Source organism: Bacteroidales bacterium (genome assembly GCA_013141385.1).
Taxonomy (GTDB): domain Bacteria; phylum Bacteroidota; class Bacteroidia; order Bacteroidales; family Tenuifilaceae; genus UBA8529.
This window is the reverse complement of record JABFRB010000027.1, coordinates 1-57671: the sequence shown is the minus strand read 5'-3', so window position 1 is coordinate 57671 and position 57671 is coordinate 1. Positions and strand designations below refer to the sequence as shown.

The following is a 57671-nucleotide window of genomic DNA, read 5'->3' as shown; positions in this document are numbered from 1 at the left end:
TATCGACTTCTCTATAGAACATTTAGAGGTTGGATTAGAAGATCCAAGTAGTGTTATACTACAATTCATAAAACCTTTCAATTTAAGCAAAGCGCCCTTGCTACAAGTCAAGTTATGCAAAGTTAAAGAAGATAAACATTTGATAATAATTAATATACATCATATAATTTGTGACGGAATTTCTTGGGGCATTTTTATGAAAGATCTTGGAAAAGCTTACCTTAATGAAGAAATAGGTAATCTTAGGATTCAGTATACCGATTATACTGTTTGGGAGCAATCAAATATAAATGATAAAATATTAAAAGCACAAGAGAGTTACTGGTTAAGCAAATTTAACGATAAGATACCCGTTCTTAACATTTATACTGATTACCCTCGACCAGAAACTCAAAGTTTCGAAGGCGATTCGTGTAGATTCGAATTATCAGAAGATATGTCCCGATCGCTAAACGCATTATGCGAGAAGTATAATGTAACCTTGTATATGATGTTGTTTAGCCTGTACAATATTCTGCTATCAAAATATTCAAATTCAGAAGATATAATTGTTGGGACTGTCAATGCGGGTAGGGAGCATGATGACCTTAAGGATATTATCGGAATGTTTGTCAATACCTTGGCTCTCAGGAGTAAACCAGTTGGTTCAAAAAAATTTACAGATTACCTCAACGAGGTAAAATCGGCTATACTAGGTGCTTTTGAGAACCAATATTACCCATTTGAAGAGTTAATTGACAAGTTAAAGTTGTCAAGAAATTTAAACCGGAACCCACTATTTGATACGATGTTTGTTTTGCAAAACTATGAAAGCGAAAAATTGCAGATTGGTGAACTTACAGTTGAAAAATATGAGATTAATAGTAACAAATGTTTGTTTGATATTAGTTTAATAGCATTTGAGAGAGATACAAAGATCTTTTATATTTTAGGTTATCGTAAAAAACTTTTTAAACCAGATACGATAAAAAGATTTGGGAATCATCTAAATGATATCGCAAAACAAATTATTGAAAACCCCGAAAGCCTACTTTCTGAGATAGAAGTCATTGCTCCTGAAAAATTCAAACAAATTGTCCACCAGCGAAACGGATCAGACAAAGTTGCTGATGATAATATTAATTGGAAGTTTTAAATAAAATAATTACCCACCCATTTTTTAATTATTTGGTAATAAATAAACGGATGAAGATGAAGGATGTTCACATATTTTTAAATGGGTTAAGACTCAATGCTGGTGCTATCTGGCTTGTGAATGATATCATTAAATTTAGTGCCCCTAAAAAGTTTGAAAAAGTAGCAAAAGATTTTATTGAAGAAAATAAAAATCAAATAGTATCAATTCTTAATGAGAATCAAATTTTCTCGAAAAAGAAATTTTTAGATACCGTAATCCTCAGGGATAATTCCTTGACTTATTACCCATTAAGTCTTTTGCAGGAGCGTTTATGGTTTATTGAGAAGGATGAAGTGGGGATTAAACCCACCCGCACTCCTTTGGTGTTTGAATTTGACGATACCATTGATTTAGAGGGCATAAAATATGCTATAAGACAGGTAGTTTCTAGACATGAAGTACTCGGAAGCACGATTGAACAACACGATAGTCAGGGATGTGCTGCAATAGTACATAACGAAATATTGAGTTTTGAAGAGATAATTTTTACTAATGTTGAAGAAGCTAAATCTGCTCTAAAAGAGGATATCAACCGTCCATTTGATTTAAGTCGAAATTATCCTATTAGGGTTAAATTTTATGCTACATCCGAGGTTTCGTTGAATAGTACATTGCTTTTAATTGATATCCATCCGATTGTTGCTGATAACTGGTCGTTGAACATATTCCAAAAAGAGTTAAATGTCTGCTACGAAGCCTATATCAATAAAAATTTCTGCTTACCTACCCTCGATATTCAATACAAGGATTATGCCTTATGGCAAAGGACCTATCTAACCGAAGAAATCCTTACAAAACAGTTGGAGTATTGGAAAACCAAATTATGGGATTACCAGAACCTTGACCTTCCTACTGATCATGCAAGATCCAACAAAACAAACTTTAGTAATTCATCTCAGAAATTTATTTTTGATAAAGTAATTAGTCAACAATTAAGGGCTTTAGCCAACAAGTACAATACTTCCCTACACAATGTGATGCTAAGCAGTTTTGGCATCCTTTTAGGTAAATATACAAGTCAAAGTGATATTGTGGTTGGACGTATAAGCACTAATAGGCAGAATCCTCAAACTGAAGGTTTAATTGGATTATTTGCGAATAGGTTGGCTGTTCGAATACAACTTAGTGAAAAACAGAACTTTGAATCCTTGATAAAGCAGGTTCATAAAGATCAAGTGGAAGCTCAGTTGAACCAAGATCTACCTTTCGAAAAGTTAGTTAAGGAATTAGACATTCAACGAGATGCTTTAAGACATCCTGTTTTTCAGATAATGCTTAGTGTAAATAGTTATGAAAAAGACCTAAGACAAAAAAAACATCTAAATACAATTCAACAAGAAGAAAATTATGATGTTGCGGAATTTGATTTATCAATCATATTAGACGATAGTCGGGAAGAGATTTCAGGACGAATAATGTATGCTGTTGCTCTATTCGAAAAGGAAACCATTGAAAGACTTATCTCTAATTATACCTATTTGATAGTTCAACTTACGGAATCACCTAAAAAATTCTATAGCCAATTTGGTCTATTAGATCCAAAAGAGTACAAAAAAATTGTTTACCAGTGGAACGAAACAAATAAAGACTACCCAGGAGATAAAACAATCCACCAGTTATTCCAAGAACAGGCAGAAAAATCACCGGAAGAAGTGGCTTTGGTTTATGAGCAGCAGAAGTTGACTTATAAGGAACTTAACGAAAAGAGCAATCAGCTGGCTCGGCATATCCAAACACAATACAAACAAAGAACAAATCAATCTTTAAATTCAGATAGTTTTATTGCCCTTTATTTAGATAGGAATTTGGAGATGGTGGTCGGGATATTAGCGGTGCTCAAGGCTGGTGGGGCTTATGTACCAATAGATCCAGGTTACCCGCAGGAGCGGGTGGACTACATTTTGGAGGATACCTGCGCAGAGCTTCTACTCAGTCAGAAACATCTAGTAGGAGAAAGGCAAAACCAACTACCCCGTGATAAGGTTATTAACATTGATCTAGCAGAGGATATCTACAGTAAGGAGGACGCATCCAAACTCCCACAGCACAGCAAATCAACGGATCTTGCATATGTGATTTATACATCAGGGACTACTGGAAGACCCAAAGGAGTGATGGTGGAGCATAGAGCCGCAGTAAACACCCTATTCGCTATGCGGGGTATTTATAATAGGAGTAAAATCAGCAGAGTCACTGCTTACACCGCTTACACATTTGATGTATCCGTATCAGAGATATTCAATAGTCTAATAGGTGGGCTGGAACTTCATATCCTAGCTGGCAATACTCGTAGGGATGGTGCTCTCTTGGCTGACTACATGATTAGTAACAAGATCAACCTTGCCTATCTGCCTCCAATCCTTTTGGGTCAGTTGCCGGAGAGGGTATATCCAGATTTAAAGGGGGTAGTATACGCTGGGGAACCCTGTGAGAGACAAACGGCAAAGCTATGGTCAGCAAGAGCGGAACTATATAATTACTACGGGCCAACAGAGGCAAGTATTTATGCAACAGGTAAAAGAATACAGGAGTGTGAGGTTGAGCAGATTGGGCTACCAATTCAGAACACCAAAGCCTACATACTCGATCCAAACGGTATCCCAGTTCCGATAGGGGTTATTGGTGAGTTGTATATTGGCGGTGCAGGTCTGGCTCGTGGTTACCTAAAACGCCCCGACCTGACAGGGGAACGTTTCATACCAAACCCATACGCTACCGAATCGGACAAGACAAACGGCTATACACGGCTCTATCGAACTGGTGATTTGGTGCGATGGCTATCCGATGGTAATATCGAATTCATTGGCAGAAATGATGATCAGGTAAAAATCCGTGGATATAGGATTGAATTAGGCGAAATTGAATATGCATTAACCCAAATTCTAGGAATAAAACAGGGGTGTGTTCTTGTTAAAGAGAGAAAAACTGATTCGGGCAGTAGTAAATATCTAGTTGCCTACTATGTGCAGGATAATAGTGAAAATTTAATCACCCAAGAAACTATTTTGGACAGTTTATCGCACTTACTCCCTGAATATATGGTACCCAGCGCTTTGGTGGAAATGAAATCATTCCCTTTGACCATCAATGGCAAATTGGACAAGTCCGCATTACCAAACCCTGTTTTTAGTTCATCTACTGGCGAGTATGTTGCACCAGCAACAGAAATGGAAATAGAATTATGCAGGATTTGGCAGAAAGTATTGGGTATTGATAGAGTGGGTGTAACTGATGAGTTCTTCCGAATCGGCGGTAATTCCATTTTGGCTATACAAGTTTCACACCAAATGAGCAAGGCTCTAGGATTTGATACTCAGGTTGCGGATGTATTCCGATATAAAAACATATCACAACTACTGTTTCATTGCATAGATAAGGCTCAGATAAGTATATCAAAAATAGAGGGCAATGAGGCCATCCTTTCTTTTGCACAAGACCGTTTATGGTTTATTGAGCAGTACGAGGAAGGAACTAATGCTTACCATATCCCAGCAGTATATGAACTCAATGTCGATGTTGATGTGGAGGGTATAAAGTATGCAATTAGGCAGGTGGTCTCACGTCATGAGGTGCTTAGAAGCACAATTGAATCACGCAATGGACAAGGAATTCAGGTAGTGCATGATGCTCCACTAGGCATAGAAGAAGTAACCCTTCTAAAACATGATGATTATGAAGCCCTTATTAGAGAGGACATCAACCGCCCATTCAACCTAAGTTCCGAGTACCCCATTCGAGTTAAGTTATATAAAATCCCTTCGGATGATTCTAAAAACGGAAATCCATTGGGTAGAACTTTATTGCTGATCAATACCCATCACATTGCAACCGATGGCTGGTCTGTTGATATCTTACAGAAAGAGCTGGTCGAATACTATAAAGCCTATGTTAGGCATAACTTTGATTTTGGACTACCTGCGTTAGAGATTCAGTATAAGGACTATGCGGTATGGCAGAGGACTTATTTGAGCGGTGAAATTCTTGAGAAACAGATAAAATATTGGAAAGACAAACTGTCTGACTATCAAAACTTAGATCTACCCATTGATTTCCCAAGACCAAACCGTGTAGACTACAAAGGGGCATATTTAAGATTTAGTTTCGATAGACAAATTAGCAATAAATTAAGAATGCTGGCTTTGCAAAGTGGCACTACATTACACGGTGTAATGTTGAGTGGGTTAAGCATTCTTTTAGGCAAATACACTGGTCAGGATGATATTATAATCGGCAGCCCAACCGCCAATCGCCATCACAGACAGACTGAGGAACTTATTGGTTTCTTTGTTAATACACAAGTAAATCGAATTTTACTAAACCCTGAGCAAAGTTATGAATCATTAATCAAAGAGGTTCATCAGGGGCAAGTTGAAGCACAGTTAAATCAAGATTTACCCTTCGAACGTTTGGTAGAGGAGTTAGGCGTTACTCGAGATACCACACGACATCCAATTTTTCAGGTGATGTTTTCTGTGCAAGATTTTAGCAATCAGGGTAAGGTCTTCGACTATGAGAAAGGTTACCTCATGCCGATAGAGATAGAGTCAGCATACGAGGTAGAACTGTTTGATCTCTCGATCTTCATAGACGATAGTCAAGAGGAAATTGCTGGGCAAATCAGCTATGCTACTAGCCTGTTCCAAAGGAATACTTTAGAAAGGTTTATCCATCATTATACCCATTTGGTTTCCCAACTTGCGGAAACACCTAGTAAAAAACACAGTCAAATTAGCCTGCTTAGTTCTGATGAGTACCGTCAAATCATATATCAATGGAATGAAACTGACAAAGACTACCCAAAGGACAGAACGATACACCAGTTATTTCAGGAGCAGGTGGAGAAAACGCCGAACAGCGTAGCGTTAGAATACGATGGGCATCGGTTGACCTACAAGGAACTCAACGAGAAGAGCAACCAGCTGGCACGGCATATTCGAGAGCAGTATCAACAAAAAACGGGTCGCTCTTTTGCCGTGAACTCGATAATAGCGCTATACCTTGACAGAGGCATTGAGTCAGTGGTCGGGATGCTGGGGATTATGAAGGCGGGTGGAGCCTACGTGCCGATAGAAACCACCTATCCACAGGAGCGTGTGGACTATATTTTAGGAGATACCCAAACTGAACTAGTTCTTAGCCAAAGACATTTAACCAAGGATGGACCGAATCTACTACCACAGGATAAAATAATTTATATTGATATTACCGAGGGCTTTTTTGGTAGTGAGGATAAATCCAATCTTCCACCGCATAGCAAATCAGAAGACCTTGCCTACATAATTTACACATCAGGAACAACCGGTAAACCAAAGGGCGTTGAGTTGACCCATAAGGGACTTTGTAATCTTGCTTTTGTCCAAAGAAATCTACTAGGCATTAATGCTGAATCGAAGATGCTGCAGTATGCTTCATTAGTATTTGATGCCTCCGTATGGGAAATATTCAGCACCTTACCATTCGGAGCTGAACTCTCAATTATTCCTTCAAGCATAAAACAGGATGCTTACCTACTTAGCGACTATTTGGCTAGTCATAAAATAACTGTAACCCTGTTACCGCCTGTAATGTTAAGTTCGATGCCATACACCCAATTACCTGCTTTACAAACATTATTGGTTGGAGGGGATCTGAGTTCGTTAGAAACAATGGACAAATGGAGTAGGGGGCGGACGCTGATAAATGCCTATGGACCAACAGAAGGTACTGTGATCTCAACAATGCATACATATGCAGAACGTGATTTAAATACCAACATAGGTAAGCCAATAGATAACACTAAAGCATACGTTTTAAGTAGCGATTTAAACCCAGTTCCTATTGGCATTATTGGGGAATTGTACATCGGAGGCATTAGCTTGGCACAAGGTTATCTTAAACGCTCTGACTTAACGGAAGAACGGTTTGTTCATAATCCTTTTGCTACGCAGTTAGACCGAGAGAAAGGTTATACACGTTTGTACAGGACTGGAGACTTTGTAAAGTGGTTACCTGATGGTAATTTGGAATTTATTGGTAGGAATGATGGTCAGGTGAAGATCCACGGACACAGGATAGAACTTGGCGAAATTGAACATGCACTTAACCAAATACCCGGTGTAAAGAATAGTTGCGTTTTGGTCAAGGAGCGGAAAACAGATACTGGAAATAATAAATATTTGGTTGCATACTACGTGCTTGATCATGTTGAGGATTTGCCAACCCAAAGTGCAATTCATGATAAACTATCGCAGGGGCTTCCAGATTACATGATACCCAGTGCTTTGGTGCCAATAGAATCATTTCCGCTAACCATAAATGGAAAGTTGGACAAACGTGCTTTACCTGATCCAGATTTCAGCCTATTAGTTGAAAGTTATGTGACCCCAACAACAAATGTTGAAACCGAGGTGTGTAAAATATGGCGGGAAGTTCTCGGGTTGGAAAGGGTTGGTATTACTGACGATTTCTTCCGAATAGGGGGCAACTCTATTTTAGCCATACAAGTATCGCACCGGATGAGCAAAGCATTGGCTTGCGACATTAAGGTGGCCGATGTATTCAAGCAAAAAACCATATCGCAATTACTGATTCATAGCCTTGGACATGCCCAGATAAATATACCAAAAATAATTACTAATGAAGCCCCATTGTCCTTTGCACAAGATCGTCTATGGTTCATTGAACAGTTTGAGGAGGGTACAAATGCATATCACATTCCAGCAGTTTACGAACTTGTTGCCAGCACTGATGTGGAGGGAGTGAAATATGCTCTACGTCAGATTGTTTCTAGACATGAGATATTACGAAGCACAATTGTGCAGATTGAAGGGCATGGCGTTCAAGTGGTGCAAGATAAGCCATTAAGCATTGAGGAGATAGTCATTCCCGATAACGGGGACTACGAATCCTTATTGAAGGCAGATATAAACCGTCCATTCAACTTGAGTTCAGAGTATCCAATCAGGGTTAAGTTCTATCACATACAACCTACTAGGGAGGTGTCTAAAAATAAATCAAGTAGAACCCTGTTACTCATAAACACCCATCACATTGCCAGTGATGGATGGTCAATGGATATCCTTCAGAAAGAATTGAATGCTTACTACGAGGGTTTTGTTAATCAAAACGTTGATTTTTCCTTGCCCACTTTGGATATCCAATATAAGGATTATGCGGTTTGGCAGCGTACTTACCTGACTGGAGATATTTTGGAAAAGCAGTTACGCTACTGGGCTAATAGTTTGTCTGGTTATCAATCGTTGGAACTACCCACCGACTTCCCAAGACCAAGTAAGGTAGATTACAGCGGTTCAAGCCAAGTGTTTACAATAGATCATGAGGTTAGTCGACAGTTGAGAATGCTTGCTCAGAGGCATGGTACAACGCTTCACAGCGTGATGCTAGGAAGTGTTAGTATTCTTTTGAACAAATATACAAGTCAGGATGATATCATTATAGGTAGTCCCATTGCTAATCGACATCACCGACAGACAGAGGGGCTGATCGGATTCTTCATCAATACGCAAGCAAACAGAATCCTGCTCAACCGCACACAGAGTTATGATAATTTGATATTGCAGGTTCATCAGGGGCAAGTGGAGGCTCAACTGCATCAGGATCTCCCCTTCGAGAAGTTGGTAGAGGAGTTGGGTGTCACCAGAGATACTTCCCGTCATCCTATTTTTCAGGTGATATTTTCTGTGCAGAGTTTTGGTAATCAGACACAAACTCAGAAGTCGCAGAAAAACTATATTCGACCACTCCATTTTGAAGCGTACTATGAAATAGAGAAATTTGACCTGTCGATTTTCATTGATGATAGTTTAGAGGAGATTACGGGACAGATTAGTTATGCAACCAGTCTGTTTCACAAAGAAACCATTGAGCGGCTTATCGCTCATTACAAGCACCTACTAACAATGCTTGTGGAATCTCCAGAGATGCCTTATAGTCGGTTAGGTCTGCTTGACACTGAAGAGTATCAACGCATCGTCTACCAGTGGAATGAGACGGGGAGGGAGTACTCTAGAGATAAAACGCTCCACCAGCTATTTCAGGATCAGGCTGAGAAAACCCCGATGAGTACTGCCTTGGTTTACGAGCAGCAGAAGTTGACTTACAAGGAACTTAATGAGAGAAGTAATCAGTTAGCCCAATATATTAGAAATCAATACCAACAAAGAACAAATCAGCCCCTAAATGCGGATACCCCAATTGCCCTTTATTTAAATAGGAGTTTAGAGATGGTAATTGGAATTCTTGCAGTCCTGAAAGCAGGCGGAACTTATGTGCCGATTGACATCACTTACCCACTGGATAGGGTAGATTATATACTGGAGGATACTCAAGCAGAAATCATACTAAGCCAGAAATATATAAATACCGAAAGTCAAGCGCAACTACCTGAAGGAAAGATTATTTGCATAGATCTAGATGAAAAATTATATAAGGAAGAGGACTCATCGAATCTTTTACTACCTAGTTCTAGTAGCGATCTCGCTTATATAATCTACACATCAGGAACAACTGGCAGACCCAAGGGGGTGATGGTGGAACATAGGGCGGTAGTAAACACCTTGTTCTCAATGCAGGGGATTTACGATGGGAGTAAAATCAGTAGGGTCACTGCATACACCTCATACACGTTCGATGTATCCGTATCAGAAATATTTAACAGCCTCATAGAGGGGCTAGAACTTCATATCCTAGCGGGTGACACCCGTCGGGATAGTGCTCTTCTGGCAGATTACCTGATGAGCAACAGGATCAACCTCGCCTACCTGCCTCCCATACTACTGGGTCAGTTACCGCAGCGGGTATACCCTGATCTAAGCATGATGATATATGCGGGAGAACCCTGCGATAGGCAAACGGCTAAGATATGGTCTGCGAGGGTGGAGTTATTTAACTACTACGGACCAACGGAGACGAGTATCTACGCAACGGGTAAGCGAATACTGGGCGGGGAGGTCGAGCAGATTGGGCGACCGATCCAGAACATTAAAGTCTACATACTTGACCCATGTGGTAACCCTGTTCCAGTAGGCATTATCGGTGAATTGCATATTAGTGGAGCGGGTCTGGCTCGTGGCTATCTGAAACGCCCAGAGTTAACGGTAGAGCGTTTTATCCCCAACCCCTTCGCCACAGAAAGTGATAGGACTAATGGTTACACTCGCTTGTACAAAACTGGCGATTTGGTGCGATGGCTGCCAGATGGAAACATTGAATTCATTGGCAGAAATGATGATCAGGTAAAAATTCGAGGGTTTAGGATAGAGTTGGGTGAGGTTGAGCATGCCATATTACAGGTTACTGGAGTAAGACAGTGTTGTGTACTTGTTAAAGAACGGAAAACGGAAACTGGTAATAATAGGTATTTGGTGGCTTATTACGTATTGGATGACGAACATGAAATGCTTACTTCAGAGGAGATTCTCGGTAAAATGTCACAGTTGCTTCCTGAGTACATGATGCCAAGTGTACTAATAGCAATGGATTCATTGCCGTTGAATATCAATGGTAAACTAGATAAACGCGCACTTCCAGAACCAGATTTCAACCTGTCAACAGAAGATTATGTTGCTCCAACTACAGATATAGAATTGGAATTATGTAGGATTTGGCAGGAAATACTGGGTTTGGATAGGGTTGGCACAACAGATGATTTCTTTCGAATAGGGGGCAACTCTATCTTAGCCATACAAGTATCGCATCGGATGAGTAAAGTGCTGAATTTCGATGTAAAGGTTGCTGATATATTCAAGTACAAGACCATATCGCAGTTATTGTCCAACAATATCCGTAAAATTCAGATTCACATAGATAAAACACTGGCAAAGCAAGCCGACTTATCCTTCGCACAGGATCGTTTGTGGTTCATAGAGCAGTATGAGGAGGGAACTAATGCTTACCATATCCCTGCTCTTTATGAATTGGATGTTAATACAAATGTGAAAGGATTAAAATACGCTATAAGTAAGATAGTTGAGAGACATGAAATACTCAGAAGTACAATTGAGCAGAATGATGATCAACAAAATGGCACTCAAGTAATACATGATAATCCATTAGATATTGAAGAAGTAGCATTATCTGATAAAGAGGATTATGATGCCTTGGTTAAATATGACATTAATCGTCCCTTTAACCTAAACAGCGAGTATCCCATCCGAGTTAAGTTCTACTATATCCAATCCAGCGAGGCAACACCTGAGGAAAAAACAAATAGAACATTACTTCTTATTAATACTCATCACATTGCGAGCGATGGATGGTCTATAGATGTTTTTCAAAAAGAACTCTATGTGTATTATGATGCATACATCAATAATAATAAGGATTTTAGTCTACCTGCTCTTGATATTCAATACAAGGACTATGCTGTTTGGCAGCGAAAATATTTGACTGGAGAGACCTTCGAGAAGCAGATGAGTTATTGGAAAACCAAATTACAAGATTGTCAACCTTTAGAATTACCAAGCGATTATAATAGACCCACCAAGATAGATTACAGAGGTGCTTGTCAGGAATTTACATTGGGTAAATCCGTAAGCCAAAAATTGAGAGAGATGGCTCAGCATCATGGCACAACATTGCATAGTGTTATGCTTAGTAGTGTTGGAATCCTTATGGGTAAGTATACTGGTCAAGACGATATTGTCATTGGAAGTCCAATTGCAAATCGACATCACCGACAAACGGAGGGATTAATCGGATATTTTGTAAATATACAAGCTAATCGACTTGTAATCAAAATTGAACAGTCTTTTAAAGATCTGATTCTACAGGTTCATCTGGATCAGGTAGAGGCGCAGTTGCATCAGGATTTGCCCTTTGAAAAATTAGTGGATGAATTAGGTGTTGCCAGAGATACTTCAAGACACCCAATTTTTCAGATAGTATTCGGTGTACAGAATTTTATGAATACAAACAAAACCTCTGATCAACAAAAAAATTATCTACGACCACTTCAGACAGAGTCTGTTTATGAAATAGAGAAATTTGATCTGTCGATTTTCATTGATGATAGTTTAGAAGAGATTACTGGACAGATTAGCTATGCAACCAGTTTGTTTTGCAAAGAAACCATTGAGAGGCTCATTGCTCACTATAAGTATCTACTAACACTTCTTGTGGAATCCCCAGAGATGTCTTATAATCGGATAGGCCTGCTTGATCAAGATGAGTATCAACGTATTGTTTATCAGTGGAATAAAACCGAAAATGATTATCCAAAAGACTGTACGATTCATCAGCTATTCCAAGAGCAGGTAGTAAAAACTCCGAATGCAATAGCACTGGAATATGATGGACAAAGGCTTACTTATAAGGAGTTAAATGAGAAAAGCAACCAGTTAGCATGGTTCATTAAGGAGCAGTATCAGCAAAAAACAGGTAGACCTTTTGCCTTGAATTCGCTTATTGCTCTATATCTTGATAGAGGTTTAGAGGCAGTAATCGGGATGTTCGCAATCATGAAGGCTGGTGGAGCATATGTGCCGATGGACACCAACTACCCACAGGAAAGAGTAGATTATATTCTGGAGGATACTCAGGCAGAACTAGTTCTTTGTCAAAGACACATAATCAAGGATGGTCAAAATGTGTTACCTAATAACAAGATAGTTTTCATAGATCTTTCTGAGGATATTTTTAACAATGGAGATAGATCAAATCTTCCACCATATAGTAAACCGGAAGATCTTGCCTATGTGATATATACATCAGGTACAACTGGCAGACCTAAAGGAGTTGAATTGATTCACAGAGGGTTGTGTAATCTTGCTTTTATTCAAAAGAAAGAGCTTGGAATAAATTATGGGTCGAAAATGTTGCAGTACGCTTCGTTAGTGTTTGATGCCTCGGTATGGGAAATATTTAGCACCTTACCATTCGGGGGGGAACTTTCGATAGTACCAACAAATGTAAGGCAGGACCCAAGTATGTTGTGCGATTATTTGGCTGATCGAAAAATAACCACAACCCTTTTGCCTCCTGTGTTATTAAGTGCAATGCCCTACACTCAGTTGCCAGATTTAAAAACATTATTAGTTGGGGGAGATTTAAGTACCCAAGAAATTATGGACAAATGGAGTAAGGGGCGGACGCTGATAAACGCCTATGGTCCAACGGAGGGTACAGTAATTTCGACAATGCACACATTTGCTGATGGAGATTCAAATACAAATATTGGTAAACCATTAGATAATATAAAAGTGTATGTTCTGGATAATAATTTTATCCCAGTTCCAGTAGGCATTATCGGAGAGTTGTACGTAGGGGGAATAGGCTTGGCTAAAGGCTATTTGAAACGACCCGACCTAACCGAGGATCGTTTTGTTTTCAATCCATTTGCTACAGAAGTAGACCGCGAGAATGGATTTACTCGTCTTTACAAAACTGGAGATCTTGTTAAGTGGTTACCTGATGGTTGTTTAGAATTTATTGGCAGGAATGATGGTCAGGTTAAGATCCGTGGGTACAGGATAGAGTTGGGCGAAATTGAACATGCACTTGCACAGTTACCATGTGTTATGCAGAGTTGCGTTCTTGTCAAAGAAAGGAAAACCGAAACTGGAAACGACAAATATTTGGTGGGCTATTATGTACTCGATCACAACAATGATAAGTTAAACCAAAGTACAATCCAGAATAAGCTTTCACAGGTGCTACCAGATTACATGGTGCCTAGTGTTTTAGTGCCGATGGAGTCATTCCCTATAACTATCAGCGGGAAACTAGATAAACGGGTTCTGCCAGATCCCGAATTTGGCAACGAGGAAGACTATGTTAAACCGGAGACTGATTTGGAGATTAAGCTCTGCCAACTTTATGCTGAAGTCTTAGGCATGGAGAGTGATCAGATTAGCACCCATCAGAATTTCTTTAGGATGGGAGGAAACTCCATACTGAGCATCCGACTTAAACAGAAATTAAGCCAATTGGATGAATTTAAACAAATAAGCGTTGCTGATCTATTCAAATTTAATTCAATAAGCAAACTTATACAAAGCATAAAACCAGACAATGAGGTTCAATATAATTTACAATACAATAAAGTTCAAAATAACGACCATGAAATTGCTATTATAAGCATTTCGGGAGCATTTAGTGGGGTGAGTAATATTGCAGAGCTATGGCAGCTCATTGCAAACCAGCGGGAGGGAATACAATTTTATAGCAAAGATGAGTGTAGAGAGCTAGGGGTTGAGGAAGTTTTGCTTGAAGATTTTAACTACGTACCAGTTGCCGGTAAGGTTAAAAACATTGAACTATTCGATCCTCTTTTCTGGGATATTTCTCCTAATGAGGCAAAATTGTTAGACCCTCAAATTCGTAAATTTATTGAGCATTGTTGGTTTGCCTTAGAATCTTCTGGCTATGCTCAACTAAGAAAGAATCTAAATATTGGGGTTTTTGCAGGTAGTGGTAATAGTGATTATTTCTATCATCATATCCTAAACGGGGAGATGGCTGAGCAGATTAACCTTTGGGACGCATCATCCTCAAATAACAAAGATGCGATAACAACAAAAACGGCATTTCTTCTTGGATTATTAGGCCCTGCCATATCTATTAACACTGCCTGTTCTACAGGATTAATCTCTGTTATTGAGGCTTGTAAGAACCTACGACTGGGTGCCTGCGATATGGCACTGGCCGGGGGGGTGTCGCTATCCATGCCTGAACAGGTTGGCTATGTGTACCAGGAGGGGATGATCCTTTCAAAGGATGGTCACTGCAAAACCTTCGATAAAGAGTCATCTGGTACCACTGGGGGATCAGGCGTTGGGGTAGTGTTGCTCAAACGCTTAGGAGATGCAATTAAGGATAAAGATAATATCCTAGGGGTTATTAAAGGCTACTCATCCAATAATGACGGTGATCGCAAGACAGGCTACACCGCACCTTCGGTGATCGGGCAGAGCGAATGTATCATCAATGCGCAGAGGATGGCTGGAGTTACCTCCGACCAGATCGACTACGTGGAATGCCATGGTACAGCAACTAATCTAGGAGATCCAATTGAGATTCAAGCTTTAAGAGAGGCGTTTGAATATAATCTACCAAAGGAAAATCGTTCAAAAAATAAAACAATATTAGGTGCAGTAAAAGCCAATATTGGACATACTGATTCTGCAGCTGGCACAGCTGGCTTAATTAAGGTCTGCGCAATGCTTCAGAATAGCACTTTCCCAGGGCAGCCGAACTTCAGCGAACCCAACCCAGAACTGCATCTAGATCAGACCAGCTTCGAGATCACCAAAGAAAATAGGGAATGGCTCCCTAACCCCAACAAGCAGCGTTTGGCGGGAGTGAGTTCATTCGGAGTTGGGGGTACTAACGCACATGTGATCATCGGCGATTACTCTCCCAGCACACGGGAATTAGAAGAAACTATCCACGCAAAGAAAGAGCAAGGTGATTTAGCGCAGCATATTATTCTGATATCCGCCAAAAATAGGCAGTCCTTGGAACAGTACAGACAGGAGCTGGCTAAATATCTAGATAAAGCCAATAGTAATGGTCAACCAATAAACCTTCAGGATATCACATATACCCTGCAGGAAAGGAGAGAGCATTTTAGCTTCAGAAGTGCGTATTGCGCCAGAAATGTATCTGAATTACTTGATAAGCTAAGATTATATACGTCATACGCTGAGACACATGCAGAAAGCAGCAATAAGGTCGTATTTATGTTCCCCGGACAGGGTGCACAGTACATCCACATGGCAAAGGCTTTATACGATAATGAGCAACATTTTAAGGACTGCATTGATCAGTGCATCGCAATTGCCAATCGGCATGTTGAGATAAACCTTTTCGACGTGATGTACCCTGGGGATGAGATTTCTCAGCATGACATCAACGAAACCCAATGGACACAGGTATCGCTGTTTACCATAGAGTATGCTATGGCAAAATATTTGGAGCATTTAGGCGTAATTGCTGATGCCTACATTGGACATAGCATTGGTGAATATGTTGCAGCCACCCTATCTGGAGTGTTCACCCTTGAGGATGCCATTCGGGTAGTAGTCGCAAGAGGACAGCTAATGCAGGCCATGCAATCTGGCTGTATGCTTGCAATCAATGCAAAGGAGGAAGTTGTTAAAACAATCGTAGAAGAGTATGGGTGTGAAATAGCGGTTATCAACTCCTCGGAGGACATAGTGGTCTCTGGTACGAATGAAGCAATAAAAAAACTTAAAATCGATTTAGACGGACGGGCTATTTCAACAATTAGTCTAACTACCTCCCATGCTTTTCATTCAAGAATGATGGAGGACGCTGCAAATGAATTTGAGGGTGTTTTCAAGAATATCAAACTAAAAAAACCAATTAAGTACTTTGTCTCCAATCTGACAGGTGAAATAGCAAAGGAGGAAGTAACTACATGTGATTATTGGTGTAAGCAACTTAGGAATACGGTACAATTTGCAAAGGGGGTAGATTGTTTGAGCAGGCAATATAACCACAAAATTTGCTTTATTGAAGTAGGAACTGGCAAGGGATTAAGCTCCTTTGTGAAAAATTACAAAAGCGCAAACGGCTATAAATCGCTAAATACATTGCAATTACTTCCCTCAGCCAAAGAAGTAAGAACCTACCAAAACATAGAGAGTAAAGAACATTTTAGGGCGAAACTTTGGATGTCCGGCATTATCCGTAAACCGAATGAATCCAAACTATTTCAAAACGCAAACCTAGTATCTGGATTGCCTACCTATCAGTTTAATTACCAGAAGTGTTGGCTAGAGAAAGGTAGCGGGAGAGACACTAAAAAGGTTAATTCAGTTGACGAAATGTTTTATAAACGTTCTTGGGAAAGAACTGATATAAAAGCATCTTGGAATACCGAGGAAATAAAACATAAAAATATATTAGTATTAATAAACGATAAAAATATCCAACAAGACGGAAGAGGTGAATTATTGGATTTATTAAGTAGTCATTGCAATTACTTAAATTTTGTCATTCATCAGCAAACTAATAATATTAAACCTGAGTTCACATTTGATTTTAGTGATTTATCGCATATAAAAACTATATTTAATGAAAAGGCAAGGACTAAAGCGATAGATTTGGTTATATACCTTTCGCCAAGTATTGATATTGAAAATCCAAGTTTAGACATTTTTGCTGTAAGAAATATTTTTAATTGGTCAAAGGATACTGGCAATAAAATTCCAAAATTCGTTTCGATTTCTTTTGATAATTATGAAGTTATAGGAAATGAAAGGTTGCAGGAAAGAGCATCTATAATATTTGGAGTTACCAAATCAATCCCCTTTGAGTACTTCACTTCAGGAACCAAAGCATTTCACATAGATTTATCATCACAAGAGAGTAGCTATAAAGATTTATTGCTGCCTGTTTTAGTGCAAGACGAAGGGAAAGATTTAGTAGTGATAAGGGGCAAATACCAATGGTTTCCAACCTATCAGCAAGTAATCTCCTTGACGAACCAAATAAAGACGAATACTAGTTTGCAATCCGATGGTTCTGTATTTCTAATTACCGGAGGATTAGGTGGTATTGGTTATGCTTATGCTAATTCTATTGTTCAAAAAGATTCAAAATGTACACTTATTCTTTTAGGTCGAACTAGTGAGGCAAACTTAAGAGATGACTATAGAACCAGACTCTCCTATTTAAGGGATACTAAGCATCATATCATCTACTCCCCAATAGATATTGGTTGTGAGGATGCTTCACCTCTAATTGAGAAGTTATTAGCCGAAAACAGTATCAAAGGCATTGATGTAATTTTACACACGGCAGGCGTTGCAGCTAAAAGTGCTTTAACTGAAAAAACTTCCAATGATATTGAACTAGTTGTAAGGCCTAAAATAGTGGGGATCGAAAATCTAATTAAACTTGCCAAGTCTGTCAGAATAAATTATCTGGTAAGCTGTTCGTCATTAGCGAGTATCCTTCCTTCCTTAGGTAATATGGAGTATACAGCGGCAAATTTATATTTAGATGAAATAAGCTATAGAAGTCATCCTAATATTTTACACATATTGACTATTGGCCTAAATCAAATTTCAGATACGGGTATGGCGATTGACTTTATGAAGAGTCTTACGACAGATCAAGGAAAAACTTTAAATTCAATTAAAAGCTACGAATTTTCTGATGCTCTAGGAAAATTGGTGCATACTAAAACCGAAAAAAGCATTCTTCTATCAAGATTTGATTTTAACAAAGAATATTCAGATAACATCAGACAACAAAATTATACAGACGAAAAGCCAAAAAATCAAAAAAAGATCAGTATCCTAGAGGATAATTATACAGAGGCAGAATATCAAATAGCTCAAATATTTGGCGATGTACTTGGCGTAGAAGAAATTTCATTGCATGATGATTTTTTCAGCATTGGAGGCAATTCTATTTTAGCCATACAAGTATCGCATCGAATAAGCAAGATACTAGACTATGATGTAAAAGTTTCTGATATTTTTAAGCATAGAAGCATTAAGGTCTTATTGTCAAATGTTTCAAAGTTGGAGGTTGCAGATGATAATATCAAATGGGAATTCTAAATAATTTGATTATCCCTTAAATTAAATTGTAAGTTTTGTTAAATATTAATTATAAATAGAAATGGAAAACATTCACATTTTTTTTAACGAATTTAGACTTAACGCAGGAGCTGTATGGCTAGAGGGGGATGCTCTTAATCTTTCTGTTCCAAAAAAGTTTCAGAACCAAGAAACAAAGGATTTTATTGTAAATAATAAGAATCATATAATATCTGTTCTTAAAGAAAATCAAATTTTTTCAATCGAAAAATTCCTGAGTGTAGAAATATTAAGAGATAATACAATAACACATTACCCTTTAAGCCCATCACAGGAACGTTTATGGTTTATTGAGCAGTATGAAGAAGGAACCAATGCTTTTCATATTCCTACATTTTATGAACTTGACGTTAATACTGATGTGGAGGGCTTAAAATACGCACTACAGCAGATAGTAAAAAGGCATGAAGTATTAAGAAGCACAATTGAACTGGGAGATGATCAGAAACCATATCAGGTAATTCATGATAAGCCATTAATTATAAAAGAAATAGCATTAGCGCTTAAGGAAGACTATGAATTACTTATCAAAGAAGACATTAACCGCCCATTTGACTTAAACTCAGAATATCCAATCAGGACAATATTTTATACAGTTCAATCTGGTAAGGATGCATCCGAAAATCCGTTGAAAAGAACTATACTATTGATAAACATTCATCATATTGCTACTGACGGCTGGTCAATGGATATATTTCTAAGAGAACTATTTGCATACTACAATGCCTATACTAGAAAGGATACCGATTTTTGTTTACCCGCTCTGGAGATACAGTACAAGGACTATGCGGTATGGCAAAGAGCCTTTTTAGTAGGAGATACCTTAGAAAAGCAATTAAACTACTGGAAAACCAAACTATCTGGTTATCAGGATTTAGAATTACCCACCGATTATGTAAGACCTAATAAGATAAACAATGAAGGTTCTAGTGAAGAATTTTCTATAGACAAAGCAATTAGCCAAAAGCTAAGGGCGTTATCCCAGCACTATGGAGTAACATTACAGAGTGTAATGTTAAGCAGCTTTAGTATTCTGTTAAGCAAATATACTGGTCAGGACGACATCGTGATTGGAAGCCCGATTGCAAACAGACACCGTAGACAAACCGAAGGACTTATAGGATTCTTCATCAATACTCAAGTAAATAGGATACTGCTAAACAATAACCAAAAATTTGAGGACTTAATTCGTCAGGTTCACAAGGATCAGGTAGAAGCGCAATTAAATCAGGATTTGCCCATTGATGATTTAATCGCTGAACTAGGTGTGGAGCGAGATGCTTCTAGAAATAATATTTTTCAGGTATATTTTGTAGTACAAAGTTTTGGTAAGCAGCATAGTGCTTCAGAACAACAAAAAAAATATATTACTCCCATTCAAGAAAATTTCTTTTATAAAGTAGAGAAATTTGATTTATCTGTCAATATAGATGATGATGGTGAAGAAATTACGGGTGATATTAGCTATGCAACTAGTTTATTTCATAGTGACACAATAGTACGTATTATTCATCAGTATATACATCTTCTTACCCAGCTCACCAAAGCACCAGAAAAATCATATAGTCAACTTTGTTTACTCGATGCTGATGAGTACAACCAGATTATTTACAAATGGAATGAAACAGATAAAGATTATCCCAAAGATAAGTCAATCCATCAACTGTTTCAGGAGCAAGTGATAAAGACACCTGATAATATAGCCGTAGTTTATGGACAACAAAAATTAACCTATCACGAACTTGATGAGAAGAGTAATCAACTGGCGTGGTTTATTAGAACACAGTATCAGCAAAGGACAAAGCAGACCCTTAAAGCCGATACACTAATCGCCTTATATCTGGATAGAAGTTTAGAAATGATAGTAGGGATTTTGGGGGTTCTTAAAGCTGGAGGGGCTTATGTTCCTATGGATCCAACTTATCCGCAAGAAAGACTGGATTATATGTTAGAGGATACAAACACAGAACTTATACTCAGCCAAAAGCACCTTAGTGGACATGGTAATACACAATTACCTCATGGTAAGGTGGTTTATATAGACCTGACGGAAGAACTTTACAATAAAGAAGATAAATCAAACCTCCCTCAGTATAATAAATCGACCGATCTTGCTTACGTGATTTATACCTCTGGAACAACAGGGAATCCTAAAGGAGTAATGGTTGAACACGCAGGGGTTAATAATGAAATATTATCACAGCTTGAGATGATACCATTAGTACCATCTGATAAATCATTACTAACTGCTAATATCATTTTTGATGCGGCAGCCGAATGTATTTATATGTCATTGTTCAGCGGTGGTAGTCTCCATATATTGGATAATAAATCAATATTGGATTCCGATTACATAAAAGAGTATGTTGAGAGTTCAGGAATAAATGTTTTTAACACAACTCCTAGTTACTTGAATAGTTTAGGAATTAACCTATTCTCTCCAAATGTTAAGCATATCATACTTGGGGGTGAAGCATATCAGAAGGTTGAATCATCTGCAAAAGTATATAATACTTATGGGCCAACTGAAACTACAATTGTTTCAACAGGTGGAGAAGTTGATTACAACAAAAAAATACATATAGGAAAGCCTATCAATAACACACGAGTATATGTACTTGACCAAAATAATACTCCAGTTCCAATAGGTGTTATCGGCGAGTTGTACATTGGGGGAGCGGGCTTGACAAGGGGCTACTTAAAACTTCCAAAACTAACAGAAGAGCGCTTTGTTTTAAACCCATTTATCACTGAGGCGGATAAAGCCAAAGGTTATACTAAAATGTATAAAACAGGCGATTTGGTGAGATGGTTACCTGATGGTAATTTGGAATTCATGGGCAGAAATGATGATCAAGTAAAGATTCGTGGACATAGAATAGAGTTGAGCGAAGTAGAACACGCTCTAAACCAGATTCAAGGCGTTAAACAGAGCTGTGTATTGGTAAAAGAACGAAAAACAGAAACAGATAGTAGTAATTATTTAGTAGGCTATTATGTTTTAGAGAATATCGATAATACAATTAGTCAAGTTACTATTCTGAGTAAATTATCGCTTGTATTGCCGGAATATATGATGCCAAGTGCTCTTGTTGCAATGGAATCATTCCCATTGACCATCAATGGCAAATTGGACAAGCGCAATTTTCCCGAACCAGATTTTCACCCCTTAACGAGGGAATATGTTGAACCAAGAAGTGAAAATGAAAAGGCAATATGTGAAATTTGGCAGGAATTATTGGGATTGGAAAAAATTGGAATTACTGATGATTTCTTTCAAATAGGTGGTAACTCCATCTTGGCCATACAAGTATCGCATCGAATGCGCAAAGTATTAGGGGGTGATGTGAAAGTTGCTGATGTATTTAAACTAAAAACCATTAATAGTTTAATAGAAAATATTACTTTAATGCAAAAAAATCATGAAAACGTTGAATTTGAATTTTAGTTAAAAGTTTCCATTTAAAAGTCGATAGGATAATTATTTATCAGTCGGATATAAACATTATTGTTAATCAAAATGAAAAACACTCACACATTTTTTAATAAATTGAGAACTAGTGCAGGAGCTATCTGGCTAGAGAATGATACCATTAAGCTTATTGCTCCTAAGGATTTTCAAAACCAAGAAACAAAAGATTTTATTCTGAATAATAAAACATCAATTATTGCAATTCTTAATGAAAATCAAATTTTCTCGAAAGAAAAATTTTTAGATATCATAATCTTAAAAGATAGTTCGATAAAATATTACCCATTAAGCCCAGCGCAAGAACGTTTATGGTTTATTGAGCAATATGAAGGGGGAACTAATGCTTATCACCACCCCTCTGTACTTGAACTTGATAGTGCTACCGAAGTTGAGGGAATAAAATACGCCATTCAACAAATTGTATTTCGACATGAAGTGCTCAGAAGCACTATAGAGCAAATAGATGATCAAATGCAGGGTATACAGGTAGTGCACAATGAGGCATTAATCATTGAGGAAATAACTTTAAATGCGGAAGACTACGAAACCTTTATCAAGAAAGACGTTAATCGTCCATTTGATTTAAGCAAAGAATATCCTATCCGAGTAAAGTTTTATTATATCAAACAAGATAAACCCTTATCTGAAAATCAGCTGAATAAAACAATATTATTGATTAATGTCCATCATATTGCCACTGATGGCTGGTCAGTAAATATTTTTCAAAAAGAACTAATTGCTTATTACGAGGCTTATATCAATAAAAACATAGGATTTAATCTACCTCCCTTGGAAATTCAGTACAAGGACTATGCAGTATGGCAGAGATCTTTCCTTAGTGGGGTTATATTAGAAGAACAGTTAAACTACTGGAAATCGAAATTGTCTGGCTATCAACACTTGGAACTACCTACAGACTATGCAAGACCGAACGAGATAGACTATAAGGGCACTTTCGAAGGTTTCATGCTTGACAGAGGAACTAGCCAGAAACTTAGGGAGTTAGCTCAGCGTTTTGGGACAACGCTTCACAGCGTGATGTTGAGCAGTTTTGGTATCCTTTTGAGTAAGTACACTGGACAAGACGATATCGTGGTGGGTAGCCCAATTGCCAATAGACATTATCAGCAGATAGAGGATTTAATCGGATTTTTCGTTAACACTCAGGCAAACAGAATTATACTAGATGATACACAAAGCTTCGAATCCTTAATACAACAAGTTCACCAAGGACAGGTGGAGGCGCAACTTTATCAGGACTTGCCCTTTGAGAGACTTGTGGAGGAACTCGGTGTTCAGCGAGATACATCACGGCATCCCATTTTTCAAGCTTTGTTCGCTGTCCAGAGTTTTGGTAGTAAAAGTCAACAAAAAACTTATTTCAAACCATATCGGGCAAAAAACACTTTCGAAGTAGAGAAGTTTGATCTATCTGTTTTTATAGGCGATAGCATAGATGAACTATCAGTAGTATTCAGTTATGCTACAGCATTGTTCTGTAAAGACACCATAGAACGACTCCTTTCGCATTACAAGCACCTACTTGTCCAGTTAACAGAAGCCCCAGCAAAGCCTTACAGCCAGTTAAGCCTTCTCGGAGATGAGGAGTATCAACAAATTTTATATAATTGGAGTACTACTGGTCAAAATTACCCGAAGGATAAAACAATCCCCCAACAATTTCAAGAACAGGCTGAAAAAACTCCTAATAAAACTGCTTTATCATATGAAGGTAAAAAGTTTACATATCAACAACTCAATGAGAAAAGCAATCAGCTAGCTCGGTACATCCGGGAGCAATATCAACAAAAAACGAAGCAGCCATTTATTGAGGATACGCCTATTGCTATATACTTAGACAGAAGCCCAGAGGCGGTGATAGGAATTTTAGCGGTGCTGAAGGCAGGTGGAGCGTATGTACCTATAGATACTGGGTATCCACAGGATAGGGTAGATTATATATTGGAGGATGCCCAAACGGAACTTGTCCTCAGCCAGAGATACCTATGTGAGGGTGGTAAAATCCGACTTCCTGTGAAAAGGGTTTTGTATATAGACCTGACAGAGGAATTATATCAAAGGGAAGATGTATCCAACCTTTCACAGCACAGTAAAGCAGAGAGTCTTGCTTATGTGATTTACACATCTGGAACAACAGGTAGACCCAAGGGAGTTATGGTGGAGCACAGAGCCATACTGAGTTTAGTGTATAATAACTACATTCAAGTGTCTGGGAATGATACTTTCGCCTTTCTCTCTTCCCCAACGTTCGATGCCACAACTTTTGAAGTATTTACACCCCTACTTAATGGCAATACTTTGGTAATACCTAAGGATGTAAAGAATCTGGCATCGGATATCAAGGAGTTTAAAATGTTTCTTGATGTGAATAGAATAACCATCCTGTGGCTTACAAAAACTCTATTCGAAAGTCTATATTATTCTGATAATACTCTATTCGAAGGCCTAAATTACTTGATTATTGGTGGTGAGGCGTTAGATAAGAACACGGTTAACAAATTGATTAGAAGTAGTGCAAAACCGAAACACTTTCTAAATGGTTATGGACCTACAGAAAGTACAACATTCGCTTGCACCTATGATATGAAAAATCCGATAGAGGGTTATAGTGTGCCAATAGGTATGCCGATTAGCAATAGAAGTGTCTATGTCCTTGATCGAAAAGGTAACCTAGTTCCTACTGGCATATTAGGTGAGTTGCACATCGGTGGAGCGGGTTTAGCAAGAGGCTATCTTAAACATCCAGACTTGACAAAGGAGCGCTTTATTCCCAATCCCTTTGCCACTCAATCAGACATAGATAATGGCTACACCCGACTTTACAGGACAGGAGATATTGTACGCTGGCTTCCCAATGGTAATCTTCAGTTCATTGGAAGAAATGATGATCAAGTAAAGATTCGTGGGTTCAGGATAGAATTGGGCGAGATCGAACATGCACTATTACAGATTTCAGGGATTCGACAATGTTGTGTGTTGGTCAAAGAGCGGAAAACGGAGGCGAGTAGCAATAAGTATCTAGTGGCTTACTACGTGTTGGGTGAAGGCGGTGAGATGCTTACTTCTACTACCATCTTGGATAAATTATCGTTAGTGCTCCCTGAATACATGATGCCAAATGCCTTGGTGGTAATGAATTCGTTTCCGCAAACTGCCAACGGAAAATTAGATAGGCATGCGTTACCTGATCCTGATTTTAGCCAGCCTGCAAAGGAATATGTTGCACCAACTACTGAGTTGGAAATGGAGGTATGTAAGATATGGCAGGAAGTTCTTGGCTTGGAGAGGGTGGGTATTACTGATAATTTCTTCAAAATAGGAGGTAACTCAATCTTAGCTATTCAGGTGTCACATCGAATGTCCAAGGTGATGGGATGTGCAGTGAGGGTTGCTAATGTGTTTAAATATGGGTGTATTGAAAGTTTGCTAACAAACATATCCCATGCTCGGGTCAATTGCGAAAATGTTGAGATGGACTTTTAGGTGCGGAATTTTTTACATGTAGATTAGTTACAATAGAAAAATATAGACTTATAGTATATAATATATTATTATTTAGAGTTAATATGGCAGACATAATTTCCTTTTTTGAAAAGTTGAGATTTAACGCTGGAGCTATTTGGCTTGAGAGCGATACGATCAAACTTTCCGCTCCAAAAAATTTTCAGAACCAAGAAACTCAGGACTTTATTAGAAATAATAAGAGTCATATAAGATCTATTCTTAACGAAAATAGTATCTTTTCGAAGGAACAATTTTTGAATGTGAACATCCTCAAAGATAAATTCGTAACTCATTACCCGCTGAGTCCAGCACAAGAGCGGATTTGGTTTGTCGAACAATACGAAGAGGGAACCAATGCCTACCATATCCCTAGCGTCCTTGAACTTGATTCTAGTATTAACATAGAAAACCTAAAGGATGCTATTAAGCAAATTGTGGCTCGGCATGAAGTGCTCAGGAGTACGATTGAACAAAGTGAGGAACATGCATGTGGGATACAAGTAGTACATGATACACACCTAACTATTGATGAAGTCCTTGTGACTGAAGATGAGGACTACCTGAAGTTAATTAAAGAGGATGTCAATCGTCCCTTCAATCTGGGTATAGAATATCCTATTAGGGTTAAACTGTACTATATTCAGGGCTCCAATGCAAAGTCCATAGAATCGAGTACAAAGATCTTGCTGATAATTAACATACATCATATAGCGAGTGATGGCTGGTCAATGACCATATTTCAGCGTGAGATGGAAGCCTTTTATGATGCCTACTCTAAAGGGGAAATGAATTTTAGCCTACCTGCACTGGATATTCAGTACAAGGACTATGCAGCATGGCAGAGGGTTTATTTATCCAGTGAGGTTTTGGAGGAGCAATTAAACTTTTGGAAGGGAAGATTATCAGGCTACCAAGTTTTGGAATTACCTGCTGACTTTATTAGACCAAGTCATGTGGACTACAAAGGATCGTTTAAAGTATTCACTATCAGTGAGGAAGTCTGCCAAAAACTTAGAGGCTTGGCTCAGCAACATGGTGTTACATTGCATAGTTTGATGCTGACTAGTATTGGTATTCTACTGGGAAAGTATACTGGACAGAACGACATCGTTATTGGCAGCCCTATTGCTAACCGTCAACACCATCAAACCGCAGATCTAATCGGCTACTTCGTTAATACACAGGCAAATCGAATACTGCTCCACGATGGGCAAAGTTTTGAGGGTCTGATAAAGCAGGTTTATCAAGAACAGGTGGAGGCGCAACTTTATCAGGATCTGCCCTTTGAGAGGCTCGTAGAGGAATTGGGTGCTGAACGAGATACTTCAAGACACCCAGTTTTTCAAGTAATGGTTTCCATGCAGAGTCATGACAAACCAAGTAAAAAAGCAAATCAAAAGATATTATATTCAAACTCAATTAAGGTTGGAACTATATATGAGGTTGAAAAATTTGATCTATCGTTCTTTGTTGAAGATGGTTATGAAAAGATTAAAGTAGCAATAAGTTATGCGACAAGTCTATTCTGTAAGGAAACCATTGAGAGACTTTCAAATCACTTTATTCATCTTGTTAACAAGTTGGTGGAAGCTCCAGAAAACCCTTATGAACAGATCGGCTTGCTTAGTTCCGAAGAGTACGAACAAATCGTCTATAAATGGAACGAGACAAGCAAGAATTATCCTAAGAGTAAAACAGTTTCCCTTCTATTCCAAGAACAGGTTGAGAAAGTACCGGGTAATATAGCACTTGAGTATGAGGGACATCGACTTACCTACCGTGAACTCAATGAACAGAGCAACAAACTAGCTCGGTACATTAGGGCGAGATATGAGGCAAAGACAGGGCAAACCCTCACGGGGGATAACCTCATCGCCCTTTATCTTGATAGAAGCCCAGAAATGGTGATCGGTATACTAGCTGTTCTGAAAGCAGGGGGATCTTATGTGCCAATGGATATGAATTACCCACAGGAGCGTGTTGACTATATTCTTGAGGATACTAATGTAGAACTTGTACTCAGCCTTAAACGCTTGAGTAAAGATCACCAAGATAAGCTACCAAAAGATAAGGTTATTCATGTTGACTTAACGGAAAGGTTATACGAAGAAAAGGATGCTTCTAATCTTCCTCAGCATAGCAGCGGGACAAATCTAGCTTATATAATTTATACATCAGGGACTACTGGTAAGCCCAAAGGGGTGATGGTTGAGCATCATCAGGTGGTGTCTTTTGCTATCGAGAATAATTACATTAGTAATGATAAAGCACATATTGTTGGAGGATTATCAAACTATGCTTTCGATGGTAGCATTTTTGATATATTTTTCTCATTATTAAATGGCAAGCATTTAGTTCTGATTGATAGCAGTAATCTGTTTGATTTATCCAAGCTAGACACTCAACTCATAGATTGTAAGGTAGATACAATTTTCATTACAACGGCTCTGTTCAACTCATTGATACAAAATAAGGCCAAGTGCTTGACTAGTGTTAGGCAGGTGTTATTTGGAGGAGAGGCCTGTAGTATTGAAATGGTTAATAGATTTAAAATAAACTACTCTGAATCAACACTGATTCATGTTTATGGTCCCACTGAAAACATTGTTTACTCAACATTTTGTAATCTAAGCGATTATGACACAAAAAATGTTGTCCCGATCGGAAAAAATCTGTCAGACAAGAAATTATATATTTTAGATAGACATCTTTTTCCAGTTCCAGTTGGTATTATTGGAGAACTATACATTGGCGGAGCTGGTGTAGCTCGTGGATATTTGAAACGCCCAGAATTAACGGAGCAACGTTTCATCTCCAATCCGTTTGCTACAGATTCGGGCAAGACTAACGGATATACTAAACTTTACAAAACTGGCGATCTAGTACGCTGGTTGCCTGATGGCAACATCCAGTTCATTGGGAGGAACGATGATCAAGTGAAGATACGTGGGTTCAGGATAGAGTTGGGCGAGATTGAGCATGCTATAACTCAGATACAAGGTGTTAAACAGTGCTGTGTGTTGGTAAAAGAGCGTAAAACCGAAGTGGGAAACAACAAGTATCTTGCCGCATATTACGTTTTAGATGGAAGTGATGAAACCCTCACATCAGCAGCCATCCTAAATCAGCTATCGGGGAGACTTCCGGAGTATATGTTGCCCAGTGCTTTTATGGCGATGGAATCGTTCCCGCTAACTATCAATGGCAAATTGGATAAGCGGGCTTTACCAGACACGGACTTCGACTCATCATCGGGGGAGTACGTTGCCCCAACGAATGAGATAGAAACAGAACTTTGTAGTGTGTGGCAGAAGGCTCTTGGGTTGAATCGGGTTGGCATAACGGATGACTTCTTTCGGGTAGGTGGAAACTCAATACTAGCAATACAGGTTTCACATAGGATGAGCAAGGTGTTAAATTGCGATGTAAAAGTTGCTGGAATATTTAAACATAAAACCATCTTACAATTACTGCTTCATAGTGAGGGTCAAACCAAGATAAACATACCCAAAATTAAAACGGATAGGGCTGTCCTATCCTTTGCTCAGGAGAGGTTATGGTTTGTTGAACAATACCAAGGGGGCACCAACGTCTACCATATGCCAGCTGTATTTGAACTCGATAGCAGTGCTAATGCAGATGCGATAAGATATGCGCTCCAGCAGATCGTCCAACGTCACGAGGTGTTAAGAAGTACCATTCAACACGATGAGCAAGAACGTGGTGTTCAGGTAGTGCACGATGCAATAGTCCCCATTGAGGAAGTAATGCTTTCGGATCTAGATGATTATAGGTCTTTCATCAGGGAGGATATCAACCGCCCTTTCAATCTAAGTTCTGAATATCCAATTAGGATTAAATTTTATACTATTCAAGCCAGTAAAACGAAACTTGAAACTCCTCAGAGCAAAATCTTACTCCTTATCAATACTCACCATATTGCAAGTGATGGTTGGTCAATGGGTGTATTCCAGCGAGAATTATACGCCTACTATGAAGCTTATATTAGTAAAAATAAGGAATTTCGCTTACCTGCTTTGGAAATTCAGTACAAGGACTACGCTGTGTGGCAGAAGGCCTACCTTACAGGAGGAACTCTAGAAAAGCAGTTAGATTACTGGAAAAACAAGTTGTTGGGCTATCAAACACTAGAATTACCGACCGATTATACTAGACCGAATGAGATAGACTACAGAGGTGCCCATCAAGGATTTTCACTGAGTACCTCAACTAGCGATAAGTTGAGGGCACTAGCACAACGACAAGGTGCAACTCTCCACAGTGTGATGTTAGGCGGGCTAAGCATCCTTATGGGTAAATACACTGGACAAGAAGATATCGTCACTGGCAGCCCAACTGCCAATAGGCATCATCAACAAACGGAGAATTTGATTGGCTTCTTCGTTAATACACAGACAAACAGAGTGGTGTTAAAAAAACACCAAAGTTTTGAGGCCTTAATTCAACAGGTTCATCTGGATCAAGTGGAGGCGCAACTATATCAGGACTTTCCATTCGAGAAATTGGTCGAGGAATTGGGGGTTGTCAGGGATACTTCCCGCCACCCCATCTTCCAAGTAATGTTCTCGGTGCAGTCTTTTGGTGGGAGGAGTAAAACAATTGGTCAACAGAAGAGTTACTTCAAGCCATTTCAGTTGGAGAACGCCTACGAAATTGCAAAATTTGATTTATCAATACATTTAGATGATAGTCAGCAAGAACTAAAAGGGCAAATCAGCTATGCCAAAGCTCTATTTCGTCCCGAGACTATTGAACGGTTTTTGACCTACTATGTAAGTCTACTTACTCAACTAACGGAAACCCCTGAGAAACCTTACAGTCAGATTAGTTTACTTAACCCTGAAGAGTATCACCAAATTGTTTATCAGTGGAATAAAACATACAAGGAATATCCTAAGGATAGTACAGTTTTCCAACTATTTCAGGAGCAAGTGGAGAAAACTCCTAATAGTATTGCCTTGGTCTACGAAGGTCAGCGATTAACCTACCGTGAACTCAATGAGAAGAGTAATCAACTGGCTAGGCATATTCGGGCGAAATACCTAAAAATAACCGACCAATCCTTTGCTGCTGATACTCTGGTTGCTATATATCTGGATCGGAGTGTAGAATTGGTGATTGGTATGCTAGCTATAATGAAAGCTGGCGGTGCATACGTGCCATTGGATACTAATTACCCTCAGGATAGGGTGGATTATATATTGGGAGATACTCAAGTTGAAATTGTGCTTAGCCAGAAGCACTTGAATCAAGACAATCACGTACAGTTACCACACGAAAAAACCATTCTCATAGATTTGGCAGAAGAACTGTATCAAAACGAGGATACATCAAACCTACCCCAGTATAGCACCGCAGGTGATCTGGCTTATGTAATATACACATCCGGAACGACAGGTAAACCAAAAGGGGCTACGATAACACATCGTTCGATATGTAACTATAATCAATGGATTTATAGTCATAGTTGTTATGTAAATGCTCAGATAATTGATTGCTCTTCAAGTATATCTTTTGATGCAACTGTCAATGTGTTATTAACACCTTTGTGTTACGGACAGCAAGTTGTTATCTGTAAGGCGGGTATCAAACAAGATATTAACTTATACCTTGATTATATCAATAGGCATAAAATTGAGTTGATTAAAGTTACCCCAAGTTATTTCTCCTTGCTATTAAACAGTAGCAGAGGTAATAACAAACTAGAATTATTAAAGTGTATTATTGTCGGAGGAGAAAAAGCGAATAAAGTGGAATTGGAGGAATTTATTAGATTAAATCCATCAATAGAAATATTACATCATTATGGACCAACAGAAACAACCGTTGGTATTACAAGTTTTACTGATTTTAACAATAAAGAATTACTTAATAGTTTGGAGTCAATTCCATTGGGGAAAGTAACTAGCAATAACATGGCCTATGTTCTAGATTCGAATAATATACCTGTACCCATTAATATCATAGGTGAACTACATATAGGTGGAGTAAGTTTAGCACGAGGTTACTTAAACCGTCCAGAGTTCACAGAAGAGCGATTTGTCACCAACTGGTTCGCCACGGAATTTGAAAATGCAAATAACTATACCCGTCTTTATAAAACAGGGGATCTGGTGAGATGGCTTCCCGATGGCAATCTGGAGTTTATTGGTAGAAATGATGGTCAGGTAAAGATTAGGGGTTACAGAATAGAGTTGGGTGAGATAGAATACGCCATAACCCAAATTCCAGGAATAAAGCAGGGCTGTGTGATTGCCAAGGAGCGAAAATCAGAAGGTGGCAGTAATAAGTACTTGGTAGCCTACTATGTGTTGGGTGAAGGTGCTGATATACTTACCCTTGAGGCCATACAAGGGAGGCTTTCATGTGTGCTTCCAGAGTACATGGTACCCAGCGCATTTGTGGAAATGAAGTCGCTCCCGATGAACATTAACGGGAAATTAGATCGGCGTGCATTACCCGAGCCGGACTTCAACATGTCTAAGGAGGAATACATTGCTCCAACAACTGAGATTGAAGCAAAAGTGTGTCAAATATGGCAGGAGGTACTGGGTGTGGATAGGGTTGGCATCACGGATAACTTCTTCAAAATGGGAGGCAACTCAATTCTGGCCATACAGGTATCGCATAGAATGAGCAAAATTTTAGAGTGCTCGGTGAAGGTTGCAAGTGTGTTCAAGTATAGTAGCATTGAGGGGATACTAAAAAATATTATTTATAAGCAGATTAATTTAGAAGGTGTTGAACTAGAGTTTTAGGTGTTAGTAATCTTCAATAATTATTAATTACCAGCATATTAAAGAATTTAACTTGGAGTCAGTATGACTAGAATAAATATCTTTTTTAACGAGTTAAGGATTAGTGATGGAGCTATTTGGCTTGATAATGAAACTATTAAACTTTCCGCTCCCAAAAAGTTTCAGAACCAAGAGACGAATGATTTTATCAAAAACAATAGAATCCAGATAAAGTCTATTCTTAATGAGAATTTAATTTTCTCTAAGGAACGCTTTCTTGATACTATAATTCTTAAGGACAGTTCAATAAAGCACTATCCACTGAGTCCAGCTCAAGAAAGATTGTGGTTCATTGAGCAGTATGAGGGTGGAACTAATGCATACCACATTCCTTCAATATTCGAACTTGAAACCGACACAAATGTTGATGCTATAAAATACGCCCTTCAACAAATTGTGGTTCGCCATGAAGTGCTACGAAGCACAATTGAGCAACGTGATGATCAGCCGCAAGGTATACAGGTAGTACACGATACACCCCTTGTGATCGGAGAAATAACCCTCTCTGATGATAAAACTTTCCTAAAACTAATTCAAGACGACATTAACCATCCGTTCAACCTTAGTGTTGAATACCCAATTCGAAGCAAATTATATCATGTTCAAAAATCCAATACTAAGGACGGAAATACTATAAGCAAAAAATTCTTGTTGATAAACATACACCATATTGCAAGTGATGGCTGGTCTATGTCTATATTTCAACGCGAATTACATGCGTACTATACGGCTTATGTTAACCACATAACCGAATTCGCTCTTCCCCCATTGGAAATCCAGTACAAGGATTATTCTGTATGGCAAAAGGCTTACCTCACGGGAGAGATACTAGAAGACCAACTGCATTACTGGAAAAATAAATTATCTGGATATCAGACCCTTGAACTACCTGCTGACCTGGTGAGACCTAGCCGAATTGATTATAAAGGAGCCCATGAAGTATTCAAACTTAATAAGGATGTTAGTCATAAATTGAGATCAATTGCTCAGCGCAATGGTACCACACTATACAGTGTGATGCTTAGCGGTACTAGTATACTATTGGGGAAATATACAGGCCAAGACGATATAATTATTGGAAGTCCAATCGCAAATCGCCATCACCAGCAAACGGAAGGGCTGATCGGGTTTTTTGTTAACACGCAGGCGAATAGAGTTTTACTAAGGGAAGATCAAAGCTGTGAAGCATTAATAAAGCAAGTTCATAAAGAGCAAATGGAAACGCAGCTCCATCAAGACCTTCCCTTCGAAAAATTGGTTGAAGAACTTGGTGTTATCAGGGATACCTCTAGGCATCCAATCTTTCAAGTAATGTTTTCAGTCCAGAGTTTTAGCAGTCAGAATAAATCACAAGTCCAGCAAAAGAGCCTTATCAAGCCAGTCTCATTAGAAGGCAACTATAAGATAGAGAAATTCGACATGTCTATCTTTATAGATGATAATCAGGAAGAAATTGTAGGAATTGTCAGTTATGCCACAAGTTTATTCCATAAGGACTCCATCAAGAGATTTACCCATCTCTATTCCCAACTGCTCACCCAATTATCAGAAACACCAGATAAAACATATTCTCAGATCAGCCTTTTAAGTACAGAAGAGCATAATCAGTTTATATACCATTGGAGTAAAACTGGTGAGGATTATCCTAAGGGTAGAACAATTCCACAGGTATTCCAAGAACAAGTAATGAAATTTCCTGAAAACATTGCTTTAGTTTATGAGAATTTTCGGATGAACTTTAGGGAACTGGATCAGCGCAGTAATCAGTTAGCGAGGTATATCCAGTTACAATACCAAAATAGAAACGGAAAACCTATTGCAAAGAATACACTTATAGCTCTATACATAGAAAGAAGTCCAGAATTGATAGTAGGAGTTCTTGCTATACTTAAGGTAGGAGGGGCATATGTGCCAATAGATACAAACTATCCACAAGAAAGAATCGACTATATTCTTGAGGACACTGACACAGAACTCATCCTAAGTCAGAAACACTTGAACGAGAGTGATATTGTAAGTCTACCAAAAGAAAAAGTCATTGTTGTAGATTTAACAGAAGAATTATATAAAAAAGAAGATTCGTCCAATTTAATGCAAGTTTGCAGTGGCGGTGAACTTGCTTACGTAATATATACATCAGGAACCACTGGCAAACCCAAAGGTGTGATGGTGGGACAAGAGGCTATTCTGAGTTTGGTCTGGAGCAATTATATTGATGTATCTAGCAATGATATTTTTGCATTTTTATCTTCCCCGGTATTCGATGCAACCACATTTGAGTTATTCACGCCCCTTCTCAAAGGGAATACATTGGTAATTCCAAAAGATGTTAAGAATCTTGCCTCGGATATTAAAGAATTTAAGAACTTCCTTAAAAATCAAAAAATTACAGTATTATGGCTTACAAAAACACTTTTCGATAGCCTCTACTACGGAGATAATACTTTATTTGAAGATCTAAACTACCTAATCACTGGAGGGGAAGCACTAGATAAAAATACTGTTAATCTCATGATTAATAACCCAGCAAGACCAAGGCACTTGCTAAATGGTTATGGCCCTACCGAAAGTACTACTTTCACTTGTACTTATAGTCTCGACAAAACAGTAGAAACAATTAGTGTGCCCATTGGTAAGCCGATTAGTAACAGAACAGTCTATATTCTAGATAAATATTTAAAACCAGTTCCTATTGGCGTTATCGGAGAACTGTACATAGGAGGTGCTGGTCTTGCCCATGGCTATTTAAAGCGATCTGAATTAACAAAAGAATGCTTTGTATCCAATCCGTTTGCCTCTGAAAAAGATAAGAAAAATGGATTTATTCGACTCTATAGGACTGGTGACTTGGTACGTTGGCTGCCTGATGGTAATATTGAGTTTATGGGCAGAAATGATGATCAAGTTAAGATTAGAGGGTTTAGAATAGAATTAGGGGAGATTGAACATGCCCTAACACATGTTAAAGGAATAAAACAAAGTTGTGTAATAGTTAAAGAGCGGAAAACAGAATCGGGAGGTAACAAATACATTGTTGCTTATTATGTGATGGATGGTAGTGAAACAACACTCACATCCGCTATAATACTTGAAAAACTATCACATACTCTGCCCGATTATATGCTGCCGAGTGCCATGGTACTCATGGAATCGCTTCCGCTGACTTCAAACGGCAAGTTGGATCGCCGAGCCCTGCCAGATCCAGATTTGGGGGCAGCTGCGGCAGAGGCATACGTTGCTCCATCCACAGTTCAGGAGGTTGAACTGTGTCAGGCGTGGGCGAAGGTTCTGGGCGCAGAACGCATAGGCGTCACCGACGAATTCTTCGCCGTTGGTGGCAACTCCATCCTAGCTATTCAGGCCTCCCACCGCATGAGCCGGGTTCTGGGACGCGACGTCAAGGTCGCTGACATATTCCGATATCGGACGATCGCCCAACTACTAGATCATGGTGTGGGTGGCGTTCGGGCTTATATCCCACGGGTATCGAGCGACCGAGTTGATCTCTCTTTCGCTCAGGAGCGCCTTTGGTTCATCGAGCAGTACGAGGAGGGCAGCAGCGCTTACCATATCCCAGCTCTATTCGAACTAGGAGTGGGTGCTAACCGCGAAGCATTGAAATCGGCTCTGAGGGCTGTTGTTGCTCGGCACGAGGTTCTGCGCAGCACAATAGAACAGGCAGAGGGTGAGAAGCGAGGCATTCAGGTGGTACACCACGAACCACTACTCATTGGTGAGATTTCTGTGTCTGCCGGGGGCGACTACATCTCCCTAATTCGTGACGACATCAATCGCCCCTTTGATTTGGCGCACGAGTACCCAATCAGGGTAGTGCTCTACGATGTACAGTTCGACGCCTCACGGAGCGGCACCCTACTTCTTATCAACACTCATCATATTGCCAGTGACGGATGGTCAATGGGTATATTCCAGCGCGAATTGTCTGCATACTATAGTGCCCACCTCCGTGGCGATTTTGCGTTCCGACTCCCCGAACTGGAAATCCAATATAAGGACTTCGCAGTTTGGCAGCGGAATTACCTCAGTGGGGAGATGCTTAATCGTCAATTGGCTTACTGGAATGGACGGCTCGCTGGCTTCCAGAATTTGGAGATGCCCACCGACTTTGTTCGACCCAACGAGGTAGACTACCGAGGCAGTAACCTGGGTTTTACCCTAGGTCTTGACGCCAGTCGGCAGTTGCGTACCCTCGCCCAACGTCATGGCGCAACCCTCTACAGTGTCATGCTCAGTAGTTTTAGCATCCTATTTGGCAAATACACAGGTCAAGATGATATCGTCATTGGTAGCCCCATGGCCAATCGTCACCACAGGCAGACTGAAGGGCTCATCGGCTTCTTTGTCAACACTCAGGCCAATAGGATTCTCTTGGGTGCAGACCAGAATTTCGACACGCTAGTCAGGCAAGTTCAGAGAGATCAGATTGAGGCACAGCAGCATCAGGATCTACCCTTCGAGCGATTGGTTGAGGAGTTGGGTGTAACCCGCGACCTCTCTCGCAACCCTGTATTTCAGGTCATGTTTACTGTGCAGAGTTTTGGCAGTTCTAAAGAAGAGCAGGGAGATGAGTTGGGTCACCTTGTCCCATTCAACATTGGTGGTGCCTACGAGATTGAGAAGTTCGATCTATCGATATTCATCGACGATAGCAGGGAAGAACTTCGGGGACAGTTCAGCTACGCCACCAGCCTCTTCCGTGCAGATACGATTGAACGACTCATTGCTCACTACCAGCGTCTCCTCGCCCGACTCCTAGAAGCTTCTGATAAGGCTTATAGCAAAATTGCTCTAATTAGTGAAGCCGAGTTCAACCAAATTACTCGTGAGTGGAATCGTCCAGACCATGAGTACCCCAATGGGAAGACAATCCCCCAACTCTTCGGCGAGCAGGTTGCCCGGACCCCTGAGGGAATAGCCTTGGTCTACAATGAGCAGCAGCTGACCTACCGCCAGCTCGACGAGCGGAGCAACCAGCTCGCCCGGCACATCCGCACCCGATACCAGCAACGAACCGGTCAGCCGCTAGCCCCCAGCACGCTAATCGCCCTGAGCATGGAGCGGAGTTTGGAAATGATCGTGGGAATCCTCGGTGTACTCAAGGCTGGAGGAGCCTATGTTCCTATGGATCCAGGGTATCCTCAGGAGCGTGTTGATTATATCTTAGGCGATACAAAAGTTGAACTGGTTATTAGTCATCGTTCGGCAACACGACGAGCTGAATTTCCAAATGAACGAATCGTTTATGCTGATCTCACCGAACCCCTCTACCATGAGGAGGATGTTTCCAGTTTGCCAATGTATAGTCAGGCACCTGATCTTGCCTACATCATATATACTTCTGGTTCAACTGGAAACCCTAAAGGTGTTCGCATAACCCATAGGAACTTCTGCCCACTAATGCATTGGGGCTATGAGGTGATGAGGTTGAAACCTGATGATCGGGTACTCCAGAACCTATCCTACTACTTCGACTGGTCTGTTTGGGAGATCTTCATCGCCCTCACCAGCGGGGCTAGCCTCTACATGGTATCCAAGGAGTTCCTTCTCGATCCTGTAAGAGTTTATGACTTTGTAGAGTCTAACAAAATCACAGTTATCCATGGGACTCCCTCTTGGTTTAGTTCCATTTTACAGCCTGGAAAACGACTTGATAGCCTGCGGATGCTAATTCCTGGGGCAGAGAAGTTGGGCGTTGATACTATCCTTCGTTACATTGAACATGTTAGTCCTGAGTGTCGAATCTTTAACATGTACGGCCCAACGGAGGCTACTATTATGTCAGCGGTTCATGAAATCGACAGAAGTAAACTAGCCTACTACCAGACCCTTGGCAGCATCCCGATCGGGGAACCCATAGCCAACCTATCTCTAGCGGTTTTAGATCGAAATATGAACCATTGCCCTGTAGGTGTGCCAGGAGAACTTTATATCTGTGGTGATGGCGTATCCAAGGGCTATCTCAACGATGAGGAGAAGACCCGACGAGCCTTCATCCCCAACCCACTTTCCGAATTGCGAGGCGAGACCCTGTACAAGACCGGAGATCAGGTTCGCTGGCTCACTGGAGGTAGCATTGAATTCTTTGGACGAAACGATGATCAGGTTAAGATTAGAGGATTCCGTATTGAACTTGGAGAGATAGAGAACGCTTTAACCCGTATTGCTGGGATAAAACAGGGCTGTGTTTTAGTACGTGAGCGTAAACTTGGTTCGGGCAGCGATAAATATTTGGTGGGTTATTATGTTCTTGAAGAGGGAATTACAATTGGTCAGGCAGAGATTAGAGAAGCTCTTGTTGCCTCTCTCCCAGAGCATATGGTGCCAAGTATCCTCATTGCTATGGATTTCTTCCCGATGAACCTCAATGGCAAGTTGGATAGACGTGCTTTACCAAACCCAGACTTGGGGGCTGTAGCAGTTGAGACTTACGTTGCTCCAACTACAAAGCAGGAAGTAGAAGTGAGTCAGGTTTGGGCAGATATTCTAGGAATTGAACGTGTTGGTGTTACCGATGAATTCTTTTCACTTGGAGGCAATTCCATTTTGGCTATTCAGGCTTCGCACCGCATGAGTCGGGCATTAGGGCGTGATGTTAAGGTTGCTGATATTTTCCGATATCGAACAATCGCTCAACTCTTGGGACAGGACACAGATGGCGTTCAGGCCATCATCCCTCGGGTGAATGGCAACCGTGCGGATCTGTCATTTGCACAGGAGCGTCTATGGTTTATCGAGCAATATGAGGAGGGGAGCAGCGCTTACCACATCCCCGCCCTGTTTGAGTTAGGAGAGGGTGCTGATTGTGATGTTTTGAAGCGCGCCTTAAGGGCTGTCGTTTCCCGACATGAGGTGCTACGGAGTACAATAGAACAACCTGATGGCCAGGGACGTGGTGTGCAGGTTGTACACGATACTCCGCTGCCTATTGAAGAAGTGAAAGTGCCTGCTGGTGCAGACTACAAAGCCATACTAAGAAAAGATATTAATCGCCCATTCAATTTAGGACGTGAGTATCCAATTCGTGTGACCATTTACGATGTGCAGCTAAGTGACTCGCAGCACAGTAAACTATTACTCATCAACACTCATCACATTGCTAGCGACGGCTGGTCGATGGGCATATTCCAGCGTGAGTTGTCCAACTACTACAGCGCCTACCTCAGGGGTGACGATATGTTCCGTATTCCCGAATTAGAAATACAGTACAAGGATTTTGCTGTTTGGCAACGTGATTACCTCAGCGGGGAGACTCTGAATCGTCAGTTGTCATATTGGAAAGGAAAACTCAGCGGTTTTCAAAATTTGGAATTACCTACCGATTTCGTCAGACCGGGCGAAGTTGATTACCGAGGGGCTTCTCAAGGCTTTACCCTTGGGGTCGATGCCAGTCGGCAGTTGCGTGCTTTGGCTCAGCGGCACGGTGCCACCCTTTACAGCGCCATGCTTAGCAGTTTGAGTATTCTACTCGGTAAGTATTCGGGGCAGGACGACATCGTTATCGGCAGCCCTATGGCTAACCGACATCACCAGCAAACCGAAGGGCTAATAGGCTTCTTCGTTAATACTCAGGCCAACCGGATTCTATTAAATGTTGACCAGAATTATGATACCCTGATTAATCAGGTTCAGAAGGAACAGATAGAGGCGCAGCAGCATCAGGATCTCCCCTTCGAACGGCTGGTTGAAGAGCTGGGAGTAACCCGCGACCTCTCCCGCAACCCTGTTTATCAGGTTATGTTCAGCGTGCAGAGCTTTGGTAGTGCTAAAGAGGATCAGGGAGATGAACAGGATTACCTTGTCCCATTCCATCTAGGTGGTGCCTACGAGATCGAGAAGTTCGACCTATCCATCTTCATCGACGACAGCCAAGAAGAACTTCGGGGTCAGTTCAGTTACGCTACCAGCCTTTTTAGTAGCGCTACGATAGAGCGACTTATCACGAGATATAAACTCCTTCTCTCCCGACTTCTAGAGTCCCCCGATATGCCCTATGGGCAAATCAGCCTCATAGATGATGCCGAACGAGAGCAGATACTATACAAGTGGAATCGTCCAGATCATGAATATCCAAATGAAAAGACAATACCCCAACTTTTTGGCGAGCAGGTAAAACGAACCCCAGATGGCATTGCCCTAGTGGGAGAAAATCACCGACTCACCTACGATGAACTCGATAGAAAGAGCAACCAACTAGCTCGCCGAATCCGAACTCTCTATCAGGAGCGAATAGGTCAACCACTCCCTAGTGGTGTTATGATTGCCTTGAGCCTAGACCGTAGTGTTGAGATGATTATTGGTATTCTGGGCGCTCTTAAAGCTGGTGGAGCTTATGTTCCAATGGATCCTAACTACCCACAAGAGCGTGTTGATTACATTCTGGGCGACACCCAGACTGAACTCATAGTGGCTCAGCACGGGGGCACACGACGTACGGAGTTACCTAGTGATAAGATTGTTTATGCCGACCTTACCGAATCACTTTATAAAGATGAGGACGATGCTGGGCTACCGATATACAGCCAGCCTGATGGCCTCGCCTATGTCATCTACACCTCTGGTTCGACGGGAAATCCCAAAGGCGTTCGTATTAGCCATAGAAACTTCTGCCCATTAATGCATTGGGGTTACGAGGTTATGAGGCTTCGCCCCGATGACCGGGTTCTCCAGAATCTATCCTACTACTTCGACTGGTCTGTATGGGAGATCTTCATTGCCCTCACCAGCGGTACTAGCCTATATACTGTTCCAAAGGATCTACTCCTCGACCCAACACGGGTGTATGATTATTTAGAGAACAATGGAATTACCGTTGTTCACGGTACGCCCTCGTGGTTCAGTTCGATACTTCAACCCGGGAAGCGACTGGATAATTTGCGGATGCTCATCCCTGGGGCTGAGAAGCTGGGTGTTGACACCGTCCTCCGCTACATCGAGCATGTTAACCCGGAGTGTCGTATCTTCAACATGTACGGCCCTACCGAGGCTACCATCATGTCTGCCGTTCACGAGATCGACAGAGATAAACTTGCTTATTATCAGACCCTAGGCAGTATCCCGATCGGGGAACCCATCGCCAACCTCTCCCTAGTTGTCCTAGACCGCAGCAAGAACCTCTGCCCCGAAGGCATTCCAGGGGAGCTCTACATTGCTGGAGATGGTGTATCTGTGGGTTATCTCAACGATGAGGAGAAAACCCGACGTGCCTTCCTTACCAACACTATTTCTGGGCTACGAGGACAAACCCTTTATAAAACAGGAGATCAGGTTCGCTGGCTCTCGGACGGGAGCATAGAATTCTTCGGACGAAATGATGATCAGGTTAAGATTCGTGGCTTCCGGATTGAACTTGGGGAGATAGAGAATGCGCTAACCCGAATTGCTGGCGTTAAGCAAGCCTGTGTCTTAGTACGTGAGCGACGTACCGGTGCGGGTAGCGATAAGTATATAGTCGGCTACTATGTGTTGGAATCAGGGGTCACTTTACCCCAGACAGACATCCGAAGTACCCTCGCTGGTGTTCTCCCAGAGCATATGGTGCCTGCCATTCTTATTGCTATGGACTCCTTCCCGATGAATCTTAACGGCAAATTGGATCGTCGGGCTCTGCCAGATCCAGATCTAGGTGCTATGGCAACCGAAACTTATGTAGCCCCAGTTACAGAGCAGGAAATCGAACTCTGCCGTGTATGGGCAGAGGTGCTGGGTACTCAACGAGTTGGTGTTACTGACGAGTTCTTCAGCATTGGTGGCAACTCCATCCTAGCTATCCAGATATCGCACAGGATGAGCAAAGTCTTGGGTTATGATATAAGAGTAGCCGATGTATTTAGACTTAAATCCATTGATAAGCTATTGGCTGCTCAAGAAGTCAATTTCGAACTGGTTAAACCATACAATCAAAATTACAACCCAGATTTAGAGGACATGATTTTTATCTCACCCGGTAGAGCTGGTTCCGAAATGTACCAGCACTTAACCGAAATGCTATCTTCAAAATATAACTGTATTGGAATAGATAATTATAATATTCACAATAAAAAGAAGATAGATTCCTTAAACAAACTTGCAAATCATTATCTATCAGAATACGAGAAAAGATACTCGTTTAAGGAAACCGTTAACCTGTTAGGATGGTCTCTCGGCGGGCAGATTGCCTTGGAAATGGCAGGAATTCTTGAAACAAAAGGTTTTAAAAGCATCAATGTAATTCTATTGGATACCTATTTAAGGGATGAAAATACTAGGAAGTTAATTAGTGGTATTCAAGTAAATACTGAAGATGCTATAAAACAAGATGAGAGTTATATGATAGAAAAATTCGGAGCAGATTACTTTGAAAAAGTAAAATCAGCCTCGGAGGCTGAGGCTAAGATAGCAGACTCATCCATAAGTAATCGCATAAAATACTCAAACGTAATCCTGTTTAAGGCTACTCAAGCGAATCCTAGCATGAATACTGAGATTTCTAGGTTAATGCATGATCATTACAAGTCTCTTAAATCAAATAATATTGATTTAATTGCTTCGAATATTGAAGTGTTTAATTTAGATTGTCATCACTTTAATCTTATTGATTCAAAAGGTGTGACAGTAGGAGAATTTCTTTTATCTAATAAGGTTTTAGATAAAATTAGTTAATAACAAGCAAGCCCAGTATAAATAGCATGGTTGTAATTATTAAATCAAAATTCAAATATTATGATTAAAACACAAAAATTGACAAAGGTTTTCACAACAGGTGAAATGGAAACATTTGCTTTAAATGAGGTAGATATTGATATCAAAGAAGGCGAATTTGTTGCAATAATGGGCCCTTCGGGATGTGGAAAATCTACTTTGCTAAATATTTTAGGATTATTGGATGCTCCAACCGAAGGTTCATATAATTTTAACGGGACTGAAGTCTCTAAATTGAATGAAAAAAAGAGAGCAAATTTTAGAAAAGGCAACATTGGTTTTATCTTTCAAAGTTTTAATTTGATTGATGAATTAACCGTTTACGAGAATGTTGAGCTACCATTGCTATATATGAATGTAAACCCAGCCGAAACTAAGAAAAGGGTTATGGAAATATTAACGAGAATGGATGTTGTTCATCGTAAAGACCATTTCCCATTACAGCTATCTGGAGGTCAACAACAGCGTGTTGCAGTATCCAGAGCGTTGGTAACCAGCCCTAAAGTAATTCTTGCCGACGAGCCAACTGGTAATCTCGATTCAAAGAATGGCGAAGAGGTTATGAATATATTGAAAGAGTTGAATAAAGAAGGTTCCACAATAGTTATGGTAACCCACTCCCCATCACATGCCGAGGTAGCTCATAGGATAATTAGGCTTTTCGACGGACAAGTATCAAAATCATAAGGAACATCAGTTAGATGTAAGGTGTCATTCTGAGCGAAGCGAAGGAACTATTTATCTAAATGGTAAATGCTTCACTCCGTTCAGCATGACACGAAACAGTTTGAACTGAAGATCTCAACCCATTTCATTAATAATGATGAATTGTAATATGAGACCTTTGTCATTCTGAGCGAAGCGAAGGATCTAATTATTTAAAATTCAGATGGTTGTCTTCGGCGAATCCTATGGATTTCACTAAGTTCAGTATGCCAAAGCAACAATATATAATTAAATGGAGTATTGGAACAACGGAATTTTTCTTAACTCGTTTTTTCCAGTACTCCATTCTGTTTGTGTAGATTATACCACATTAGAACGCTGTCAGGGTTCAAAACCCTGACAGCGTTTTTGTAGCCATATCAGGCAAGCCTAATCCTTTGAAATATTCTCCAATGCGCAATGTATCTCGCTAATTACGTTGCTATCATCCTCCTTATCTAGGGCGTTTTTCAGAATATTTATCGATTCTATCCTGCCTATTTTCCCGAGACTCCATGCAGAGTATGCTCTAATTTTAGGGTTTTGGTGAGTGATTGTATGCCCCAGTTCAGGAACGGATGTTTCATCGCCAATATTTCCTAGCGCAATAATTGCATTCCCAAGAATTGCCTCTTCGCCAGCGCAAAGCGGAAACGAGGCGATAGTTTTTTTGTAGTACTCCTTGTCTGCCGTTAATAGCGGAATTAGTTCTGGACTATCGCTTATATCTTCAAGTTTGGCTGGGTATTCTTCCCTAGGTTTAAGTTTTCTGTTTTTTGGACAGGCTTTCACGCACTCACCGCAACCGAAAAGCCGATTCTCCTGTTTTTCTCTCAGGTGTACAGGGACAAAATCGCCCCAAAGCCAACCAGTAATACATAAATTCCTGTTTATTTTGAACGGCGCATATATTGCACCCGTGGGGCAAGATTTTATACATATTTCGCATTTGCCACAGTCGGTTTCGTTTAGCGGAAAATCTTCATAACCCAATGGTGCATTCGTAACCATCGTCACAAACATTATAAACGATCCATATTCTGGAGTTATGACTAATGAATTCTTGCCGTATTTTCCTAAACCAGCACGCACGGCGGTCATCTTATCGGGTAATTTGTAGTTCTTGTTGGTTTCTACCAAATAGCCCTCATTCCCTAAGAAATTACTAATGGTTTTAATATGATGATTCTCCATGGGCATAAATGCTTTAACATCATAGGCGTTGTATCGGCCTTTTGGGGTGTTGGAATTGCTTGAGGTTGGCCTGCTGCTTTCGTTGATGTGAAAGCCTGTTACAATAACTGCTTTAGCATCTTTTAGATAATCTTTTGGATCGACAAATGCCTCCTTTTTTCTTTGCGTGATAAATGGTTTGGCAGATGTTATCCCTATTAAATCTATTCCATTATCAATTGCATATTGCTTCAATCTTGACGATAAATCACTACTATTCATGGCCGAGTTTTTTCTTACAAAGAAAGGGAGAGGGGAGGACTTTGTTTAAATCAAAATGATTTTATTATTGTCATTTTGAAAACTCTAATCGATATTGATTAGGGGTTATAGAGGTCGATTTTTTGAAAAAGCGGATAAAGTTTGCTGGCTCGGAGAAGTTCAGGTTGTAGGCTATCTCTGATATTGATAGGTTTGTGTAGTGCAAATCTTTTTTTGCTTCTCTAAGGAGTCTTGCCTTTATCAAATCGGACGCGGTTGTGCCAAGCGGTTTTAGTTTCTTGTTCAAATACGTTTTGCTAATGCCAAGCATTTGGGTGTAATCCTCTACAAGATGTTTCTCCTTAAAGTTCTTATCGATTAGCTGGATGAATTTAAGCACCTCGATATTCTGAAAAAGTTCTCCTTTAATTTGATGCTGTTCAATGTATCTCCTGTTAAGGATTATAAGCAAATAATACAATATCGACCGTAAAAGGTGTTCGCTATCGCTAAGCAGATTGCCTATTTCAGTTTTTATCTCGACAACCTTTTCTAGGTAAGATTCAAACTCAGCAGGAGTTGTTGCTAAGTAATAGGTGGTGCTATAGCTATAAAAGTACCGAAAGCGATAAACAAATAGGTTATCATTAAAAAACTGACCAATAAACTCCTCCTCGAAAAGAATGCAGTAGGCATCGGTTTCACTCTCGATATTCCATTCCCTTCTCCTGTTAGGCGGAATGAATATGATAGTTCCCTTTTGGTATGGAATTGTAGTATCTTCAATTATAAATGTTCCACTGCCTTTGGTAATAAAGTATATTTCGTAGAAAAGCATTACCGAAGGTCTTCTGTTCACCAAAAAATCTTCGGTCTCCGATATTTTCAGACAATCGATCAGAAGCTCTTTACCGTATTTCGTTTTAAGGAACTTGAGTTCTATCATTCCTGTTTTGAAATAAATTAACTAGATTCTTTGTGTCTCTCTGTGGCTTCTCTGTGCCACTCTGTGTAATGTACTAAAAGATTGTTACACGAAGATCCACAGAGAAGGCGCAAAGTGACACAGAGATTTAGGATATCTTCTTTATAAATATGGTTTTATGATCCCTCTACTCCATCACTCCATTATTAACTTCGTTGAGTTCCGCTTCGCTCCAGTTCCACCATTCCATTCTTCCACTACCCTTGCTCCACCTCCTTCATGCTCAGCTGAATTCTTTTCCGTGCAACATCTACCTCGGTTACTTTTACCTTTACATGTTGATGCAATTTTACCACATCGTTGGGGTTGGAGATGAATCTATCGGCTAGCTGCGAGATATGCACAAGGCCATCCTGCTTTACCCCAACATCAACAAAAGCCCCAAAGTTTGTAATGTTGGTTACAATTCCTGGGAGTACCATTCCCGGTACTAAATCATTTATCTTATAAATCCCTTCGGCAAATTCAAAAACCTTTATGGTTTTACGAGGATCGCGTCCGGGTTTGGAAAGCTCTTGCATGATATCATTCAACGTAGGAAGCCCAATCTTATCGGTTACATACTTTTCGAGTTTGATTTTGCTTCGTATCGACTCATCTTTAAGAAGATCAATAACCTCGCAACCATTATCCTTTGCCATTTTCTCAACAACATGGTAGCTCTCGGGGTGAACTGCGCTATTATCCAAAGGATTTTTTGCCTCGGGAATTCTAAGAAATCCTGCGCATTGCTCAAATGCCTTATCGCCTAAACGGGGTATCTTTTTAAGCTCATTCCTGCTCTGAAACGCTCCGCCTGCTTTCCGATACTCAACAATATTCTTAGCCAATTGAGGACCTAATCCCGATACATAGGTGAGAAGATGCTTGCTTGCAGTATTTATATTAACGCCAACATGGTTTACGCAGCTCTCAACAACCTGATCGAGACCCGATTTTAGCTTGGTTTGATCAACATCGTGCTGATACTGCCCAACGCCAATCGATTTAGGATCGATTTTAACCAATTCCGCCAGAGGATCCAGCAACCTACGACCAATAGAAACAGCCCCACGAACGGTTACATCAAATTCAGGAAACTCCTCACGTGCCACGGACGATGCGGAATATATCGATGCTCCATCCTCGCTTACCACGTACACCCGAACATCCCTATTAAATCTGATATGCTTTACAAAGCTCTCAGTTTCGCGACTTGCAGTGCCGTTACCAATGGCAATAGCATCAATCTTAAAAGTATCTACCAAATTTGATACCTTACTCATCGCCTTACCCGATTCGCTTTGGGGTGGGTGAGGGTAGATGGTCTCGTTGTGCAGGAGATTTCCCTGCTTATCGATACAAACCAGCTTACACCCGCTTTTGTAACCGGGGTCGAGAGCTAGCACCATCTGTGGGCCAAGTGGTGGGGATAGTAGTAGCTGGCGAAGATTCTCGGCAAACACCCTGATGGCCTCCTCATCGGCCTTCTCCTTTAATTCAGAGGTGAATTCATTCTCAATAGAAGGTTCTATTAGTCTTTTGTAGCTATCCTGTACCGCCATAGCAACGTGCTTTTGGGGTTCGCCCGAACCCTTAACAAGGAATCGTTCCAGCTCCTCAATTGCATCATCGTTGTTTGGGGTGATACTAACCTTTAGGAATCCCTCTTCCTGACCACGGCGCATGGCTAAAAACCGATGCGATGCACACCTACGAACCTCCTCCTCGAAACCGAAATAATCGGTGTATTTTACCCCATCAGCCTCTTTATTCTTCACAACCTTTGAGCGGATTACTGCGCTCCGTTTAAAATGTCGCCTAACCACATTCCTTGCCTTCTGATCCTCGCTAACCCACTCGGCGATAATATCCCTTGCGCCCTGTAACGCTTCTTCAACATCGGCAACCTGATCGTTAAGGAACTTTTCGGCTTTGCCAATTATATCCCTATCCTGCTGCCTCATTATTAGGGCGGCTAAGGGCTCAAGCCCTTTCTCCTTGGCAATTGTAGCCTTAGTTCTGCGCTTGGGTTTATATGGTAGGTAGATATCCTCCAGCTCAGTGGGATCGTAGCACTCAATAATCCTCTTCTTTAGCTCCTCGGTAAGTTTCCCCTGCTCCTCGATGGTATTAAGGATAGTTTCCTTCCTCTTATCTAGCTCGGTGTACTTAACCGACAGATCCCTAATCGATGTAACCTGAACCTCATCCAGATTCCCAGTGTGCTCCTTACGATATCGGCTAATAAAGGGGATTGTAGCACCCTCATCGAGCAGATTAACCGTGTTAGCCACCTGGCGTGAGCTGATTGAAAGCTCCTTCGAAATAAGATCGATGTGTTTATTGACGTTAACTATATCCATTGATAGTTTGTTTGAGGATACAAAAGAACGAAAAAGGGGGGAATTATACCATAGATGGGTGAATAAAGGAAGTTGACAGTGAAAAGTGAAAAGTGAAAAGTGAAAAGCAAAAAGAGGAAAGAGGAAAGAGAAAAGTGAAAAGTGAAAAGCAAAAAGAGGAAAGAGGAAAGAGAAAAGTGGCAAGTGAAAAGCAAAAAGAGAAAAGTGGTAAGTGCAGGTGTTTAACCCCAATTCCTTTGAACTTGGTTACTTGGAGTATCCCCTCCTATTTCAGGAGGGGCAGGGGAGGTTACTAATGCACCCATTATCGCAATTTGCGATATTATGTTGCAAATAGTACCTCCAGATTTACGGGCAGGGCATATGCAACGGCTAAAGGGTGATTTTGAAAAGCAGGTATAGAAAATAACCCCCAGCCCCCTAAGGGGGTATAGCTGTGTACTGGGTTTGTTATGATTGTTGATATTAAAGAGACGTTCTGTAGTATTTTGATATTAAATTCATCTCACTAACTCTCTCCTAAAAGAGAAACCCAAACCCACCACCGCAACCCTGTTATAGCCCCTTATTTTAAGGGGTTGGGGTTATATGCCACAAGAAATTAACCTCCCAACCCTCCTTAAAAAGGAGGGCAAACAGATTATTGTAGGTTGATTTACCTTCTGGAGAAAAATAAATAGAAACATTCCCAAATGCGAAACCCAAACCCACCACCCAACCCTGTTATAGCCCCTTATTTTAAGGGGTTGGGGTTGTATGCCACAAGAAATTAACCTCCCAACCCTCCTTAAAAAGGAGGGCAAACAGATTATTGTAGGTTGATTTACCTTCTGGAGAAAAATAAATAGAAACATTCCCAAATGCGAAACCCAAACCCGCCACCCAACCCTGTTATAGCCCCTTATTTTAAGGGGTTGGGGTTTTATATACAACAAGAAATACCCCCAGTCCCCTAAAGGGGGAATAACTGTGTACTGGGTTTGTTATGATTGATGGTATTAAAGGGTGGAGTTATGGTATTTTGATATTAAATTCACCTCACCCACTCTCCCTAAAAAAGAAACCCATACCCACCACCGCAACCCTGTTATAGCCCCTTATTTTAAGGGGTTGGGGTTAATTATATTTTAATCCCCCAATTCCCACAATATTTTTCTATCTTTGAAATACAAGTTCCTTAACCAATTACGTACACAACATGTAATTTGGGTTAATGGAACAAGTTTATATGTTGAGTTTATTTAAAAATTTATATAATATCAATCATGGATACAGAAGTTTTTAGAGAAAAAGTTAAAAAAGAATTGCGAAAATTAGATAGGGAGGATGTATTACATTTCGCTTGGCGTTGTGCCGTGCGTGCTTTACCTTTTTTAGGAGTTGAAGGTAATTTTGATTTTTGGGAAAAGAAGGATCGGCAAAAATACCTTTATTCCATTTTTCATGCCTTGGATGCTAATATAAATGCCTCCGCTGCCGCTGAGGACGCTGCCTCTGCTGCCGCTGCCGCCTCCGCCTCCTCATGTGCCTCCGCTTCTGTATCCTCCGCCTCCTCCTACGCCTACGCTTACGCCTACAACGCCGACTATGCCTACGTCGCCTATGCTGCCAGAGCCGCCACCTATGCTTACGCCGCCGCCGATGCCTTAGAAATAGATTTAAAGGATATTATTTTAGAAGATATTGAATTGATAAGGAGTAAGAGAGGGGAGGGGGGCATGAGCATAGCCGTGTACGGTACGCTTTGGGTTAACTTCCAGAATGCGCTTGAGACAGAGGGATGTGGATACTGGCTTAAGTTGTACAGCAATATATTTAGCAATGGGATTGAGGCAGCAAGGGAGGGTGTTGAAGAAAGAATAAATGTTCCTACAGAGATACTTAAGAAAGGTGCTGCTGAGGTTGGGAGATATTTGGAACAGTTGGAGAAAGGAGCTGAGAGGCTAAATGAGGCTCGTATAATAGTATTGGGTGAGAAGGGTGCAGGAAAAACATGTTTGGCAAGAAGATTAATAAACCCAAATGCTCCAATGGCTACAGATAATGAGAGTACTGCTGGTGTAGATAAGACTATATGGAGGTTGGAAAAGGAGAATATTAATGTGCATATCTGGGATTTTGCAGGGCATACCGTTACCCACGCTGTGCACCAGTTTTTCCTATCGGAGCGATGCCTTTACATAATCGTGTACGATGGGCGCACAGAGGAACGCAACAGGCTTGAGTACTGGCTAGACCATATGAAGAATTTTGGTGGAAACTCAAAGGCAATTATACTGGTAAATAAGCGAGATCAGCATCAAGTAGATATTCCAATTAATAGGCTAAAGGAGCAATACTCAATTGAGGGTCTCTATACATTCTCAATTCAGGATGACATGGATGAACTGAGGAAGTTTAGGGAGATTGTGACGGACTATATACGCAATAACCCCTCATGGGATAAGCAGCTAATACCATCCAACTACTATAGGGTTAAGAAAGAGTTGGAGGAACGCTTTATTAAAGGAGATCATAAGAAGTGTGAGGAACATATTACCAAGGAGGAGTTTTGTAGAATTGCCGAGAGGAACGGTATTGATAATGTTGATGGTTTACTAAATGATTTAGATGCACTTGGTATAAGCCTTTGGTATAAGGATATGGGGGAGTTTAATACCTTAGTTCTTAATCCCGAGTGGATAAGCAATGGGGTTTATAAGATTGTTAACTGGGTGAGCAACGAGCGCAAGCACCAGTTAAGCATTGATGAGTTCTCTAAGGTTTTTGAGAATGAGGTTGATTCTATCCGCTACCCTAAGGAGAAGTACGAATTCTTCTTTAGGCTGATGGAACGTTACGAACTGGCATACAAAATCAGCAAGGGCAGATGTCTTATAATACCCCATCTACTGGGGGAGGATCGCCCAGTTAACTTACCCGTTTTCTCAATCGGCGAAAGCCTGATGCTTCGCTACAAAGCCGAGCAACCGCTACCACCCAATACCATATCGCGCTTTATAGTAAGGCATAATCAGGAGATAAAAAAAGTAGGAAGTAAATATATTGTATGGCGTTACGGCGTTGTTCTTGAGGATGGCAAGGGAAGTACTGCTCTGGTACGTGAGGAGGACAGAACTATAAGCGTATCTGTTACGGGAAAAATAAAAACGGAATACCTAAGCATCCTAAGAGAAACATTAAACGATATTTTTAATAGCTATAAGAGTAACAAGCCTGAGTTACAATACAGGGTTGAACGGTTTGGGCAAATACCCGATGAGATTGAGAAAAGGAATCCTTTATGGTTGCCCGATACTAAGATATTAAGCCACTTAAGAAATAATGTTCCATATTTCGAGGATGTTACTGGGCAGCATATAAATTTAAATTACACCGTTAATAATTACAATATTACCGCACAAACGTTACTGAATGGGACTGGTAATCTATTTACTGATCAATCCGTTCACAATACCTTTAATTTCCATAATTGCAACATCGGATTACAGGGCAATTTGAACGAATTGGCTCAAATGCTTTTAGAGAAAGGAGCAGACGAAGAGTCCAGTCAATTAAAGAATTTATCCAAAGCACTTAAAGAGTCAAAGAATTGCAAAAACGAGGATGAGGTAAAAGAAACGGGCATTGCGAATAGGTTAAAACGCTTTGTTCAGGATTTAGGAGATGAGGAATCCAAACTCCATAAATCAATTAGTGGAGTTAAGCAAGGCGTAAGCATTGCCCAAGACATCGCCAAAGGCTATAACGATATTGCCCAGTGGCTGGGCTTACCGCAAGTACCCAAACCGTTTTTGAAGAAGGAGGATAAGGGTTAACCGCTAAGTTCGCAGAGACCACGCAGAGTAACGCAGAGAAAAACTTTGTGTTACTTTGTGAAATCCTTAGAGCCCTTTGTGGTAAAAACATCCGCCAAGAAATTGGAAATGCTCTCTGAGGTATCGGAAATGCTCATCGAGACTGCCGCAATGTCAGAAATGAGTTCGGAAATGCCAATCGAGAGTTCGGAAATGTCGATCAAGAACTCGGAAATGGTGATCGAGAGTCAAGAAATGCTCATCGAGACTGCCGCAATGTCAGAAATTAGGTTGGAAATGCCGATCGAGAATCTGGAAATATCGATCAAGAATCAAGAAATGCCGATCGAGAGTTCGGAAATGCCGATCAAGAGCTCGGAAATGGAGATCGAGAGTTTGGAAATGGAGATCAAGAACTCGGAAATGGAATCTGTTCAAAAAGAGAAGAAGATCAACATGTAATTTAAGGTGTAATGCACCGAATATATACTCGGCAAACATCGATTAATATAATATTACGGTGTTCCGCACCTCAAAATTTGCTGTTATGGATGTTTCTACAAATATTGAGGTGCTCTGCACCAATAAAAAACAAACACCAGACTCCCAAAATGGACAACGCATTAGAATCATAAATCAACAAATCCCCTTTTACCAGCTGCATCGCAGCAAAATATTTGTAGAAAGAAGAATAGAAAGCGAATTAAGGTGCAGCGCACCGAAATAGTTTCTATGTAACGGTATTGTTTATAAACGCTTATAGGTTCTTTGAAACCCCATCAGGTATTCCCACAAAGCAAGACCTTTCGGCGTCGATAGACCCGAAAGAGTCTAGAACTCGGGAATGGAGATCGAGAGTTCGGAAATGGCAATCATTAACCCAGACACGTATCAACCCCCTTGTGTTCCCCCTTAAAACAAGGGGGAAATTCAAGCAACAATCGTCCATTTAAAACCCTAAAACATCAACCCTAAAATCTACAAATACACGCAAACGCAATGCCGATGCGTTTCCCCTCCTATTTTAGGAGGGGTAGGGGAGGTAAATAGAACAACCCTTAATTATTTTTTAACGCAATCCATTCAATAATCAGATAAAACCAACACTCATCTATTGGTTTTATGGATTTATATTCCAAATACCAAGAATTTTCCATTAAATATATCTATCAAACTAAACCAATTATTATTTTTACCGAATATTAAACAATGTCGTTTAGTTAAGAATACATTTCTATTAGGTTAGGGATTCCTGCATTCGCAGGAATGACAGTAAGAATGGTGCACCCACCCCCTTGTCATTCCGCACTTGTTGCGGAATCTCCTTAGCTAAACAACATTGAATTATTAAACCGTTAAATCATAACTGCTTAAAAACTGATACTATGGGAGCTTTTCATGCATACGATATCCGTGGAATTTACAACAAGGATTTTAATAAGGACGATGCCTACAAAATCGGATTCTTTCTGGTCGATCTTCTAAAAACCAACAAAGTACTCGTTGGTCGCGATGCACGTGTATCATCCGATGAAATATACGACTACCTAACCAAAGGCATAACCGATGCTGGTGCCGATGTTTACAACCTCGGCTTGGCAACCACACCAATGGTTTACTTTGCTACGGCAAAGAATGGCTTCAACGCATCCGTTCAGATCACCGCATCACACAACCCACGTGAGTACAACGGCATGAAAGTATCTCGTGAAAACGCCCTACCCGTTGGTTACGATACAGGCCTAAAAGAGATTGAAACAAGAGTTAAAAACGATAAGGTTACCCCCGTTGCCAAAAAGGGCAAGATTATCGATTTTGATGTAAAGGACGAGTATCTTAAATATCTAAAACAATATCTAGGCAACTACTCCAACCTCAAAATTGGTATCGACTGCTCAAACGGAATGGCTGCCCTTCTAATCAAGGATATACTTGGCAACACCCCAGTTTATATCTACGATGATTTGGATGGAACTTTCCCTAACCACGAGGCAAACCCTCTTGTTCCCGAGAACATTGTCGACCTACAGAAACTGGTTAAAGACAACAAATGCGATATTGGAATCGTATTTGATGGCGATGCCGACAGGGTTATGTTTGTTGATGAGAACTCCCGCTTTATCTCCCCCGACCTTATGATTGCCGTGCTTGGTCACTACTTCTTGGAAGAGAAGAATCAGAAAGGCTTGGTGCTTCAGGATATAAGAACATCCAAAGCCGTAGGCGAATACCTTGCCAACCTCGGCGGAACAATGCAAACCTGGCGTGTGGGACGTGCATTTGCCGCACCAAAGTTACGTGAGATTAACGGAATCTATGGAGGCGAACTTGCCGGACATTACTACTTCCGTGATTTCTACTTCTCCGATTCAGGTCTTCTTGCATGTATGCTAATCCTAAACGTAGTTAGCAAGATGAAAGCCAAAGGAATTTCCGTATCGCAGCTAATTGGTAAGATTGAAACTTACGCCAACTCTGGCGAAATCAACTTCAAAATTGAGAAGAAAAAGGAAGCCATGGATGCCGTTCGTGACCATTTCATAGGAGCAGAGAAACCAACCGCATCATTCGATTTTGATGGCTACCGTGTTGAGTTCCCCGACTGGTGGTTCAACATTCGTCCATCCAACACCGAACCATACCTACGATTCATTGCCGAAGCCAAAACCAAGGCAATGTTGGATGAAAAGGTAAACTGCGTAAAAGGAATAATCGAAAAGTTGAAATAACGTGAGCTCTATGTAAGTATAATATATTGATTCTCAGTTTACCATTAGATTATTACTTTGTCATGCTGAACGGAGTGAAGCATCTGGAATTTAGATAATTATTTCCTTTGCTTCGCTTAGGATGACACCTTACATCGAGCTAACGTTAAAATATATTTTTATATATATCGCATTTTGCGATAGAGAGTTTAACGCCAAGAGCGCAAAAGATTTCGCAAAGGCCGCAAAGAATGTAATCATTACTTTGTGGCCTTTGCGTTTTTTATCTTGGCATCTTTGCGTTTAAAATTTTTAAGAACAATCCTAAAGGATTTTTATATATATCGCATTTTGCGATAATGTAAGAAGAGGAGTTAGCGCCAAGAGCGCAAAGAATTTCGCAAAGGCCGCAGAGATTTAGTTCTTTGCTGTCTTTGCGTTTTTTCTTTTTTAATCTTTTCAGACAGCCCCAATAATTTGAGAACAATCCTAAAGGATTTTTATTTATATCGCATTTTGCGATAATGTAAAAGATTATTTAACGCAAAGATCGCAAAGGTTTTCGCAAAGATCGCAAGAAATATAATTCACTACTTTGCGATCTTAGCGTTGTTTTTTCTTTGCGCCCTTTGCGTGAACGTTTTTTGTCCTTTTGGATGACCTCGTCTAGTTCACAATGGTCTATTGTAAATTAAAGCCTGAAAAAAATTGTTGGCGTACATCCCCTCCTTTTTTAAGGAGGGGCAGGGGAGGTAAATTAAATCCTACCTATCACCCCCATTATTAGACTCTTCCTCGTCACGATTATTATCCTCAACTGGACGCTCGGAGGTAATATTACCGAACTTATCCACGTAGGCAATCATATTCTCGAAGCTACCGCCTGCGGAATTCTCTTTTCTCACGATCTTCTTTTGATCTTTCTCCTGTCTTTTCTTAACCCGCTTCTCAGCCTTCTGCTTTTTGATATAGCGATTGTTTGGTCCTGCCATACTCTTATACTATTAGTTAATAAATGTAAATGCTTTTCCGCTCTCACCGGCTCTTCCGGTTCGTCCAATCCTATGGATATAGCTATCCATATTCTTTGGTTGTTGATAATTTATAACATGCGAAACATTGGAAATATCGAGCCCTCTTGCTGCAACATCCGTTGCAACCAAAACCTGTATCTTCTTATTCTTAAAGGAATCAAGAGCATTTATCCTGTAATTCTGCGATTTGTTGCCATGAATCTCATCCGCCTTAATACCAGCACTGCGTAAATCTCGGCAAATACGGGTAACCCAACGTTTTGTTTCGGCAAAAACCAGAACCTTCTCAAACGATTTATCGCGTACCATGCTAACCAGAACATCCATTTTATTCTGACCATCTTTAACTCTAACGATATCCTGATCAATAGTATCCGCACTTACATTCTCTGCACGAACACGTACCTCATATGGATTATCGAGCAGATTTGCGATTAGCTGCTTTTGACCTTTTTCCTCGGTAGCCGAGAAAAGGATTGTTTGCTTGCGATTGTTCATGCCATCAACAAGTTTTTGTATCTCAATGGAAAATCCCATATCCAGTAGCCTGTCGAATTCATCTAAAACTAGGATGTTGAATTTAGGTAGATTTAGCGCACGCTGGCGAACCATATCCGCAATACGACCGGGTGTTCCGATAATTATATGGCTTGGACGTCTTAAATTATTAACATCACGTTGAACGCTAGTGCCTCCAATTAAGCAGGTACTACTAAGATTTAACCCATTGGCAATGCTCTTGAATTCGCTATCAATTTGCATGGCAAGCTCACGTGTTGGCGATACTATCAACACCTGAAACATTGGCCTTTGATCGAGTAAATTGTTGATTATTGGGATTAGAAATGCTCCTGTTTTTCCGGTTCCAGTTTGTGCTAAACCCATTAGATTTCTGCCGCTAAGCAAAGCCTCAATGGTTTTATCCTGAATTTCGGTTGGGGTTTTATATCCCTTTTTAAGTAGATTGGCAATAATCCGTTGATTCACTGGCAGGTCCTGAATTAGTTGCAAAGATTTATATTTTTTTTCTTCCTGCATCTCTGCCTTTTTAATAAAAAGATTAGGGTTTAGAGATTTTGTGTTACCCTTCTTGTTGCTTGAAAATTTGTTCCTTGCTGGGCTTTTATGATCAAAAACCCGTTGTCGCCTCCTCTGAGGTGATCCATTATTCTCCATTATAAAAATTGGTTAATGCCGCTGATACTAACATTAACCACACATCTGTTCAAAGGGATAATGTTTCTTTGGCGTAAATACTATTCAGCGTAAACTAGTGAACTTAGAAAGAATGTCTTCAAAAAAGGAATGCTCCTAGAGATATACTCACTACACAGATCTATCTTATGCTAAAATCGTTGCAAAGTAACGCATAATTTAATCAAAAACCTAATTAGTTGTAA

At 40.3% G+C, this 57671-nt stretch carries 16 protein-coding genes (1 of these 16 running past the window's edge); 11 read left to right on the top strand and 5 right to left on the bottom strand.

The window, feature by feature from the left end:
• The 7 genes from HOO91_15965 to HOO91_15935 form a co-directional block, all read left to right on the top strand.
• Positions 1–1135 carry the 3' end of an acyltransferase domain-containing protein gene (locus HOO91_15965; protein ID NOU19053.1) on the top strand. It extends 4808 nt beyond the left edge of the window, so only the last 1135 of its 5943 coding nucleotides appear in the window; its start codon lies off the left edge, out of view; its stop codon occupies positions 1133–1135.
• Positions 1136–1185: 50 nt separating this feature from the next.
• Positions 1186–18711 carry an amino acid adenylation domain-containing protein gene (locus tag HOO91_15960; GenBank protein NOU19052.1) on the top strand — a complete coding sequence of 5842 codons (17526 nt, stop codon included), beginning with the start codon at positions 1186–1188 and terminating at the stop codon, positions 18709–18711.
• Between the two features lie 61 nt (positions 18712–18772).
• The gene (locus tag HOO91_15955) at positions 18773–22198 is read left to right on the top strand and encodes an amino acid adenylation domain-containing protein (protein ID NOU19051.1); all 3426 of its coding nucleotides are present in this window, start codon (positions 18773–18775) and stop codon (positions 22196–22198) included.
• A 72-nt stretch (positions 22199–22270) separates the two neighbouring features.
• Entirely contained in the window at positions 22271–25726 is a 3456-nt protein-coding gene (locus tag HOO91_15950; protein ID NOU19050.1) for an amino acid adenylation domain-containing protein, read from the top strand.
• Positions 25727–25809: 83 nt separating this feature from the next.
• The gene (locus HOO91_15945; GenBank protein ID NOU19049.1) at positions 25810–32526 is read left to right on the top strand and encodes an amino acid adenylation domain-containing protein; all 6717 of its coding nucleotides are present in this window, start codon (positions 25810–25812) and stop codon (positions 32524–32526) included.
• Between the two features lie 63 nt (positions 32527–32589).
• Positions 32590–43224 (top strand): amino acid adenylation domain-containing protein, encoded by a 10635-nt coding sequence (locus HOO91_15940; GenBank protein ID NOU19048.1) that lies wholly within the window; start codon positions 32590–32592, stop codon positions 43222–43224.
• Positions 43225–43284: 60 nt separating this feature from the next.
• Positions 43285–43950, top strand: coding sequence for an ABC transporter ATP-binding protein (locus HOO91_15935; GenBank protein NOU19047.1), 666 nt, complete (start codon positions 43285–43287; stop codon positions 43948–43950).
• Positions 43951–44358: 408 nt separating this feature from the next.
• On the opposite strand, the gene HOO91_15930 is transcribed toward HOO91_15935, so the two are convergent.
• From HOO91_15930 to HOO91_15920, 3 genes are all read right to left on the bottom strand, one after another.
• Positions 44359–45423 carry a 4Fe-4S binding protein gene (locus HOO91_15930; GenBank protein ID NOU19046.1) on the bottom strand — a complete coding sequence of 355 codons (1065 nt, stop codon included), beginning with the start codon at positions 45421–45423 and terminating at the stop codon, positions 44359–44361.
• A gap of 70 nt (positions 45424–45493) precedes the next feature.
• Positions 45494–46348 (bottom strand): helix-turn-helix domain-containing protein, encoded by an 855-nt coding sequence (locus tag HOO91_15925; protein NOU19045.1) that lies wholly within the window; start codon positions 46346–46348, stop codon positions 45494–45496.
• Positions 46349–46584: 236 nt separating this feature from the next.
• Entirely contained in the window at positions 46585–48732 is a 2148-nt protein-coding gene (locus HOO91_15920; protein ID NOU19044.1) for an RNA-binding transcriptional accessory protein, read from the bottom strand.
• Positions 48733–48824: 92 nt separating this feature from the next.
• Here HOO91_15920 and HOO91_15915 point away from each other — a divergent pair, with 92 nt between their 5' ends.
• The 4 genes from HOO91_15915 (at position 48825) to HOO91_15900 (ending at position 55258) form a co-directional block, all read left to right on the top strand.
• Complete coding sequence (locus tag HOO91_15915; GenBank protein ID NOU19043.1) at positions 48825–49028, top strand: hypothetical protein; 204 nt, start codon at positions 48825–48827, stop codon at positions 49026–49028.
• A gap of 969 nt (positions 49029–49997) precedes the next feature.
• Positions 49998–52550 carry a hypothetical protein gene (locus HOO91_15910; GenBank protein ID NOU19042.1) on the top strand — a complete coding sequence of 851 codons (2553 nt, stop codon included), beginning with the start codon at positions 49998–50000 and terminating at the stop codon, positions 52548–52550.
• A 57-nt stretch (positions 52551–52607) separates the two neighbouring features.
• A complete protein-coding gene (locus HOO91_15905; GenBank protein NOU19041.1) occupies positions 52608–52991 on the top strand; it encodes a hypothetical protein in 384 nt (127 codons plus the stop codon).
• Positions 52992–53914: 923 nt separating this feature from the next.
• Positions 53915–55258: a phosphomannomutase/phosphoglucomutase gene (locus tag HOO91_15900; GenBank protein NOU19040.1), complete on the top strand. Its 1344-nt coding sequence runs from the start codon at positions 53915–53917 to the stop codon at positions 55256–55258.
• A 743-nt stretch (positions 55259–56001) separates the two neighbouring features.
• On the opposite strand, the gene HOO91_15895 is transcribed toward HOO91_15900, so the two are convergent.
• Both HOO91_15895 and HOO91_15890 read right to left on the bottom strand, forming a co-directional pair.
• Positions 56002–56229 (bottom strand): cold-shock protein, encoded by a 228-nt coding sequence (locus HOO91_15895; protein ID NOU19039.1) that lies wholly within the window; start codon positions 56227–56229, stop codon positions 56002–56004.
• 12 nt (positions 56230–56241) lie between these two features.
• Positions 56242–57447, bottom strand: a complete 1206-nt coding sequence (locus HOO91_15890) for a DEAD/DEAH box helicase (protein NOU19038.1) — start codon at positions 57445–57447, stop codon at positions 56242–56244.
• Positions 57448–57671 lie beyond the last annotated feature (224 nt).

Bases quoted from the DNA above. Each gene is read 5' to 3' on its own strand.
- HOO91_15890 (NOU19038.1), bottom strand. From the start codon at position 57,447: ATGGAGAATAATGGATCACCTCAGAGGAGGCGACAACGGGTTTTTGAT.
- HOO91_15950 (NOU19050.1), top strand. From the start codon at position 22,271: ATGAAAAACACTCACACATTTTTTAATAAATTGAGAACTAGTGCAGGA.
- HOO91_15935 (NOU19047.1), top strand. From the start codon at position 43,285: ATGATTAAAACACAAAAATTGACAAAGGTTTTCACAACAGGTGAAATG.
- HOO91_15945 (NOU19049.1), top strand. From the start codon at position 25,810: ATGGCAGACATAATTTCCTTTTTTGAAAAGTTGAGATTTAACGCTGGA.
- HOO91_15955 (NOU19051.1), top strand. From the start codon at position 18,773: ATGGAAAACATTCACATTTTTTTTAACGAATTTAGACTTAACGCAGGA.
- HOO91_15895 (NOU19039.1), bottom strand. From the start codon at position 56,229: ATGGCAGGACCAAACAATCGCTATATCAAAAAGCAGAAGGCTGAGAAG.
- HOO91_15910 (NOU19042.1), top strand. From the start codon at position 49,998: ATGGATACAGAAGTTTTTAGAGAAAAAGTTAAAAAAGAATTGCGAAAA.
- HOO91_15925 (NOU19045.1), bottom strand. From the start codon at position 46,348: ATGATAGAACTCAAGTTCCTTAAAACGAAATACGGTAAAGAGCTTCTG.
- HOO91_15930 (NOU19046.1), bottom strand. From the start codon at position 45,423: ATGAATAGTAGTGATTTATCGTCAAGATTGAAGCAATATGCAATTGAT.
- HOO91_15960 (NOU19052.1), top strand. From the start codon at position 1,186: ATGAAGATGAAGGATGTTCACATATTTTTAAATGGGTTAAGACTCAAT.
- HOO91_15920 (NOU19044.1), bottom strand. From the start codon at position 48,732: ATGGATATAGTTAACGTCAATAAACACATCGATCTTATTTCGAAGGAG.
- HOO91_15940 (NOU19048.1), top strand. From the start codon at position 32,590: ATGACTAGAATAAATATCTTTTTTAACGAGTTAAGGATTAGTGATGGA.
- HOO91_15900 (NOU19040.1), top strand. From the start codon at position 53,915: ATGGGAGCTTTTCATGCATACGATATCCGTGGAATTTACAACAAGGAT.